This is a genomic window from Roseibium album (genome assembly GCF_965233825.1).
In the GTDB taxonomy this organism is placed as follows: Bacteria; Pseudomonadota; Alphaproteobacteria; order Rhizobiales; family Stappiaceae; genus Roseibium; species Roseibium album.
This window is the reverse complement of sequence record NZ_OZ247583.1, coordinates 3,019,781-3,077,451: the sequence shown is the minus strand read 5'-3', so window position 1 is coordinate 3,077,451 and position 57,671 is coordinate 3,019,781. Positions and strand designations below refer to the sequence as shown.

The window sequence follows — 57,671 nt, the reverse complement described above, 5'->3', positions numbered from 1 at the left end:
GTGCCCAGAGAGAAGAAAAGTGCTTGTGTCGAGGTATAACAGACGTAGCGGTCATTGGTTTCGGGTGCTGCGATTGCACCACAGGTTTCAATCGGCGCCTGTTCGATCGGCGACATCTGGTATTCGCCCTCGACAATATGATCTGCTTCGGCAAAGCCCTTGTCGACGTCGCCAAACCGAAGCTTTTGATGATCGTAGAGATCATGATAGTCGAACGTGTTGTTCGGATAGACTTCATTGACGACCGGTGCCTGAAGCGAAAGGGCCTCTTCCGGGTCCAGGACATGTGGCAGAACCTCATAGTTCACTTTCACCGCGGCGCATGCGTCACGCGCCTGCCGATCGGTTTCGGCGATGATGGCTGCAACAGGTTCGCCGACATAGGCGACCTTGGTATCCTGTATAAGCTTCTCTTCATCCTTGCCGAAATTGATCAACGACAGCAACGTGTTGAGATTGTTGGGAACATCCCGCGCAAGGATCACCCGGATGACGCCTGGCATGCGTTCGGCAGCACCGGTATCGATCGATCTGATCCGGGCATGGTGGTGTGGCGAGCGTACACAGCGCATGTGCAGCAAACCGTCAAAGAGATGATCGTCATAGTAGGGCGAACGGCCCGTTACGTGGCCAAGAATATCCTGCCGGCGCGTGGGCTTGCCGATTTCCTGAAGATTGTCGTCACGCTCTTCCCTAAAGAGATCTTTGCGGAATTCCACGGAAGACATCAGCCGGTCCTCCGTGTCGCTTGACCGCTCGCAGCCATGATCGCGTCGATTATGGGGTCGTAGCCCGTGCATCTGCAGATGTTGCCGGAAATCGCTTCGATAACTTCCTCCCGGCTTGGTCTGGGAGTGCGATCAAGCAGGGCTTTGGCGGCCATCAGCATCCCGGGTGTGCAATATCCGCACTGGGCAGCAAAGTTTTCCATGAATGCTTCCTGAAGCGCATGAAGCTTTGGCCCGGCTGCCAGTCCGTTCGTCGTTTCAACGGACCGTCCTTCAACGGTTTCAGCCAGGGTCAGACAGCTCAAATGCGGTTCACCGTCGATCAGCACAGTGCAGGATCCGCAGGTACCCTGACCGCAGCCGTATTTTGGTGTCAGATCTCCAACACCGCGCCTGAGAACGTCGAGCAGGTTTTGGGCATCGTCGACGAACACTGCCGCAGACGATCCATTGAGTGAGAATTGAACAGGTGTCTTGGCCATCATCGTGTTCCTTGCCCCAGAAGCAGGCGTCCCAGATGCACTGGTGCAACTTCCTTCCGATACCAACCGGAGGCCAGGCTGTCGTCGGGAGGGTTCAGGTCGTTTGCGACGCTCTGCAGCGCGCGTTCAATGCCATTTTGATCGAGATTGACGCCCTCCAGAGCTGCCTCCACCGCCGGAACCCTAACCGGTGTGGGTGCCATCGCGCCGAAAGCCACGCGAGCACCGGAGACGCGTCCTGCACGCCTGGGCAACCAGGCAGCAATGCTTAGAACAGACGCACCTCTCGGCTTGACCCGGGTGACTTTCAAAAACCGGAAATCATCTCCGGCAGGCCGCAAGGCGGAAACGGATTCAACAAGGCGGGTTTCCGTGTCACGAACCGGGAGCAGGCGATCCAGATCCATCTCGCTGCCATCGGACATGCGAAGCCTTGCATCCAGCACCAACAAGGCGACTGCAAAATCTCCATATGGATGGGGAGCGAAAATGTTGCCGCCGACAGTTGCCATGTTTCGGATTGCCGGACCTCCGACGGCACGTGCGACGGGATGCAGAAACGCCGTATCGCCGGATTTCATGATCGTCGCCATGGTTGCGAAGGCCCCCAGCCGGATGCGCTCGCCTTCCGATGAAATTCCTGCAAGAGGTGTAGGTTGCCTGAGGCGAACGATGCGTGACACGTCCTGGTCGCCATAGTTGACACCGCGCATGAGCAAGGTTCCCCCACCCAGGAGTGACGTTCCCTGGCCACTGCTTGCGGCGGCCTCCTGCAGTGTATCGACCGTAGTAATCGTCACCATTGGTTACGCCTCCAGTCCCATGAAATCCGAAACGGCCTTGAACCCGGCCACATAAATGTCGTCACCGACAAGCGCCGCGAGTTCCCTGTCGCGGCCTGCCGGGACATCGAAGCGGCTTTGCCATTCCCACAGCGTCGTGTCGTCATCGGTCACCGGGGACAGGCGGACATGCGCGACATAATTGAAGAGCGGTATTGGCGTATCCAGAAGGCAATACGAGTAGGTCTGCTCCAGATCTGAAAGTGTCAGGAGCTGTTCCCTGAGCTCGGACCCGTCTTTCAGTCTGAAGCGACGGACTGCGCCGACCCTGTCAGCGCTTCCGCCGCGTTCGATCTGGCTTGTTGTAACTGCCGGGTGCCAGCGGTCGTGACCGTTGAAGTCGCGCAGAACCTCCCACACGGCTTCAATCGGTGCGTTGACTATTGTGCTGCGGACGACCTTGACCACGACCTTTCCAACTCCGCCTATTTGAACTTCATGTCGTTGGGATCGAATGTGGTCACCTGCGCGTACATCAATCCGTCGCGGGTGACGTATGCATCCGCTCCCTTGTAGGGCTCAGCGAGATAGTCCGCCTCCACCCGCCAGGACACATTTACGGTGTCACCAACCGTCTTGACCTTTTCCGCAATGAACGTTGCGCCCTTGAAGCCACCCTCTTCTCTTGGCTTGCAGAAGCCGGCAAAAACGTCACCTATGTTTTTCCGGCCTTCGATCCACACTCCGTTCGGCAATATGAAAAGCACTTCTTCGGGATATTGAGCCATGAGCCTGTTCCAGTCACAGGCGTTCAGCGCGTCGATATGCTCGAATGTCACGCGTTCAGCGTTCGGTTGAATAGCGAGCGGCGGCAAATCTTGTGCCATCGCACCCGTCGCGTACAGAACCATGCCCATCGCGATTGCAAACTTCCGACATGCCATCGTCATTCCTCCTCTTTTGAAAAAGATTTCCCCTACCCGCCGAAATGCCTCTTCAGGGCATCAAAGCCGCCCTGAAAAACGTTTGTTCCGATACCGGTAACCAACTCGTCTTCCTTTTCCTGTTCACAGGAAAACTCCGCAGACCATTCAATGAATGTGCGGTCACCTTCCGTGACAGGCGTCAGACGCATTGTCGCGATGTAGTCGCTCAGCGGCATTGGGCCTTCGAGCATCGAATAGCTGTAGAAAAGATCGTAGTCAGACAGCCCGAGCAGTTGCTCGCGAATGTTGTCGCCGTTCTGAAGACTGAAGTTTCTGATGCATCCAATCTTGTCGGAAGGCAAGGCCTCCTCGATACGGCTTTCGCGTATCCGGGGATGCCATTTGGGCAAGCCGTTGAAGTCCCTGATACGTTCCCAGACCCTGGCCGAAGGGGCATCAATCACCGATGAGGTGTAAACCCGCGCCATTTATTTGCCCTCCTTGGACGCGCCTGGCCCTTTCGGCTTTTCGTCTGCCTTCAACCGTTTCATTTCATTGGCGGCACGGGTCATATCGTTGGCCGTCCGCATGACATCCGATTTGGCGAGATTTGACCCGTCGATCCCGATATCACTCAGCAGGCTGTCCACCATTGGTGCCTGCACCCGGTATCGAAGCGCCGAATTGATGACCTCGTCAGTCGGGCTGCCGCCGCCGCCACCACTACCTCCGGTGCCGGTGCCGTTCCCGTCCGCCCAACCGAGACCTGACGTCCCGCTGCCGCCTAGCTGCATGATTTTGATATCGTTGATTTTTTCAAGCGGCTTGACCGATGCCGAGACGATTCCTTCGACATGTTCCAGCATCTTGCGTTTGAAGAGTGAATGGCGCGCTGCATCGGTCAGCACATTCTCGGCTTCGTTGATAAGCTTTTGTGCCTCGGCTTCCACCGCTTTGCGGACCTTTTCGGCGTCTGCGGCAATTCGTTTTTCTTCGGCTTCCTTTTCGGCCAGAACCACGTCAACCGATTTGCGTCGGGTCGCAGCTTCGGTTTCCTGTGCCGTCTTGACCTTCTCGGCCGCCGCGGTTGCCCGCGCCTTCGCTGCATCCGCTTCTACAGCGGCAGCGCTTTCATCAAGCGATTTCTTGTAAAGCTCGATGGCCTTGTCCATCTGTGCGGTTTCGACAGCCTTTTCGCGTGCAATCTCCAGACGTCGCCGCTCGGTCTGATGGCCAATGCGGGCATCGTCCAGACCACGCTCGGATGCGATCTGAGCTCGCTCGATCTCTTCCTGACTTGAAATTTCGGCTTCGCGCAGTGCCTGAACACGTGAGATTTCGAGCTGTTCGAGTACCTTCTTGCGTTCCAGCTTCCTCGCGTCCAGCTCCTGCTCCGCAAGTATCTTCTCCGCATCGACGGATTTCTCCTTGGCAACTTTTGCTGCCTCGATTGCCTGATCGGCGGCAACCTGCGCCTCGTCGATCGCCTTGTTGCGGGCGATTTCCAGCGCACGGATCTTCTCGTCCCGCGCGATCTTTTCGGCAGTCGTCTCCTGCTCCTTCTCGATCCGAAGCTGTTCGACAGACCGGCGCGAAGCGACTTCTGCCGTTTCAATTGCTTCCGCGCGCTCGATCTCACGTTTTCTGACGTCAGTCTCTTTGGAGATCTCTGCTGCGCGCACCTTGTTTTCCTGCGCAATGCGCGCTGCTTCGACCAGTTCCTGCGCGGAAATGTTGGCGACATCCACCGCTCTGTTGCGGGCGATCTCACGCTCCCGGAGATCCTGTTCGTAAGCAATTCGCTCGGCAGCGACCTTTTTCTCCTTGGCAATGCGGGCCGCCTCTGTGGCTTCCGCCTTGGCAATTTCCGCCGCCTCCAGGGCCCTGGACCGGGCAACATCGCGCTCCCTGGTTGCCTCGTCGCTTTCGATTCGCTGCAACGCGGTTTTCGCTTCCTGGGCGATACGCGCGGCATCAATTGCCTCACGGGCGGCAATCTCGGCCTCTTCAACAACCTGGTTGCGGGCAATCTCGAGTGCCCTCGATTCCCGCTCAAAACCTATCCGCTCTGCGACAATCACTTTTTCCTGAGCGATGCGCTTGGCTTCGGTTGCCTCCTTGGCCGCAATATTGGCTGCATCCAGGGCCGCCTGGCGTGCGACGTCACGCCCATCCGTCTCTTCCTGAGCTGCGATCCGTTCGAACGCGAGCTGCTTGTCCTGGGCAATTCGCGCCTTTTCAACAGCTTCGCGGGCAGTGATCTCCGCCTCGTCGATTGCCTTGTTGGAGGAAATCTCGAGATTGCGGATCCGCTCTTCCTGGGCAATTCGTGTCTTGTTGGTTTCCTCACGGGCGGCAATCTGCGCTATCTCGATCTCGCGCTGCTGTTCGATCTGGAGCGCACGCGTGGCTTGCTCCGAGGCGATCCGTTCTGCCGAAAGGGATTTCTCCCGCGCAATGCGCGCAGCTTCAGTGGCTTTCTGACTGGCGATCTCGGCTTCTTCCAGCGCTTTCTGTCGTTCAATCTCAAGCCGGCGAGTTTCACGATCCGCCTCGATACGAGAGGCGTTGACGGTCTGCTCCTGGGCAACTCGCAGTTTCTCGGCAGCTTCCCGCGATGCAATTTCTGCCTGCTCGATTGCCAGATTTCTGGCGATTTCCTTTTCGCGGGTGACGCGCTCAAACGAAATTCGCGCTTCGGTTACCGCTTCTTCCTGCGCGATCTTTGCCTTTTCGACCAATTCGCGCGCGGCAATATCGGTTTCCTCGATCGTTTTGCGACGCTCGATCTCGAGCGCTTCGGTTTCGCGATCTTTCGCGATCCGGGCCTCGTTGAGAGACCGTTCCTGAGCGATGCGTGCCTTCTCGACCGCTTCCTTCGCGGCAATGTCGGCCGCCTCCGTCATCTGCTGAGTGCGAATGCGTTCTTCCGTCAGGGTCTTTTCCTGACCGATCCTGGCTTTTTCCACCGCCTCACGGGTGACTATTTCCGCTTCATCAATGACACGCTGGCGTTCGATCTCCTTTTGCCGAACCTCCCGTTCCGATGCGATCCGGGCCTCTGAAATGTGCCGTTCGTTCTCGATCCGGGCCGTCTCGATGGCTTCCCGGCTCAAAAGCGAGGCGTGCTCTGCTTCCTTTTCGCGTTCGGACCTTTCGCGGACCAGATCGGTGTGCTGCTGCGCCCGTTTGAATTCTATTTCGCGTTCCTGCTCCAGGCGCGCATTTTCGCTTTCGCGTTCAATGTCGAGCACCTGTTTTTCCGCTTCCAGGTTGCGCGAACGTATGCGGATCATCGAATCCTGTTCGATATCGTTGCGCATCTTTCTTCTGTCCTCGATTTCACGGATGACAGTCGTCAGGCCTTCGGCATCGAACCGGTTGGAAGGATTGAAATATTCGATCCCGGTCTGATCTATATCCGTGATGGCGACGCTTTCGAGTTCCAGCCCGTTCTTGTCGAGTCCGACCTGAGCGGCTTCAAGCACACGGTCGACATATACGTGCCGGCTTTCATGAAGTTCCTCCATGGTCATCTCGGACGCAACGGTACGAAGTGCCGATATGAATTTCCCTGACAGGAGCGAATGGATACGTTCCGGTTCCAGAGTACGCCGCCCGAGCGTGGAAGCGGCCAGGCTGACACCCGTTTTGGTCTGCCCGACGCGGACATAAAACTCCGCGTCCACATCGACACGCAGCCGGTCCTTGGTGATCAGGGCATCTTCCTTCTCACGTGTCAGCGCCATTTGCAGCGAGTTCATGTTCACGGGAGTTATGTCGTGAATGATGGGCCAGACGAATGCGCCGCCGTCGATCACCACCTTCTCGCCCAGGAACCCCGTTCGCACGAAAGCGACTTCCTTGGTCGATCGCCGGTATAGCCAATGCATCACCCAATAAAGGATGAAGACGACAATGACCGCGAGAATAAGCCACAGCACCAATTGCCCGATGAGCTGACCAGCCATGTTCAGTCCTCCCTCCCCGGCTCAAGAGCCGCGGATTTCCTTGAATTTTCTAGTTTGTTCGACGAGCGCGATTTCGGTCGGCAGACGTTCCATTGAGGAAGCACCGTAAAAGCCGTGACAGTTGCGCGTGTTTTTCAGAACGAACTCGGCATCGTCGGGCATCGCGACCGGCCCGCCATGCACCAACACAATGGCGTCCGGGTTAACAGCAAGGGCCGCTTCCGACCATTCATCAACGATGGCCGGGCAGTCGGCGAGTTTCAGCGATGTCTCGGCGCCGATGCTGCCGCCTGTCGTCAGGCCAAGATGGCAGACAATGATGTCGGCCCCGGCTTTCGCCATCGCCGTGGCGTCGGCTGGCGAAAAGACATACGGCGTCGTCAGCATGTCCTTGTCGTGGGCCATCGCGATCATGTCGACTTCGAGCTGATAGGACATGCCGGTCTCTTCCAGATTTGCCCTGAAGTTTCCATCGATCAGACCGACCGTTGGAAAGTTCTGGACACCTGAAAACCCAGCTGCTTTCACCTCTTCCAGGAACCTGTCCATAAGCCTGAAGGGATCAGATGCGCAGACACCTGCCAGAACCGGCGTCTTGCGAACAACAGGCAACACTTCACCGGCCATATCCATCACGACCGAGTTGGCGTCGCCATACGGCATGAGGCCGGCAAGACTGCCGCGTCCGGCCATCCTGTATCGCCCTGAATTGTAAATGACGATCAGGTCAATTCCCCCGGCTTCCTCTCCCTTCGCGGACAGACCCGTACCGGCGCCGCCGCCAATGATCGGCTCGCCCCGGGCGATCATGTCGCGGTACCTGGCAACAAGTTCCCTGCGATCAAACATGCTCAATCTCCTGCTGCTCGGCTGCGCCGACCTGAATGAAATCCCCGGAACGTCGAGACGATCAGGTCAGCGAATTCAGGGTCGTTGATATTGTGTGGCACCCTGATCAGCCTGCGCTCGCTTGTCCGGCGCACGGTGTCTTCAAGGGATCTGAAAAGCGCTTCGTCGGCGGCCGGATCATGGAAAGCCATTCCCGGGGCATCGAGAAGTGACACGCCGCCTTCCGGCAGAAAGAAGCGGACGGGTGCGGTCATTTCATTGAGACGCTGGCCGATCCAGCGTCCCATTTCGACGTTTTCCTCGACAGTGGTCCGCATCAGCGTGATCTGCGGATTGTGCTCGTAGAACGTCCGCCCGCGATATTTCTCCGGCACGGTGTCTGGCGCATTGAAATTGACCATGTCGAGCGCTCCGCAGGCGCCGATGTAAGGTACACCGGCACGGATAGAAGCTCCGAAGCGGTCCTCGTTGGCGGCGAACACACCACCGGCGATCATGTCGCAGACTTCGGTCGTCGTGAGGTCGATCACAGCGGTCAGCATGCCGCTGTCCATGAGTTTTTCCATCGACCGGCCGCCCACGCCGGTGGCATGAAAGACCAGACAATCAAAATCGTCCTCGAGTGCCGCCGTAACCGTTTGTACGCATGGTGTCGTGACCCCGAACATCGTGAGCCCGACTGCGGGCTTCGCATCCAGGATCGGTTTGCGCTTCGAACGCGCCTTCACTGCTCCGGCAAGCGCACCCGCACCGTTTCCAAGCACTTCCCGGGTTATGGAATTGAGGCCCTGAACATCGGCCACCGAATGCAGCATCATGATGTCCGAGGGGCCAACATACTGTTCGACATTGCCACTCGCGACCGTCGAGATCATGATTTTCGGCACACCGACGGGCAACATCCTCATGGCCGGTGTAACCAGGGCCGTCCCACCGGATCCTCCGGCGGAAATAATCCCGGCAACGTCTGTCTGCACCTTCATCCATCGCTCAAATGCCAGAGTCATGGCCGCGACGGCGGTGCCACGATCACCGGTAAAGACGCCGCTCGCTCCACGCGGATGAAATGCTGCAATGGCGTGAGGCGGAACTTCGGCACCGGAGGGTTTGCCGCTCGTCGATAGATCGATCAGCTGCACCGTCAGGTTTTCCGCTTTCAGGATGTCACGCATATAGCGAAGTTCAGCACCCTTCGTATCTAGCGTTCCAGCGACATAGACCTTTGCCCCCGCTCTGGAACGCTGAGCGGACAAAGGCATCACATTCGCGGACAGCGCATCAGATGCCGTGCTCGTACGAGCAGAACTTTCAAGCACCCTGACCGGAACCGGTTTTGACCAGCGTGTCGGGACCTTCGGGTTGGACAGATAGATCCGACGCACGGATGAGGGCCTGGCAAGGTCCGTTTCAGCTTCCTGGGTTCTTGAGGGCGCCGGCGTCTCGTCATGAGCATGACGTCCGACACCGAGAAGCGCCTGCTGGAGATCCCTGTCAGCAGCAAGTTGTGTCGACGGCATGATCCGGTTGATCTTGCCGTTGACCATGATCGCCACCTGATCAGCGACCGCGCAGGCAACACCGATGTTCTGCTCGATCACGAGCACATCAATGTCGCCTTCCTGCCCGAGACGCACCAGCATTTCGGCCACCTGATTGACGATGACCGGCGCCAGTCCTTCGGTAGGCTCATCCATGACGAGAAGTCTGGGATTGAGAAGAAGCGCACGACCGATCGCCAGCATCTGCTGTTCACCACCGGAGAGCTGTGCCCCTCCGTTCGATCGGCGCTCAGCCAGTCTGGGAAAGACCGAATAGACACGTTCAGGCGTCCAGTCACCTCCGCGGCGTGCCACCAGTTTGAGGTGCTCATCAACGGTCAGGGATTGCCACAAACGGCGGCCTTGCGGAACATAGCCGACGCCGAGCCGGGCGATTTCTGCCGGTCCAAGGCCCGCAAGACTGCGGCCGGACAAGCTGATTGTGCCGGACGCAACCGGCACGAGGCCCATAATGGCCTTGCAGGTGGTCGTCTTGCCCATGCCATTTCGTCCAACAACGGACAAAACCCCATGGTCCAGCGTCAGGTCGACACCCTGAAGCGCGTGCGAATGACCGTAATAGACATTCAGGTCCCTGATTTCGAGCGCAGGTGCGGTGCGATCAACCATGCCCAAGCCCCTCTTCGCCACCAAGGTAAAGCGCCTGGACCTCTTCATCGTCTTCAATTTCGGCAGGTTTGCCTTCCTTGAAGATCCGGCCGTTGTGCATCATCGTTACGGATTCAGCGACCCTCAGGGCAACATCCATATCGTGTTCGATGATGATGAAACCCATGTGGCTCGGCAGGCCGGTGAGAATGTCAATCAGTTCGCGGCGCTCGGTCGGGGACAGGCCGGCTGCAGGTTCGTCGAACAGAATGAAACGCGGAGCCCCGGACAGTGCCATGGCAATCTCGAGCTGGCGTTGCTGCCCATAAGAAAGGTCCTCGACCTTCGTTTCACGCACATCGTCCAGATGCACCACCTGGACAAGGCTTTCAGCACTCGCCATCAACGCATCATCGCGTCCAGGTCGAATGAAAGAAAACCGGCCGCGCGAAACGCCACAACAAGCCAGATAGACATTGTCGAGGACACTCAATCCTGCGAACAGCAACGAGATCTGATAGGTCCTGCGCAATCCGCGCCTGATACGCTCCTGGGCAGGAAAGGCGGCAACTTCCTCGCCAAAAAACCGGATCGATCCGGTCGTCGGTGCAAAGTCACCGGTTATGCAGTTGAAAAGTGTCGTTTTGCCTGCGCCATTGGACCCGAGAACGGCACGCCGCTCTCCCGGTTTGACGATCATGTCGATGTCGGCAAGCGCGACCAGCGCGCCGAACATCTTGCTGACTTGGCGAAGCTCGAGCGCGTTGGCCGTGCCCGTGGCACTCAGGCGGTCTGAAACTGATGATGTCGCGCGGTCAAGCAGTGTCAAAGCGGACCCTCCCCGCGATCGAGGAGCGGGTCGCGTTTGCGGAACTCCTGCCAGCGATCCCAGAGACCGAGCAGTCCATCAGGCGAGAAGAAGACGATCGCCAGAAAACCCAGGCCAATCAGCAACTGGAATCGCTCTCCACTCAACCCGACGGAAAGCAGGACGTCGATGGCAAAGGTCTTCAACAAAACATATATGAAGGCGCCGATGAACGGACCGGCCGGGCGTCTCATGCCACCAATGACCGCAATCACAAGAATGTCGATCGCTGGCCCGATCCCGGCCGTGCCCGGTGAAATCTGTGCGGATTGCCATGTCAGCAAAATGCCACCAGTGCCCGCGATGAGTGCGGCGAATGCGTAGGCAGCAATTCTGTGCGCATTGACGCTGTATCCCAGCGCAGCCATGCGGCGGGGGTTATCCCTGACACCTTGCAGTGCGAGCCCGAATGGTGCCCGCGATACATAGAGCACTGAAAAATAGGCGACTGCCGCCCAAAACAGAGTGAGGTAATAAAAAGGCTTGCTTTGCCGCCAGTCGACCCCGAATAGCTCTGGTGGAAGCACACCGTTAAATCCGGAAAATCCGTTGAATATGATATAGTTCTGGCGGGTGAAGTAGAAGAATGCCGCTGCAACGGCAAGCGTGATCATGATTGTGTAGATGCCTTCGGTCCGCACGGCGAGGGACCCGACAATCGTACCGAAGAGCATCGCCACAATCAGCGCAAGCGGAATTGCGATATACCATGGCCAGCCCATGCTGATGTCGGTGATCGCACTGTCACCGAATATTGCGACCATGTATCCGGCCAGGCCTGCAATCGACATCTGAACAAGGCTTACCATGCCGCCATAGCCGCCAAGGAACATCAGGCTGAGCGAAATCATGCCGAGAATGAACGTCCAGCCAAACACCTGATAGAGTGCAAAATCACTTGCGAATGCGGGCATTATCAACAGGGCAATGCCAACCACCCAATAGCTCGCAGGTATGCGTTCGAACCAGACCTTGCGCTGGCCGCTATTTGTTCGTGGGAGCGTATTGGATTCCGTTATCGCCATGGGTCAGGATCTCCCCATGAGGCCCTGGGGCCGGAACGCAAGAACGAGCACCATGATCAGGAAGGTCAGAACGACCGCATAAGTCGGGAAATAGACCGATCCGAACTGTTCGGCGAGACCGATCAGCAGCGCTCCCAACGCGGCTCCCGTGATCGACCCCATGCCACCGACGATCACAACGACAAGCGATGCCAGCAGAAACCTTATGTCTTCGCCAGGCGCCACGGACTGGAAAGTCCCTCCCACGACACCTGCGATACCCGCGAGGCCTGCCCCGAATGCGAACACTCCGACAAAGACGAGCTGGATGCGGGCGCCTGTTGCCGACAACATGTCCCTGTCATCGACCCCTGCCCGGATCATCATGCCAATCTGGGTGCGGTTCAAGATCAGCCACATGGCTATTCCTATGACCACCGAGGCGAGGAAAATAACGACCCGAACAACCGGATACTTCAGGTAGATGAGGTCACCCGACGATCGCTTCACGCCGGTCACCAGGAGTGTTTCCATCGGGCCGCTCAACCAGCTGGGCGGCGTGATGTTGTAGAAGTCTCCGCCGAAGCCCCAAAGCATCAAGTCCGCCATCACGATGGAGATTCCGATTGTTACAAGCGTTTGCCTGAGGTCCTGCCCCTCCATCCGGCGGAAGATGAATATCTGCATCAGGATGCCGACAGCAGCTACGAGGACAAACGCAACGGGAAAGGCAAGGAGCCAATAACCCGTTGACGAGGCAACGAAATAGCCGATGTACCCACCAAGCAGGTAAAGGGAGCCGTGCGCAAGATTGACATTGCGCATGAGACCGAAGATGAGCGTAAAGCCACTGGCGACAAGAAAGTAGAGGCCACCGAGCGTGATACCGTTGAACAGGGCGTTGAGAAACACTTTCTTGCGGCCGATCACATCGACCAGACCTTTCGGCCAGATTGCGAAAATCGACCAGATCAGCGCGGCAGCTACCAGCAGAATGACGATCGACCAGCCAGGATGTCGGGACGCAAAGTTCCTCATGTGCGGTCCTCGCAGATCCGACCATCCCCGGTGTTGTCTTCAAATTGCCGCATAGCGCGACATCCTCCCAAAGCGCTGTTGACGACAAAGTCTTTCGCTCTCGGGAAAAGGCTACGGCTTAAGTTCGGAAATCGGCGTACCCGATAGTCTTCTCGGATGGCCCATCATCGGCATTATTGAATGCAGACGCGACCTGGTAAGCGGGCGCTACTCGACGTGGGCGACACGGCGGTAGTCGCTTGGCGGAATTCCAACGTTGGAAGAGAAGAAGCGTGTAAAGCTTGCCTGTGACGAAAACCCCAAATCGTAGCTGATTTCCGTGACCGATTTGTCGGTCGTCATCAGGTCCGAAATCGCCTGTTCGGCGCGCAGCGTATTCAAGTAGAGATTGGGAGTTATGCCCATCTGCTTCTTGAAAAGCTTGAAAAAATGGGGCCGAGACAGCCCGACTTCACGGGCCAGCCATTCCACCTCGACTTCTTCGGTGTAATTCTCCTGCATCAGGCGCAAAGACCGACGCACACGATAATCGGTAAAGCGGCGCTTGCTGTCTTCCAGCACCGAATTGCGGTCCGCATTGCGCCAGGATTGTTCGAAGCACTGCATTGTTGTGCGATAGAGATACCCGTCGAAAAGGTGATCATTGCCGCCGTCCAGAAGCAGCGAGGTCAAGCGTTTGACCCAATTCATGACGTCGGGTGTCATCGCGATGTGCGAGCTGCCGAAATTCAGGGCAAATTCCGCAGATTGGCTGTTTTCAAGAAACCAGATCGGTTTGATATAGAGCACGAGGCACAGACATGCCTCCGCATTGGCTTCAGTTTTCGGATGAAAGCTGTGCTGTTCCCACGGGCTGACGGCCACACCGGTATTCTGGTCGGCAGGCACCCACTTGTCGGATACGCTGACCCTGGCTTCCGCACCGCTCAGATAGAAGATCAAATGACCTTCCCGATGCGCGTGTGTCACGATCGGTTTGTCCAGCCTATAAAGAGCCGCGCGTCCGAATTCACCGTGGTGGACGGATATCGCTTCGCTCATCACCATTCCTCCCGATGATTTGCGCGTTTATCGATGTAAACGTTTTCTTTTAAGTATCCTCTGTAAAAATCGATATTGGCAAGACAGTATGGCTCACAAAGAGACTTAGAGTTACGGAAAAAGACTTTTGAAAATGCTGCAATGCAGCGATCAGGGCCGAATATAACTTGTTTTTACTGTGCTGAAAAACTCGGCTGCGTAGCGCCCCTGTTCCCGGGGACCATAGCTTGATGCCTTTCGGCCACCAAAGGGTACATGATAGTCCACCCCGGCCGTTGGCAGGTTCACCATGACCATGCCTGCACGGGATTCCCTGCGAAAATGTGCGGCGTGCTTGAGACTTGTTGTCATGATGCCCGAGCAAAGTCCGAAGTCGGTATCGTTTGACGTTGCCAGAGCCTCTTCATAGTCGCGAACACGAATGACCGATGCAACAGGTCCGAAGACTTCCTCGCGATTGATGCGCATGTTGTTGTCGGTGTCGGTGAACAGGGCGGGCTGCAGGAAATAGCCATGGTTGCGACCCTTGACGATGTCGCCACCGCAACGCAGGTTTCCACCCTGTGCACGCGCAATCTCAATATAATCGATATCCGTTGCCAGTTGTGACGCACTGGCGACCGGACCTATGTCTGTTGCGGGATCCAATGCATCGCCAACCGTCAACGCCCTGCATTTTTCAGTCAGTTTCTCAATGAACCTGCCGTAGATCCCCTCGGTTACAATCAGGCGTGACGACGCTGTACATCTTTGGCCCGTGGAACAAAACGCTCCGTCAACCGCACAGTCGACCGCAAGATCCAGGTCCGCGTCGTCGAGCACGACAAGCGGGTTCTTGCCGCCCATTTCGAGCTGCAGCTTGCGCATGTGCTTGATGCTGGCCTGAGCAACAAGGGACCCGACCGCCTGTGAACCGGTGAAAGTAACGGCCTCAACGTCTCTTGCTGAAAGCATCGTATTCCCGACAACCGAGCCCTTGCCGGTGACCAGATTGAAGACCCCCTTCGGAATACCGGTTCCGTGAAGAATTTCCGCAAGGACCCAGGCGCATCCCGGCACGAGTTCGGCGGGCTTGAAAACGACCGTATTGCCGTAACAAAGAGCAGGTGCAATCTTCCAGCTCGGTATTGCCAGCGGGAAGTTCCAGGGCGTGACGATCCCGACGACACCGAGCGGTTCACGCGTAACTTCCACGCTTACGTCTGGGCGGACTGAGGGGATGAGATCTCCAGCAGGGCGAAGGCACTCTCCTGCAAAGAACCTGAAAATGTTGGCCGCGCGCTCGGTTTCCTGAAGTCCTTCACGAAGCGTTTTTCCCTCCTCGCGGGACAGAAGCGACGCTATTTCGGATTTGCGCAAGGTCAGTTCGTCTGCCACCTTGTTCAGGATTTCGAACCTGAATTGCGGTGTGCTTGCCGCCCAGGCCGGGAAAGACAGTCTTGCAGCTTCTATTGCGGCCTGCGTTTCCGCTCTGCCGGCATGGGCATAAAGACCGATGACCTCGTCAGTGTTGGAAGGATTTCGGTTTTCCTCGGCATGTGAAGTCGTGATCCACGCGCCATCGATCAAAAGTGGCTTCATCAATTCACCCGGGATTCGCGCGAGAGAGCCGATTTCATGATCGCAAACAGGCTCGGGCTGCTCAAGGCTCTCGGGCTTTGAACCGCGGCAAGATCAGATGCAGCGAGATCGGCGGCGATCCGGATCTCTTCCTCGTCTATGCCCATCTCGGCGAGGCTTTCAGGAAGCGGCAAGGTATAAAGAAAATCAGCCACGCTGCGGGCGGGCGTTCTGTTCTCTCCGGATTTGAGAACCTGATTCAGCGTTGTGTATTTGTCCCGGGCGGCATCGGCATTGAATTGCAGGATCGCCGGCAGAAGCAATCTGCTGAGAGCGCCGGGATCAAGCCGCCTGCCGGCGACTGTTTCAAGTGCGCAGCCTATCGCGTGAATCGCGCCAAGACCTTTTTGCAAGGCCAATGCACCGTTCAAACTGGCAGCCATAAGCTCCCGCCGGCCCTGTACAGTGTCTTCGGTGAGCACCTTGTGCAAGTTGCCGATGACGCGTCCGAGCCCATCCAGTGCTATCCCGTCTGCCGGTGGATTGAACCCCGGCGAGAGATAGGCCTCAATACACCGGCCCATGGCATCCGCCCCGGCACTGGCACTTTCAATCCGGCCCGCGCCGAGTGTCAGCGTCGGATCACAGATTGTCACCGTCGGCACCAGTTTCTTGCACATGAGCCGGGTGCGCTCGCCACTCGTCAGAATGACAGGCGCATGGGCACTCACGGCTGCTCCAAAACCCTGAATGCTCGGGATCGCATAAAGATCGGGCAAGGTCGTCCCTATGCGTCTCGATCCGCCACTGGCATAGGAAAAGGTTTCCAGGGGTTCGGAATGGGCAATCGTGATTCTTGAAATCTTGGCAAGGTCGATCGCCGTGTTTCGCCCGAAGGCGATAAGAAGGTCCCGATCTGAACGCCGAAACGCGGTCGCAATGTCCTTGGCGGCGGTTTCGTTCGGGATGTCGGGGATATCGCTGAAAATCTCGACGGACGTTCGTACGGGCAATCCAGCCAGCAATCGCTCAAAAAGTTCACTGTTCAGATGATGATCATCGGTGATGATCAGGGGACGTTTCTTGCGATTGACTTCGATCTCGGACCAAAGCGCTTCTTCCAAAACGCCGTCGGCGAAATGAACTCGCGTGACGTATGTGATGAGCGTCATGGCCTGATCTCGAGAAAACACGGTAATCGAGCGTGAAAACATGTCGGCACCGGGCAGAGTGCTCTGCCCGGTGCAGTGGCCATCAGTAAGAGGTCTTACACTCAGGCACATCGCGGCTTGGGAGGCCGATCTTTGCAAAAACATCGGGATCAATGCCGAGTGTCTGCGGTACATTGTCCTTGATCTTCACCAGCTTGGTCACAAGCGAACCGTCGTCCAGTTCGACAACTTCTGAAACGAAGTTGGCACCAATTGCCTGACGGTTGCCATCGAGAGTGATCTTGCCATTCGGAGCATCCAGCTCAAGATTGCTCAGGCAAGCACGGAAACCCGCATGTCCGTCGGAAAGATCACCGCCAACTTCATCAAGGCAGGTCATTGCAGCGGTCGTGGCGTTGTAATAACCGGTTGCCAGAAGTGACGGGCTCGGGAAGCGTTGATCGGGCGGGAATGCATCCTGGTAGGCTTTTACATATGCCTGCCAGCCTTCGTCGTCCCAGGTGTCAGCCTGTGGTCCGGAAGACGGTGTTCCAATCAGAGCCTTTTTCGCGTCGCCTTTGGAGTTCAAGACGGTGCCATCAACCATAATGGATCCGCCAATCAGGTTGGCATCGCCACCTGCCTGCTGATACTGGTTCAGGAAGTTGACGGCATCACCGCCACCGAGGCCAAGATAGATCGCGTCAACATCATCCGGAAGTGAAGCGATGATCGAGCCGAAGTCCTTTGTTCCGAGCGGAACCCAGAACCGGTCGGTGATTTCACCACCCGCCTGGCAATATTCCAGCGCAAATCCGAAGACCTGCGTATAGATGAAGGAATAATCCTCGCCGATGGTGGCAACGGATTTCCAACCCTTGTCATTGAAGACGTAATCGCCAAGTCCAGCGGACCATTGGGCACCATCCGTGTTGAACCTGAAGAAGTTATCGGACGGCGTCACATAGGTTGTTTCCTGCGCACCGGAAATGCCATTCAGGAATGTGACCTGGGGCTGGGTCTTGGAATAATCGCGGATCGCGATACCTTCAGAGCCCGAGAGCGGACCGATGACGATGTCCACCTTGTCCTGTTCAACCAGTTTACGCGCGCCGCGCACGGCGCTGTCCGGCGAGGCATCGGTAGACTGAATGATCAGCTCGAGGTCACGGCCACCGGCTTTTTCACCCTTGACGGCCAGCGCGGTCCTTAGCCCGCGGACACCATCTTCACCCAAAACCGTATATGTTCCCTCCAACGTGGCCAGAACACCGACTTTCAGTGGGTCAGCCGCATATGCGGCACCTGTCGATAGAAATGCAGCCGCTGATACTGCGGCCAGGAGTTGCTTCTTCATCCGTTCCTCCCAACGAATTCCAGCCGCTTCTGGACGCAGGCGGAGCAAAACATTTTGCAGTTTTGTTCGCTTTCTTTGCGTCTACGGCAACACCGTCAGCATGCGCCAAGGTGGAATTCGGACCTATCTCGGAGAGTGCGTGTCATATAACGCTCAGTCTGTTTTTGCGGTCCATATCAGCCGGAAGAGGTTCAACTGTCGCACTTGTCGCAGGTTTCGGGATCTCCCGCTGCCGTTTTTCTGGCGGCATTTCGCATGCGATCACACCGTCCATTCACCGGGTGTCGATCGAAACGTCCTGGAGCGCAGAGACAGTCAGGCTGCCTCCATGTGCAGAAACGGGTCGCGGTGCCTGTCAGTTTTGTTCATTTCTGACAGTTGCAACGGCGGTAGCCGCGCCCATCTCGATGAACCTTGCGTCAGAGCTGACCGTGACCATGTTCATGCCGCGCTCCCGCGCTTTCCTTGCATAGGGGGCAGTACCGCAATGGAGGCAACATACCAGCCCTGCCGTGGCGGCCGTTTGACGGATATGCTCAATCAGGTCGACCAGTTCAGGTTCCTGCCGGTCGAAACCGGGACCAAACCCGAATGCGGAGCCAAGATCAGACGGGCCGATATAGACCCCCGTCAGACCAGGCACTTTCAGAATATCTTCCAGGGACTCCACGGCGGATTTCGTCTCGATCATCGCCAGGGTGACGATCTCCCGGTTGGCGCGCTCGGCATAGTCTGATCCCCAGGCCAGTCGCGCACGGATGGGACCGAAGCTCCTGCCGCCTTCGGGAGGATACCTGCACGCGGACACAAACCTTTCCGCGTCAGCAACGGTTTCGATCATCGGTGCAATGATGCCAAGCGCTCCCGCGTCAAGAGCTCTCATGATGGCCGCCTCATCCACCCAGGGCACTCGGACCAATGCGGCGGCTCCGGATTTTTCAATAACGGGAAGAAGCGCCAGCAGATCGGCGTAGTCCGCTGTGCCATGCTGCATGTCGACCGTCAGGGCATCCCAGCCGGCGACCGCCATGGCCTCCGCGCCAATGACGGACGGCACGGCCAGCCAGCCATTGATGGCCGAGCGGCCCTCGTTCCAGCACCGCAGAAGAGGATTTGAGAATTTGGACATCGGTCTGGTCACCTTGCTACCGGGGAGCTTCGGGTTTCGTCTCTCATCAGTGCCTTGCGCTGACCTTCGCGGGTCACACCCGAGTGGTCACTCTCTTCCAATCGGGCTGACGCATTAACAATCCGAGTTTAACGGCACTGATCATGCCGGCTGCTTCAAATCAGTTTTCAAAGCCTGACATGCTGGTCCAAACGCCCGGCAGGTGTTTCAGTTTGGCATGTGATTGACGTGCAAGAGACCTGAATAGCTGTTTCCAGAGGTATCCTGCGTCACGTAGTTGAAATGTGTCTGATCACGCACCGTCGCCCTGCCCTTTGCGATCTGCTGTCCATTCGAAAAAATCAGATAGTCGAATCCCCCGGCCTGGGTGTTCATTTGCGCCTGCATCATCATCATGCCGTTTTGAGACTGCGCGTAGAGGACCACTTGCCCGTTGTTGGAATTGCTTTCTGAAGCCGACATTTGCCACACCAGGCCGTTGTCGTCGGAAAAATAGAAAGACTGCTGTTGCTGGCCGCCGCCACCTTGCTGGCCACCGCCGCCTTGCTGGCCACCGCCGCCTTGCTGGCCACCGCCGCCTTGCTGACCGCCACCACCTTGCTGACCGCCACCGCCTTGCTGACCGCCGCCACCTTGCTGGCCACCGCCGCCTTGCTGACCACCGCCGCCTTGCTGACCACCGCCGCCTTGCTGGCCGCCACCGCCTTGCTGGCCGCCACCGCCTTGTTGACCACCGCCACCTTGTTGACCGCCGCCGCCTTGTTGACCGCCGCCGCCCTGTTGACCGCCGCCGCCTTGCTGGCCTCCGCCACCTTGCTGAAATCCACCGCCTGAAAACGCAAAGAACAGTCCAACCACCACGACGCCGATGACCGCGTAGAGCTGTGGTGGCTTCATGAGTTTCGAGAAGAAATCGTCGCCGCTTTTTGCTGTGGGCGGAGCATCCGGACGCGATCCTGTATTGGCGGTCTGTGCCTGCTGATCAGCGGGTGCGGTCGCGGCTTCGGAGATACCCAGCCAATCGTCATCTGACGCTCCCGCGGGGCTGGGTGGAACCTCAGGCATCGGGGGAACCGTGTCCGAGCCCGACGCGGTATTCTTGCTGATAGTGCGAACCTGGGAAGACGGCAGTTCAGACATTTCCATGCTGAAGGCGATCGCCATGACCGCGCTGCGCGCGATGTCACTGCGCACACCGCGGCTTTGTTCCAGACGTTCAGACATGCGGGTAATCACGATGGAGCGATCCTGCGGATCGGCGCGCATCAATTCAGCCGGTATCCCGTCATCAATGGCTGAAATAACGATATTGATCTCGTTGATCTTGTCGAACAAATGGTCAGCCAGAAGCCCCTTCAAGCGCTTTGTATTGCTGAAGGTGTCTTCGCCATATCGCCGTTGAGCTTCCTTGAGGAGCGAGGCTACGTCATCATATTGGTTGTCAGCCATGTCACCTGAAACCTTGGTTGGGTTACCATACAATTTCACTGTCATCTGCAAGCAGACGGTTTGTATCCTGTGCAAGGCCCTCAACACTTGAGGGTGCGTTCGTTGGCGAGGACGTCGCCTTGACAGGTGCTGTTGTTGCCCACTTGATATGTTTCACAAGGTCGGGCGCACTTCTTGCGCACAGGGGAGCAATGCCTGTCTTTTCGGTGTCGACGAAGGTTCGAAGCGCGTCTTCATCGGCCGAGTCGCCAATCGCAATGGCGATCCGCATCGCGCATTTTGCGGCCTCGTGTTGCATGAAACTTGCAAAGGAAGCGTCGAAATCGTCGGTCGCGTACCCATCCGTGACAAGCAGAACGATCGGGGGAAGCTGGCGGCCGGAAAACTTGCCGCTGTTGAAAAAATCAACGGTCATGTCAAGCGCCTGCCCCATCGCCGTCTCCCCGCCTGCGGCAAGGTCCACCCACTGCAGGTCATCGATTGGCGTCGGCGTATCGATGTGCCACTCGGCCCCGGTTGAGAATTTGAGCGCGCTCAGCCTGACATCGATTTCGGGGTTTTCTTCCGCAGCCGCCCGCAACTCCGAAAGCGCGGAGCGGATTGCGTAGTTGAGCGAGGCAATTTTTTCACCCGCCATTGATCCCGAGCAATCGAGCAGCAGAACAAGCTGCAACTGCCGCCGGCTCACGACGGCGGTGGGCATTGTGGGCATCGGAGGTGTGCCGGAGTCCGTCATTGGGCAGGTTCCTCCACACTCGCAACCAGATCAGGACCGAATTCGATCGTGACCCCCTTGGCAAGACGCACATTCCGGCCGGGCTCCAGCTCGGTGTGTTTGCCATCACGCAGCGTTGCCTTCCAATGACGGGTCCCCGTGTTTTTCAATCCGATAACGTCGGCGCGGGTCGGGTGAACACTGACTGTCGCCGCCAGCCCCTCCGTGCCCATTGCTGCCAGGGGACTGAAATCGACATCCTGTCCCGCAACGACCGGCAGCCTTGTATTGCCGACCACCAGGAAGACCCCTTCGCCGGGTGCCTTACGCGGCTGAACCGGGGTTTCTCCTACCGGGCTATGTGCACGCCCGGGCGGCGCCGCAGCGGGCTGTGCAGGAGACGGGCGATCACCCGGCTGCACGACGATCGAACCATAGTCTTCACGAGTCGTGCCAAATCGTGACTCGATCTGTCGAGCTTTCAACAGACAGGAAACGTAAAGAACGGCCGTTGCGGCAACGGAAAGCGGCGCCAGCAGGGCCATATGGCTCTGACTGTTCCAAGCGGCATGAAGGGCCGAGACGACAATCCAGGCGTAGACCACGAATTTCCAGCTGCCCGGACGGATTACCCAGAGACCGATGAAATATCCGGTAATTCCGGCCCATCCCATGTGGCCAACCATTCCGGAAATCGTGCGGGGGAGCAAAAGCATGAGCCCGCTCAGCAATGTTTCCGCGGTTGCCTGCTTGGCAAATTGCTGCGGAAAATACTGAAAGCCGGTCTCGACAAATATGAACATTGCGCCGCCGACAGTGCCCATCAACAGCCCGTCCAGCGGCCCTCTTATGACAAGTATCTCGAAGAGCTTCGGGTTTGAATTTCTAATTTGGGTGTAGTTCACCGCCAAGATCGCACCGACAATAACCGTCGTAACCTTCATCAGTTCTTCCATCAGCCCGGCGGCAAAGAACATATAGACAAAGTGCAGCGCGAAGGACGGGTTCCCCATCCAGTTGGGGTCAAGAAACCCTCTGAAAACAATGAAATATGGCTGGCCCAGCGGTGTCGTCAGACAAGCATAGACGAATGCCGCGGGGATGAGGAAATGCCAGACCGGCCGGTCTGTACGTGAATAGAGGTAAATCGTTATCAGTATCGACAGGATGATCCAGCCAATCAGGATCAGGCCGAAGAACATGAATTCGTTTATCGTCGGCGATTTCAAAAATGAGGAAAAGGACGAATACATCAAAACGATGATGATACCGGTTCCGCCAATGACCCAAAGCAACGGGCTTTTCAGAAGATTTATCTTCTTTGACCGAAATGGCACCAGTTCGCTGACCGTCGGTTCCTTGTAGTCACGGGGCGTAGGCGATTGTTTTGGTGGTTCCGAATTACTCATCGCATGGTTCCATTCGGCTTCAGTTTAACGGCCAGGATCATACTGGCATCATCGCCTGACCCGTTGGCTGCAAGGTTCTCCAGCCATTGCGGGAGAGCGGACATTGTTTGGGAAAACACCTCGGCGCCCGAACGGCAGCGTTCTCGGTACTGCGCAGCGACGTCATGAAATGCATCTTCAGAAACAAGGCTTTTCGATACGCCATCGCTGCCGGCAAGAATGAAATCCGGCAACTCGTCGTCCCAGTCCCGGTGCGCGACCCAGCCATGCAGGTGGTTCTCGGCATTGGGCAGACAAAGCGAATAGGTCTGTTCACCCCACAAGCCGGTGTCAGGAGCGATAGGGCGTTCGATCCGTCCATCCGGGAACCCCAGCAATATATCACCGTCCCCGAGTTGCATCAGGCAAACCTGCCGATCGTCGGCCATGAGACCAAGCATCGTTGCGCCATAGGGCGAATAGTGCTCCGCAACGCCTTGCTCGTAGGGATCCTGCGCCACATCGTCATCGACGCGTTTTCGCCAGCTTTCAACGACCGTTTGCGCAAGACTGTCTATGTCAATGTCCTCCGAGGATTCCGCGGTCCATTGCAGCAGTTCGATAGCGGACTCAACTGCAATTCTCGACCCCCGGTCAGAGCGAAAATGCGGAGAAGCTCCGTGCCCGTCCGACAAAGCGCCAAAAATTACCGGTGTCGGCTTGTCGCAACTCGGGCGCACCGCCGCAGCATCCTGGTTCGGCAGGCCTCGTCGTATATGCGCAGGGCCAATGACCGAACTTGCGCCAATCATCCAGCCTTCAGTCACATCGCGCCTCGTTGCCGCTGCCGGCTTTCAAACTCGAAATCGCATCGGGAGCAACAACGGTCGCCTGGTTGGCTCCTGCCTCGATCCTGAGCCCGTCAGCCAGGAGCACGGTTTTTCCGGGCGACACCATGGTTTCCTGCCCGCCCGGTGGACGCACGCGCCATGGCTCCTGGGTCGTGTTCTTAAGTCCGAATACGCCCGGTTTCTGCGGATGTTCCACAACAATGGCCATGCTTTCCCAGCGAGGGGCGTTTGCGTGGCCAAAGTCTGCCAGGGTAACCACTGCTCCCTCGCCCAATGCGATGTACTTGGTGCCGATGAGCAGCATCGGAGGAGGTGCCAGCGCAGTGCTGCAATAAACACACTCCCCGGCCGAGCGGCCTTGCACGTGATCGTAAATGTGCTCGTAGCGACAGTCCGAACAGGCGAAGGTTGCACGCTGAAAGCCGTCCATCGTCTTCAGCCATTCCTTTTCAATGACGCGTTTGTTCGGATTATTCAGACCAATGCCGAAAGCACGCAGAAACAGGCTGCGCAATTTCTCCGGCAGTGACCGCCAGCGGCACACGAGCATGTCATGCATCGGAGAAACCGGCCCGTTTGAAGTGTCGTTTTCGTCGAACAGGAATAGCGGTGCCGTGCCGTACAGCTCATGTTCAAGCTGCTCGGTCAGCAGATTGGCCTCGGCTTCCTTTTTTCCGTCAAGCGGATGCCAGCCGATGAGAATGTAGAAGAAAAGCACGGCCATGGAATAAAGGTCCGTACGCCCGTTCGGTGTCGTCTCCCGCCTTACAATTTCCGGTGCCATGAATTTGCGGGTGCCGTAGACGCTTGCCTCGCTGCCGTCGACATTGACATTGTCATTGTCGCAAATCAGCACCCGGCCGGATGTCGGGTGAACAAAGAAATTGCCAAAATTTATGTCCTGATAGCAAAACCCCTTTGCATGCAGGCTCAGGAAGCTGTCTGCGATCTGCTGACACACGAACAGTCGTTTTTCCAGGCTCAGTTCGATGCGGTTGGGAGGCGGAGCGAGAAGCTCCCGGATTGATCTGAACTCGTCCGGACGCAACCCCATGACATAGCCGAAACTGTCGGTTCGCGCAGGATGCTCTACCAGTTCCAGTGGCCAAAGGAACCGGTCATCGGGTGCACCGCGTGCAATTGCCCGGCGCAATCGTTCCATCAAGGTTCCGTCGATCTCGACATAATACGGATGATACCACTTGAGCGCATAGGTACCGCCGCCAAACTCGGATTTGTAAACGGACCCCTGCCCTCCTTCCCCCAGAAGATCACCCACGACACCGGTTCGCAGCTTGTTATGGGAATAAAATCGATCTCCTGCGGCCAATTCGCGACCGGAATTTTCAGCTTCCATTATCAGCCGTCTGTTGCTCAAACCAACCAAGAGAAATAGTTGAAAATACTTGCTATTTCAGGTCGGTCAAAAATAAAAACTATATATCGGTCGTCGTCACGACCCTCCGTTTTGGACAGCCGCAAGAACGATTTTCAAACCAAACTCCAGTGAATTAAACAGCAAACTGGTATGTATTTGCAAAGGAAAAATTAACCAATCCCGCGACGTCAACCTCCGTGGTCAAACCATTCGACAGGTCGGAACAATTGACGATGCACACACTAACGGTCCTGATTTGCCGTCAAGGGTTTCCGGGTACTTGCCGAAACACTTGCATTACGAATGCAACTCGCAGTGCAAAACCAGAAACCGCCTCACTCGTGAACGCTTTGCTTGTGGTTCCACACAATAGTCAGCCAATCGTGGATGCGTGGTTAGGGAGATCGGACTTGGCAGCCACCCGGGAACCGGCCTTTGGGAAGCCAGACATGCAGTCGGGCGTGCTGTAAAAGCGCGATCGAATCTCCGCCGAATTCATCCGGAGCAGTCCGACCGGCTGTCAGAGTTGCTTTCTTCGTTCACCTGTCTTCAAACCACGGTCGCAACGACAGCGAGGCAGTCTCCAGACTTGATCAAACCCGGGAAATGCCGAGCCATCAGGATGCCGGAGCGTTTGGCGCGGTATTCGACCGGTGCAACACCCGTTTTGCCGGTTGCCCATACCCTTGCGACAACATCTCCTTTGGAGACTTTCTCACCCAGGTCGATCACCGGTTCGATCATGCCTTCGCTTTCGCTGAAGACAAAACAGTCTCCGTCGGGCATATCGAGCGAAACCGTCGGCTCAAGCGTAATGTCACCAGCCATGATGCCCGCATGCCTCAGGACATTGCGTACGCCTTTCCTGGCGATCGCAATCGAACGAGCCGTCGCGGTTCCTCCACCACCGAGTTCCGTCGTGACGAACACTTTTCCCTGCTGCTCAACGGCCGTGTCATACATGCCGACATTGTCTATTTCGAGCATGATTGCCGTGTAGGGAGCGTTGAAGGCGCGGACGGCGGCGACACAGGCATCCTGCTGGTTCTGGTCATCCAGCACATGCGCGGATGCAAACGGCACGAAGTCCAGCGTCTTTCCACCGGAATGGAAATCAAGAACGATATCCGCAATCGGGATCAGCACAGTGTCAAAGTAATGCGCGATCTTCTCGGTGACCGTTCCGTCGGGTCGCCCCGGAAAGGACCTGTTCATGTTCCCCTTGTCGATCGGAGATGTCCGCGATCCGGCGCAAAAGGCCGGGTAGTTGAACGCGGGTACGATAATGACGCGTCCACTGATTTCACCGGGTGAGAGCGTCAGGGCAAGATCTTGAAGCGCGACCGGCCCCTCATACTCATCGCCGTGGTTGCCACCTGTCAGCAAGGCCGTCGGCCCCTCGCCGTTTTGAATAACGGCAATCGGGATCATGACCGATCCCCAGGCAGAATCGTCACGGCTGTAAGGCAAACGCAAAAACCCGTGATGGACACCATCCTCGTCAAACGGGATGGTCGGTGTGATCGGATTGGCAGACATCGTCAGGCCTTCACAAAAAGCTTGCGGGGAACATTGGAAAGGCACTCCGGCGCGCCGTCACGGATGACAATGCTTTCGGTGATCTCGAAACCCCAGTCATCCATCCACAGACCGGTCATGAAGTGGAATGTCATGTTTTCCCGCAAGACAGTGCGGTCGCCGCTCCGCAGCGACATGGTGCGCTCGCCCCAGTCGGGTGGATAGGAGATACCGATCGGATAGCCCGTGCGGTTGTCCTTGGTGATGCCGTACTTCTTCAGAACGGCAAAAAACGCGTGTGCGATGTCTTCGCAAAGATTGCCGGCCCTGGCGGCCTCAAGCCCGGCTTCCATGCCTTCAAGCACGGCTTTTTCCGCATCAAGAAAGGTCTGTGTCGGCTTGCCGAGAAACAACGTCCTGGAAAGCGGACACTGATAGCGGTGATAGGCTCCGGCGACCTCGAAAAACGTGCCTTCACCGGATTTCATCGGCTTGTCGTCCCAGGTGAGATGCGGAGCTGCCGCATCACTTCCCGACGGCAGAAGCGGAACGATTGCCGGATAGTCGCCGCCGGCCTCGAGACCGGCATCATAGCGCAGGCCCGCATCATAAATGTCGGCGACGAGATCGCATTTGCGAAGGCCGGGCTCTGCCTTTTCCAAAATGCGCGCATGGATCTTTTCGACCAGTTTTCCGGCCGTACGCATATATGTGAGTTCCTGTTCGGATTTCACTGCCCGTTGCCAGTTCACCAGCGCCGTCACATCCCGAAAGTTTGCATCGGCCAGGTGTTTTTGCAGCGACGCATAGGATGCTGCTGTGAACCAGTAATTGTCCATTTCAACGCCGATGTTCGACGATGCCCAGCCCCGCTCCTCAATCCGCGCGGCCAGATAATCCATCGGATGACGCTCGGTCGACTGAACGTAGTGGTCCGGATAACCGATGACATTGTCCGGGTGCATGAAGCAGGTCCTGAAGGCTCCTTGCGCGTCCTGCCCGCGGCCGAACCAGACGGGATCTCCGTCGAGGCCCAGCAGTACTGCCTGGTGGACGTAAAACGACCAGCCGTCATAGCCCGTCAACCAGGCCATGTTGGAGGGGTCGGAAACGATGATGACATCGACGCCGGCCTGCTGCATGGCCGTTCGCGTCCGGTCTATCCGGTCCTGGTATTCTTGCCTTGTGAAATGAAGGGACGGCTCGATCATGTAACTCTTCCAATGAGGGTCAGGTATCAAAATGTGTTCCGGCGCCGGCAGTCTCGGCCTGCTGACGCGCAAACGTCGCAATCGCCGTGTCCTGGACGCCGGTTCCGGTCAGATCGCAAATCGTAAGATCCTCGGGCCGTTTTCGGCCGACAGCCTTGCCTGCAACGATGTCACCGAGTTCATCGAACCTGGTGTCACCCAAAACAAACCCGGTTGAAATCGCATGATGGAGCTCGCCAAGGAGTTCGGTCTGCGATTGCCGGTCGGGAACATATAGATCTGCAAGATCAAGACAGGCGGGTTCAAGCTCGTTCTTGTGGTGCTGGTCTGATCCCATGGCCGTCACGTGCTGCCCCGCACGCAGCCAACGCGCCTTGATCAACGGTTCTGCACTCGGTGTTGTCGTAACGATAACGTCAGCCTCCGCAACGGCTTCCTCCAGCCTGGCTGTCGGATTAGCTTCAATTCCAAGGAGCTGTGCCATTTCCCTCGCGGTCGCCTCGGCTTTTGCAATGTCTCGCGCCCAATAGGAAACTCTTTCTATCGGTCGGACAAGGCACAATGCCTGCAGCTGCAGCTTCGCTTGCATCCCGGCCCCCAGAATGCAGGCCGTTCTGGCATTATCCGGTGCAAGATGTTTTGCCGCGACCGCTCCGGCTGCAGCGGTTCTGATATCCGTCAGATAGCCATTGTCCAGGAGCAGAGCCTCGACCATGCCGGTGCGCGCGGAAAAGAGGATCATCAAACCCGATGTGCTGGGAAGGCCGAATTTCGGGTTGTCGAAAAAACCGGGAGACATCTTGATGGCAAAACTTTCGACGCCCGGCACATAAGCGGTCTTGACGTCAACTTCACCGTTATAGTCCGGTATCGCCATGGACAGGATCGGTGGCATGACGACACCGCCCTGAGCCAGTGATGCAAAGGCGCGTTCCACACAGTCAACGGCAGCAAGATCGAGATGGATGATCTTGCGGAGCTCTGCTTCCGTGAGCAATTTGATAGCGGGCAATTCAGGTCTCCCCTTCACCGGCAACATCGACATCCTCACCGGAAATGATGCGCTGATGCATGTTCATGTCGATATTGCATCCGGACAACAATGCCACCGAAGGACCTGCAAGCTTCGCCTTGTCGGCGACAAGGGCAGCCAGGCAAACAGCTCCCGAACCTTCAACAACCTGCCGCTCCTGCCAGTAGGCGTGACGTATGCCGGCCGCAATTTCCGCTTCGTTCAAAAGAACGATATTGTCGACAAGGTCCCGCACAACATTGAACGTATACCGGTTCTCCAGGCCGATGCCACCGCCGAGAGAATCCGCCAGTGTCGGCAATTCGGGAACCTGAACCGGATGGCCGGCAGCCTGAGAGGCGGCCATTGCGGCCCCGCGTTCCATGGAAACACCGATGATCTTCACATCCGGTTTTCGCGCCTTGACCGCTTCGGCGACACCGGAAATGAGCCCGCCACCGGAAAGCGGCACGAGAACAGTCTCCACGTCCGGAACGTCCTCCAGAAGTTCAAGACCCAATGTTCCCTGACCGGCAATGATATCCTTGTGGTCAAATGGTGGAAGAAGGGTCATTCCCTCTTCATCAACCAGTCTGTCGACCTCAACCTGGGCCTCGTCCTGTGAAGACCCGACAATTCGCACTTCGGCACCTTGTGCCCTGATGCCGTCGATCTTGTTTTGCGGCACGAGGCGGGACATGCAGATGATGCATTTGACGCCTGCCTGCCTTGCAGCATAGGCGAGCCCGCGTCCGTGATTGCCGGTTGAAACGCCAACGACGCCGTTTGCCTGCGCCGTTTCATCCAGCGCCAGCACGGCATTGGTAGCGCCGCGCAACTTGAAGCTTCCCGTTTTCTGCAATTGTTCAAGCTTCAGGTGAACCGGCACGCCGGCCCGCTCGCTCAGGCTCGAGGAATGAACCATCGGGGTGCGCAGGATCCTGTCCGCGATCCGTGTTCGTGCTTGTGTGAAGGTTTCCGGAGCAAACTGGAAAGAGTTGGGGTTCATGCGATGTCTCGGACCTTCTCACTTGCAAGATCAAACGAATAGAGTTTTCCGAATTCGGCAGGGCGATGATCGGAAAGACCGCCCAATCGGGTCAAGAGCCAACTGGCAGCCTGGTTTGACGTCACCACAGGTTTCCCGATGCGGTCCTCGATTTCTACGATGCTGTCAAGCGCGGGCAAGGCCGTACACGAAATGAACACGGCCTGGGCATCCTTCCGATCAGCGGCAACCGCCGCATTGATGATTGTCTGACGGCTGATACGGGCCATGTCACGATCGTCCTCGACACCAAGACAATCGAAATTGACAACATCCAGTCCCTCACTGGTGAAGAAATCCGCCATCGGCTGGCTCGTGGCAATCGTGTAAGGCGTCAGAACGGCAATTCGGCGGACGTCGAGTGCCTCGAAAGCTCTGATCGCCGCCGCTGTGGGTGTCACGACGGGAATTCCCGGCAGCTCTTTCTGGATTGAGCTGCGCACTTCATGATCGCCGATAACAACGGTGGCTGCCGTGCAGCTGTAACAAACCGCCTTCAGAGGCGAGACAGGTGCCAATAGTCCGGCTGCCTTGACAAGGCGAGGCGCCATCAGCTGCAGGTTGTCGGGTGTTGTCGGGTTTTCGAACGCGAGCCGGGACACATGAATCGCGACATCCCTGCCCTGCATCTGCCGATAAAGATCCCTTTCGCTGGTCAGGTCCGTCGCGAGTGCGACCAGACCGAACCTTGCCGTTTCCGGAATGTCGAAACGGACTTCCTCAGACGATATTGAAGGCACAACTCTTGCCATTTTGATTTCCTGTGAGGGTGCCGTTTGAAGCGGCGCCTGATTGAGACTTCTACACGACCAGAACCGGGCAATCCGCCAGGCTGGTGATCTTGTGCGACACGCTGCCGAGCAAAAATCCCTCGACATCGCCAAGACCACGACTGCCGACAACGATGACATCAACATCGTGTTCTTCGGCGAATTTCACGATTGTCCGGGCCGGCTGGCCGATTTTTACGAACGCGCGCACTGTTCCGGCCCCTGCCCGCCTCGCAAACTCCTTCGCCTGTTCCGCGATCTCCCTGGCATGGTCACGCATGGCCTCATCCGGTGGCGAGGGATCATCAGGGCGCACCATGGACATTGACGCTTCAAGCAGGGAGTGGTGCCTGTAGACCGTCAGGATCAGCAGATCCGCACCGCAGCAGGACTGAAGCCCGACTGCGACACCAAGAGCCTTTTGGGCACCCTGCGACCCATCGACCGCAACCAGGATGTTTTTGAACATGATTGCCCCCATCATCGGAAAGCCAGGTCACGCAGGAACAGCGCAATCTGAGGAAAGAAGATCAGCGCGGCGGAGACGCACAGCAGAATGACCGTGAACGGGAAAATACCGCGAATGACATCAATGTAAGGCCGCTTGAATATGGCAATCGCCGTGAAGATGTCACATCCGAAGGGAGGTGTTGCGGAACCGATGGCAACCTGCAGCGTGATGATCGTGCCCACCAGCACTGGATCAAGTCCCACCGACTTCACGACCGGCGCAAAGATCGGCACCAGAATCAGGATCACCACGATCGGGTCGACGAACATGCAGCCAATGAAGAATGCAATCGAAATGACAGCCAGGACGCCGTGCGGTCCCATCTCCGTAATCCCGATACTCGCCAGGATCTGCTGTGGCACCTGCGCGAACGAAATCACCCAGGAAAAAGAGGCGCCAGCCCCCACAAGAATGAAGACAACGGCCGTGATCAGTCCGGTGGATTTCGCGATGGTGTACATTTCCGGCCATTTCAGGGACCTGAACACCACGAATTCGAGGAACACGGCATAGAGTACGCATACGGCCGCAGCTTCCGTCGGGCTGAAAACGCCACCGTAAATTCCACCGACGATGATCAGCGGAAATCCGAGTGGCCAGACCGCTCTCCTGACCGAGGCCAACCGCTCTCCCCAACTGGCCTTCGGCTCGGTCGGAACACCTTTTACCGTCGCATATATCATGCTGTAGGCGGAAAACAGCACGAGCAACAGAAGACCCGGCCCGATACCGGCAATGAACAATTCTGCAATCGACGTGCTGGAGATCACGCCATAGATGATCATGCCGATGGACGGCGGGATCAGAAAGGCGATGTCCGAGGCATTGATGATGAGTGCCAGGACAAACGAGTCCTTGTATCCGGCCTTGAGCATGCGCGGGCGCAGTGGCGAACCAACGGCAACGACAGTCGCCTGGGTCGATCCGGAAACAGCTCCGAACAGGGTACAGGCCGTTGCCGTGCTGACGGCAAGACCACCTTTGACATGACCGACAAACTTCATGACCATGTCGATCAATCTGCCGGCTGACTGTCCACGCGTCATGATGTCTGCCGCAAGGATGAACATTGGAACTGCAATCAGCGACGCCGGACGAATCCCCGCCATGATCTGCTGAACCATGAAGTCCGTCTTGCCGATATCACCGAACAGCATCATGAAGCCGGTAAACGTTGCGGCAAGCAGCGGTATCATCATGGGAAAGCCGAGCAGCAGCAGAACGACCATGATGAGAAAAATTGTGAGCGCCATCGGTCCTACCTCGTCAACCTCTAGACTTCGAACTCGTCGTCTTCGTAACCCTCAAGCACCTGGGTCGAGAGGTAGATATCCTTGTCGAAAATGTTCTTGACCGCGGTCAGCGCGTACTGGACGCCGGTCATGAAAAACCCGACAGGTACCCATAGAAAAATCCAGAAGACCGGAATGGCCAATGCGGGAAGAACCCGGCCCGAGGCCGCAACGCTGGTGATGTATCGGATCGCGAAAATGCAGAGCGCGAACATGGCCAGTGAGGTGACGCAGGCGATCAGGATCATCATGACCTTGCGGATGCGCGCAGGCATCATGTCGAAAATAGCCGACATCCGGATGTGGCGACCCTGTCGCGCGGCGTAACTGATGCCTGCAAACGTGATCAGGATGATCAGAATCCGGTTCAGTTCTTCTGAAAAAAACAAGCTGTGCTGAAACACGAACCGACCAACGACATTGATGACCGTGTTGGCTGCCATCAAAAGAACGCCGAATGCCAGCATGAAGGATTCAACACGGCTGACTGCCGTATCGAGCACCCCGAGAAAGCCGTTCATCTGATGTTGATCAGTGCTGTTGGGATCGTCGCTTTTCACCGTTCTCTCCAGCCGGTTCGTGACTCGCGGGAGGCTTGCAAACTGCTGCCTCCCGCACCAGAGCACCGGGTCGTTCAGGACCCGGTCAGTCGCGTGTTGCGTCCAGATCCGCTTTCATCTGGTCGAGGATGGCCTTGCCGCCCTCTCCGGTCATTTCGATGAACTTCGCCTCCACTTCGGCGGCCGCATTCTTGAAGCAGGCCCGCTCTTCGTCCGACAGGACAGTGATGGTCATTGCGGGTTTTGCTTCCTTGATCTTGTCAAGTTCGCTGTCCGCCAGGCTTTTCTGATATCCGACAATGTAGTCGAAGGCGGATGCGGCGGCGTCCTGGACGACCTTCTGCTCTTCGGCACTCAAACCATCATAGAACTGCTTGTTGGCCATCAGCGCGGTGGTGAAGTTGTTGTGGCCCGCATAGGTGATGTGGTCTGTCACTTCGTAGATCTTGGTGGAAAAGAGGAAGAACGTCGGGTTCTCCTGCCCCTGGATGATGTTGGTCTGCAAGCCGCCATAGACCTCGCCCCACGGCAACGGTGTCGGCGTGGCACCAAAGGCCTTGTAGGATTCCACCAGCAGCGGATTGGTCATCACGCGAAATTTGACTTCATCAAGATCCGCACAGCTCTTCACGGGTGACTTGGTGGTCATCGCCACCTCGCCTTCCGGATACATGGACAGGAGTTCCAGTCCCTGGTTTGCATAAAGACCGACGAAATCCTCGTTGATCGCCTTGGAATTCTTGAAGAAACGGCCGAGATGATCCTGATCGGTCGGAAGCAGGTAGGGAACAAAGAACACCTGTGCTTCGGGGATCAGGGCTCCGGTGAAACCGGGAGACTGGTTGACGAACTGAAGCAGGCCGGCCTGCGTCTGCTCCATGATGTCGGCGGACTCGCCCAGCGAGCCATAGGGAAACAACGTGATCGTATGATCGGAATTCGCTTCGACTGCTTCCTTGAACTTCGTGGCGTAAACTCCCTGCACGTCCGTCAGGGATTCCTCAAAGGCGTATTTCCAGTCAGCGGCGTGCGACAGGGTCGCACCGGCAAGAAGCATTGCCGTGCTGGCAAGGAGTGTTCTGAATTTGGTTTTCATGAATTTGACCTGCTTTTGCTGTTCCCTGGCCAACACGCCTTTCCAGACACACGGAGAGTGTCCGCGGAGATGACACTCAAGGCACATCCCATCGGCACCGGTCCGCACGAAAAGACGTGACAGCCGTTCAATTGAATTTCCGGGTTGTTGTTATTGCCTCAACTTGAAATGAGGACAATTAAGAGTCAATCAAAACATTAAATCATGACAATTTTAACATATAAACGCATTCAGAATGCCAGCAAGGCAGGCTCCGGAGGACTTTTGTAAAGGCGCGCGATCAGCTGCACGCCGCGTGCCAGCGCTTCCTCCTGTATGCCCCCTAGGCAAATACGGACACTGTGGTTGGCGGTGGTATCTGAAATGGCGAATGCAGAACCCGGTGCCACCGCGACACCTTTCTGCCTGGCATTGGCAACGAAAGCTTCCTCGGTCCAGGACCCCGGCAGCGGCAACCAGATGTGCATTCCGTTGGGACTCGCCCCAAACGGGATGCCGTCCAGAATCTTTGCCACCATCGCATTTCGCCGCCCCAGTGCGGCCTTCTGCCATGACAATAGTTCGTCCGCAGTTCCGTTTTCTATGAAGAGGGAAGCGATTTCCGCCATAATGGGCGTTGCCACCCAATCTGTTACCAGGTGACGATTGGCGGCGGCTGACGCCAGCAATTCGGGAACAACGAGATATCCGTGCCGAAGCCCGGGAAACAGGCACTTTGTAAAGCTTGTGAAATAGAACGTCCGCTCGGGCGCGAAGGCGGCGATCGGCGGCGGCCGGTCCGGCTGGATCGGTCCCCATGCGTCGTTCTCGATAATTGTGAAGTCATATTTGCGCGCAAGTGCGGCTAGCGCTTCCCGCCGGTCACTTCCCATCATGCGAGCCAGTGGATTCAAGCCGCTCGGCATGACATAGAGCGACTTCACCGGCTTGGATCTGCAGATTCTTTCGAGTTCGTCCGGCACGATGCCTTCATGATCGAGAGGAATGCCCTCCAGACGCAAATCCATGTATCTGGCGAGTGGAATGAGCGTGTGATGACACATGGCCTCCGTCAGCACGAGTTCGCCCGCATTCGCCGCCGTCATCAGCGCTGTCGTCATGGCCGGTGTCGCACCGTTCGTCATGATGATCGAGTCAGGTGCACAGCTGAGACCGCAGCGCGCCAGCCAGGCAATGGCCGCCCTCTTGAACGGCTGCAGCGCATTGGACGGCTTGAACGAGAAGATGGATGTATCAGCCAGAGTGTCTGAAAGCTCGGCAAAAGCCGCACTCATTCTTTCCCTGTGAACCGGCGCGGTCACGGGTTTGAGGATCGAAAGATCGACCAGTTGCCCGTCCTGACCTGCCGGGACGAAAGGCCAGTTCGATTTGGCTGGTCCCGAGCTGACAAACGTTCCCCGCCCGACCTGCCCTTCTATGAGGCCACGCCGGATGAGCTCGTCGTAGGCCCGGCTGATGGTCTGGACACTCAAATCAAGCTGATAGGCCAATTCACGATGCGTCGGAAGCCGTTCACCGACCCTCAGATCCCCGTTGTCGATCGCATCGGATATCAGGTCGGCGAGCGAGCGGTAGGCGGGACGTGGGATTGTTTCGGGGAAATTCTTCCATATTGTCATGATTTCATACTGACGATTTTCATAACAATTGACAAGTCAATTCATCCTGTTCATGGTCGCGCCATGATTGGGCTGAAACTCGACGATCGCGACCTGAAAATACTGTCCATCCTGTCCCGGGAAGGCAGATTGGCAAAGGCCGACCTTGCCAAACGGGTCAACCTGTCGCCGACACCGCTTTGGGAACGTCTGAAACGCCTTGAAAAAGCCGGTATCATTCGCGGGTACAGCGCCGAAATTTCCCTGAAGGGTGTTGCCGCCCATATCGAGGTTTTCGTGACTGTCGAGCTTGAAAACCACCGGGCGGAGAGCTTCCAGACATTCGAACGCACGATCAACCATCATGACGAGATCGTGGCCTGCTGGGCCATCGGTGGCGGGTTCGACTATGTTCTGCAAGTCATCACGAAGGATATAGACAGCTACCAGCGCCTGATCGACACACTGCTGGACGGCAAGATCGGTCTCGCCCGCTACTACACCTATGTCGTGACCAAACAGGTCAAACTTCGCGGTGCTCCCCCGTTTGGCATTCTGCTCGGCAATTCGCCCGGAGACGAAGCTGCTGGCAGTGACGGCAGTTAAGAAAAGATCGTCTGCCCCGGCGCATGTTTATGGTCGTTTCCTCCAGATCCGCGCTCTTACGATGCGGCCATGAAAACCGGAGGCCGGATCAATGGGAATGCCTGTTCACCAGGAAACGACAACATTTCATCTGAGGGACAAACGTCTTTTCCGTTCGTTTGCCTATGTCGACGGAAAGTGGATTGCGAACAGGGACGGAGAGACATTCCCGGTCCTTGATCCTGCAACGGGTGACCATGTCGGAGAAGTGGCGAAGCTGAGCGGTGCTGAAAGTCGCGATGCGGTCGATGCCGCGCACCGGAGTTTTGCCGCCTGGGCAAACCTGCTGCCGCAACAGCGGGCCACGATCCTGCGCCAGTGGTTCGAACTTATCCTGGAAAACCGCGAAGACCTTGCTCAGATCATGACGCTTGAGCAAGGCAAACCGCTGTCCGAGGCCCGGGGCGAGATCGACTACGGAGCGTCCTTTGTCGAATTCTACGCCGAGGAAGCCAAGCGTCCCAATGTCGAGGGCGTGACATCGCACCTGCCGGATGCCGAAGTCGAAGTCTGGCTCGAACCTGTGGGTGTTGCGGCTCTGATCACGCCGTGGAATTTTCCCAGTGCGATGGTCACCCGCAAAGCTGCGGCTGCGCTTGCAGCCGGGTGCCCCGTGGTCGTTCATCCCTCCGGGGAAACACCATATTCGTGCCTGGCCCTTGCCGAACTTGCCGAACGTGCGGGACTACCCGCAGGCGTCTTCAGCGTCATTACGGGTGATCCGTCGACAATCGTCGCGCCCTGGATGGAAGATGCCCGTGTTCGTGCGGTGTCCTTCACCGGGTCGACGGATGTCGGCAAGCTGCTTTACCGCCAGAGCGCGGGCACGATCAAGCGCATGGTTCTGGAACTTGGCGGCCATGCGCCGTTTCTCGTCTTTGCCGACTGCGACCTCGATCTTGCCGTGGACGAAGCGATCAAGGCAAAATTCGCGACCTCGGGACAGGACTGCCTTGGGGCCAACCGGTTTCTGGTAGAACGCCCGGTTTACGAGATTTTCTGCCAACGCCTGGCAGCCCGCACGCGTGAACTCACCGTCGGCGCAGGCTGGACTGATCCGGATATCGGTCCGCTGATGAACGCCGGGGCCGTGGAAAAGCAGGAAAGTCATGTTGCCGATGCAATCCAATCGGGCGCGCAGCTCCTTTGCGGTGGCAAGCGTCACAAGGCCGGACCGTTGTTTTTCGAACCCACAGTTCTGTGCGACGTTCCTGCCAGCGCCAGGATCATGAACGAAGAAACATTCGGGCCCGTTGCCGCCATTGCCCCGTTCGATGACGAGGTTGAAGCGCTCCAGCGGGCGAACGACACCGAATTCGGTCTGGTCGCCTATGTGCATACCAGCGACCCGCGACGGATATACCGGGCCAGCCGCCACTTGCAGTTCGGCATGGTGGCGGTCAACAGAACGAAAGTCACCGGGGCTCCGATCCCGTTCGGCGGAATGAAGCAGTCGGGCCTTGGACGGGAAGGCGCCCGGATGGGCATGGCAGAATTCATGGACGTCAAATATGTTTGCCGCGATTGGGCGTGACCAGACAACAACAAAGGACAGAATATGCTTCGCAACGACCAGCTCGATCAGTGGGATCGCGAGAATTTCTTTCACCCTTCGACCCATCTCGCCCAACATGCGCGCGGGGAAGCACACTCCAGGATCATTGAGACCGGATCAGGTGTTCACATAGAGGACCGGGACGGCAACAGGCTTCTGGATGCCTTTGCGGGCCTTTACTGCGTCAATGTCGGCTATGGCCGTCAGGAAATTGCCGAGGCGATCGCCGAGCAGGCCAGGAAACTTGCCTACTATCATGCCTATGTCGGCCACGGCACGGAAGCGTCGATCACCTTGTCAAAGATGATCCTGGACCGGGCTCCGGACAACATGTCCAAGGTCTATTTCGGGCTCGGCGGGTCCGACGCGAACGAAACCAACATCAAACTGGTCTGGTACTACAACAACATCCTCGGCCGTCCCGAAAAGAAGAAAATCATTTCACGCTGGCGCGGCTATCACGGGTCCGGACTGATGACAGGGTCGCTGACAGGACTTGAGCTCTTCCACAAGAAGTTCGACCTGCCGTTCGACAACGTGCTGCACACCGAAGCACCCTACTATTTCCGCCGGCCGGACCTGGCCATGAGCGAAGCGGATTTCGTATCGCACTGCGTCGCCGAACTGGAAGCCATGATCGAGCGAGAAGGTGCAGATACCATCGCTGCGTTCATCGGTGAACCGGCCATGGGCACTGGCGGGCTCGTACCCCCACCCAAAGGTTACTGGCAGGCGATCCAGCCGGTCCTCAAGAAGCACGATATTCTTTTGATCGCGGACGAAGTGGTCACAGGTTTCGGCCGTCTCGGCTCGATGTTCGGATCCGAACACTATGGCATCGAGGCCGACATCATCACCATTGCGAAAGGCCTGACGTCGGCCTACGCGCCGCTGTCCGGATCGATCGTGTCAAACAAGGTCTGGGATGTGCTGATGAAAGGGACAGACGAAACCGGTCCGATCGGTCACGGCTGGACCTATTCCGCCCATCCGATAGGCGCGGCGGCAGCCATTGCCAACCTGAAGCTGGTCGACGAACTCAATCTCGTCGAGAATGCCGGCGTGGTCGGATCACACTTTACTTCTGCGATGCGCGACGCCCTGGGTGATCATCCGAATGTCGGTGAAATCCGAGGCGAAGGATTATTGATGGCAGTGGAATTCGCCGAAGACAGGGAAACTCGCCGGTTCTTCGACCCGTCAAAGAAGATCGGGCCCACGATTGCAGGTGAACTCCTGAAAAACGGGGTTATTGCACGGGCAATGCCCCAGGGCGACATCATAGGCTTCGCCCCTCCGCTGTGCCTCACGGGCGCCGAAGCACAGCAGATCGTGGATGCCATGATGAAAAGCGTTGTATCGGTTCTTGGCCGCTGAGAATGCATTCACAGGTCTCCGGGGACACCCGGAGACCTGTTACCGGGTTGAGGGGTCACCATCTGACGCCACTCGCAGCATCGACGCCCTGTGTGTCAGCACCAGGCGCCGGACAAAGGCGACAACAAAAAGACCTGACAGGATCAGCACAATCGTCGGTGCCGGGGCGCTGTCGAGAAAGAAGCTTGCATATGTTCCGGCAAGCATCGACGCCATGCACACGAGGACGGAAACCCACAGCATCGTCCCGAATGTGCGCACCAGCAGAAAGGCGATGGCACCCGGGGCGATCAGAAGACCGATCGCGAGAATGAGCCCCGCAGCGGACAGGGTTGCCACGATTGTTAGCGAGAGTGCAGCCAGAAGACCATAGTGAAGCAGGTTGACCGGCAGTCCCGAGGCTTGCGCCTGGGCCGCATCGAAACTGTGCAGGACCAGGTCCTTCCACTTCAGAACAAGACCGGCACCGACCAGCGCGGCGATAACACCGGCCGTCAAGAGATCCTGCGTACCGACACCGAGCATGTTGCCGAACAGGATATGGTCCAGATGGGCGTTGGTTTCGACAGCGACATAGAGCACGATGCCGAGCCCGAACATGCCGGAAAACACCACACCCATCACTGTATCCTGCTTCACCCGGCTGTTTCCGGCGAGATATCCCGTTGCGAGCGCACAGATCATCCCAGCGGCGAAGGCACCGATCAGAAGCGGAATCCCGAAAATATAGGCAATCACGATGCCCGGCAGAATGGCGTGGCTGACCGCATCGCCCATCAGCGCCCAGCCTTTCATGACCAGGAAACACGAAAGCAGGGCCGTTGGAACCGAAACGATGATGCAGATCAGGAAGGCGTTCAGCATGAAGGGAAACTTGAAAGGCAGCAGAAGCGTGTCGAGGTCCATCAGATCGTCTCCCCCTTTTCCTGTCGGCCGGATACCCACTCAGGAGGCATCGTTGAATCTGCCGGCCCGTTTCGCAGGGCATCCGCCGCCTTCCGGCGGGCCGCCAGCAATCCGTGCTTGGGAGCCAGCAGGAAAGCGACCAGGAAAATCAGTGTCTGCAGCGTCACGATGATGCCACCGGTTGCCCCGTCGAGGAAATAGCTGACATAGGCACCGGCAAAGCTTGTCAGCGCGCCGATAGCAACAGAGAGCGCGATCAGGCGCGGGAACCGGTCGCACAGGAGATAGGCCGTCGCACCGGGCGTAACGACCATTGCGATTACCAGAAACGCGCCGACCGTTTGCATGGCGGCCACGACGGAGGCAGACAGCAGAACGAAGAAGACCGCCTTGAGCAATCCCGGTCTCAGCCCGATCGAACGGGCATGGTTCTCATCGAAGAAGGTGACCATCAGGTCCTTCCACTTGGCAAGCAGAACCGCCAGCGACACGAAACCGATAATGGCAAGTTGCAGGGTATCTTCCGGTGTGATGGCCAGAATATTGCCCATGGTGATGGTCTGAATGGAGACCGACATCGGGTTGACGGAGACAATGAAAAGCCCCAGTCCAAAAAAGGACGTGAAGATCAATCCGATGATGACATCGACCTTCAATCCGGACCGTTCGGAAAGAAACAGCATGGCTCCGGCCGCAAGGCCACCTGCGATAAACGCGCCGAGTGAAAATGGCAGGCCGATGATATAGGCCCCGGCGACACCGGGAACCACGGAGTGAGACAGCGCATCTCCGATCAGCGACCAGCCCTTCAGCATCAGATATGCGGACAAAAACGCACAGACGCCGCCCACAAGCGCCGACACCCACATGGCGTTGACCATGTAGTTATAGGCAAACGGTTCCAGGAGGGCTGCCATCAGCTGCCGCCTTCGGTCGTCTGGGTTTCATCGCCGTACTGAACAAAGGGACGTTCGTCATCAGTCAGGATGGTTACCTTGCGCTGGTCGCCGTCGGTATGGAGCGTCTGATCGGAAATCGTGAAGTGTCGCAGGACGCCGCCGAAAGCCTGCTCCAGATTTTCACGGGTGAAAGTCGTTTGCGTTTCGCCGTAGGCCAAGACAGTTCCCTTCACCAGCACGGTCCGGTCGCAGAATTCGGGCACCGAGCCCAGATTGTGCGTTGAGACGAGCATCACCCTGCCCTCGTCACGCAATTCCTTCAACAACGCGACGATCTGTTCCTCTGTCTTGACGTCAACGCCGGTAAACGGCTCGTCAAGCAATATGACCTGCCCGTCCTGCGCCAGGGCCCGGGCAAGAAACACGCGCTTGCGCTGGCCGCCGGACAACTCGCCGATCTGACGGTGCCGGAAATCCTGCATGTTGACGCGCATGAGTGCCTGGTCGACGGCTTCATGATCGGATTTTCTGGGACGGCGAAAAAAGCCCATATGGCCGTATCGGCCCATCATGACCACATCCTCGACCAGAACCGGAAAGGACCAGTCAACTTCCTCGGACTGCGGAACATAGGCGACAAGGTTCTTGCGAAGCGCATCACGAACCGGAAGGCCTAAAATTCTGATCCTGCCTCTGGCAGCTGGAACGAACCCCATGATGGCCTTGAAAAGCGTCGACTTTCCTGCGCCGTTGACCCCGACCAGTGCAGTCACCGTACCTTTTGGAATGGCAAAGCTGGCATTCCAGAGCGCGGTATGGCCGTTCCGGTAGGTGACTGTGACATCTTCAGCAGAAATTCCGCCGGAATCCGCTGTCGCGGTCGCATCCATTTCCGGGTCCTTGACGATTTGAAGCACGGGCCACCTATTAAAGAGCTTTATTCGACACTTAACAATCACGACCTCGCAGCACGTGGTTGCGAGGCTCCAATCCGTTCGTCAGTTGCCGGCTGATTTCAGTCCGTCCGCAACCGTTCCGGCGGTCACCTTCAACAGATCCAGGTAAGTCGGCACTTTGCCGCCGGGCTCGCTCAGGGAATCGACATAGAGCTCGCCGCCGTAGCTGGCCCCGGTTTCGCGCGCGACCTGCTTTGCCGGCGAGGTATTCACAGTGCTTTCGCAGAAGACGACAGGTATCTCGTTCTCGCGCACACCGTCGATGACGGATCGCACCTGTTGCGGGGTGCCGACCTGGTCGGCATTCATCGGCCAGAGATAGAGTTCCTTCATGCCGAAATCGCGGGCCAGATAGCTGAAAGCGCCCTCGCAGGTGACAAGCCAACGCTGTTCTTCCGGGATCTCGGCAACGGCCTCACGCAGCGGTTCGATTGTCGCGCGGAGCTGCTCCTTGTAGGCAGCGGCATTCTTCTCGTAAGTCGCTGCGTTCTCCGGATCCTGTTCCGAGAACGCCTTGACGATGTTGTCGATGTAGACGAGCGCATTGTCGAGCCCCATCCAGGCATGGGGATTTGGCTTGCCTTTGTAGGAGCCGGATCCAATGGAGATCGGATCGATGCCGTCAGTCAGCGTTGCCGAGGGGATATCTCCCAGATTGGAGATGAACTGCTCGAACCAGAGTTCCAGGTTCATACCGTTCCAAAGGATCAGGTCGGCACCGGAGGCACGCACGATATCCTGCGGTGTCGGCTGATAGCCGTGAATCTCTGCACCTGGTTTGGTGATGGACACCACCTCGGCGGTCTCTCCAGCTACGTTGCTCGCGATATCTGCAAGCACGGTAAAGGTGGTCACAACCTTCATCTTGTCCGCGGCAATCGCGCCGGACGCTATGGTCGCCGTGAGCGCAGTCATGGACGCAGCCAGCACGAATTTCTTGAGCATTCTGATCTCCTGAGAGGGAATTTCGTTCCTCCTGCAACTGATATTGCAAATCATTTGCATCTGTCAAGCTTGTTGCGAATGATTTGCATTAAATGAGTTCGTGTTGACGGAGGCTGGCACGGGCCGCGGCCGGTGGAAACCTCAGACCAGATGGACCTCTGAACTAAAGCCGCTCACAACGCGTAGATGATTTCCGCAGCCCGGACCGCTGCAGAAGCACGGTTCTCAACACCCTGTTTCACAAAGATCTGCTCCAGATGCTTGTTGACGGTGCGCGGTGACAATCCAAGAATTTCGCCGATATCCTTGTTGGACTTGCCCTTTGCGATCCAGATCAGCACTTCAGCTTCGCGCCGCGTCAGACCAAACCGATCCTGGAGTGCCTTGACCTGTCCGGCTTCATCTTCGGTGGTGAGGCGAAAGAGATTCTCGTCCGGACCAACCCGACCAAGCGGATGCAATTGTACTGTCAGGGTCTCCGACAACCCGAGCACGAAGCTCTTTTGCGGGACTTCGGAGTGTGCTGCCTCACCAAGCCATTCCCCCAACGCCCTGCCCAAGTGCAAGAGACTCGTGTCGCCGTCTCCCGTCCGGCTCAACAGCGAGTGGATCTGAGGCGTCGACCAGAGGATGTTGCCTTCAGCGGTCACCGCCACCAGATGGCGACCGGCCGCATCCAGGGCAACATGTGCACTTTGTACCGAACGGGCATTCTTCAGATGTACGTTGATCCTTGCCTTCAATTCGTCGACGGCGATCGGCTTGGTGAGGAAGTCGACGCCGCCTGCTTCAAGCGCCCTGACGATGTGTTCCGTTTCCGACAGCCCGGTCATGAATATGACCGGAACATGCTGCAACACCGGATTGATCTTGATCTTCTTGCATGTCTCGAACCCGTCCAGCCCCGGCATGACCGCATCCATCAATATGGTGTCGGGAACCACTTTCGAGCAGACCGACAGCGCCGCCTCGCCGCTGGTTGCCACCAGGACAGCGATTCCTGTCTTCTTCAGGGCTTCGGTCACAAACCCGAGGGTTTCGGGGCTGTCGTCAACCACCAGCACCGTATCGCGGCGATCATCCGTCATTGGTTTCCAATTCGCTCAATGTGTCCCGATAGGCGTCGAAATCAAACCGGTTGAGATGGCCGTGAAGGGCATCAACCAGTGGACGATGCTCCGGAGTGCCCGCGAGTTCCGTGAGTTTGGCCTCGATGCCTTCCACATATCCGATCTCGGCAAGCGAGATCAGATCGGCAACATGCCTTTGCCCGGGCGACCGGAATCTGGTCACTGCCGGCCTGTCCACGTGACCGGAATTCGGAGTTTCGGTCCAGGTCAAGCCAAGGCTGTTTTGCAACAGGTCGAGAAGACGGCCGATGTCGAAAGGCTTTCCAAGCGAGCCGTCGTGCAGCGCCGGACCATCTGGGCGCAGGGACTGGTCGCCGATATTTGCAGACAGCATGATGATCGGTGCAACGTCTTTTCTGTCCCGGAGAGCCCGGGCGAGTTCCCACCCGTTCATTCCCGGCATCAGGATATCTATGAGATAGAGATCGGGTTTCAGATCACTGATATTCGCAAGACAAATTGAACCGTTTTCCGCCTCGAGCAGTGTGAAGCCGATCGGCTCCAGAACCTCGCGCACCAGTGCACGGTGTTCCGGGTTGTCATCCACGACTGCAATTGTCTTGCGGGTGCCCCGGTATCCCCTCACCTGGCGTTCGAGGCGCACGGCGTCCACGGGTCGATCGACGGCCGCCAGCATAAGCCGGACCTCGAAAGAAGCGCCCTGCCCCAGTTCACTCGCCAGAGCCACGGCACCACCCATCGATTCCGTAAGCAGCTTGGTGATCGTCAGTCCGAGACCAAGGCCTGGCGCCTTGCGGCCACTGGCAGCCTTGCTGCGCTCGAAAGGTTCGAAAATCTTCGCCTGTTCTTCCAGCGCGATGCCTGGGCCGGTATCGGACACCACGAAACTGGCGACTTGCGAGCGATAACCGACACGGAGCGAGACGCTGCCACTGTCCGTGAACTTGATGGCGTTGGACAACAGATTGACCAGGATCTGGCGTAGACGCTTTTCGTCGGTCCGGACAAAGACCGGCAGGTTCCGTGGTTTTTCAAAGGAAAACCCAAGTCCTTTTGCGCTTGCCTGCATGCGGAACATGTCGACGATCTGGTCGAGAAATCCATGAATATTGATTTCGTTGGAATAGATCTGCAGCCGGCCGGCCTCAATTCTGGAGATATCCAGCAGGCCATCGATCAGGCCGGACAGGTGCTCTGCACTGCGGCGGATCGTACCGACTGCGGGCCTTCTTGCCTGTGGTAACGTTTCGTCCCTCTCCAAAACCTGCGCATAGCCGAGCACCGCATTGAGCGGTGTCCTGAGCTCGTGGCTCAGGCCAACGACGTAGCGGCTTTTGGCAATATTGGCCGCTTCAGCGTCTTCCTTTGCCTTCTGGAGTGCGGCGTCCGTGACACTGTGTGCGTCGATTTCCTTTTGAAGCAGAGCGTTCTGACGGGCAGATTCCTCTTCGGCGACCTGCCGCGTATCATGGGCCAGCACCAGAAACCAGCAGGCAATACAGGCCACAATGGCAAACACGAAGAAGATCAGCGACACGGTTTGGGCGATGAGGCCTGTCGGGTCATCAAGCCGACTCGCCGCCTGGGCGTAGATGATCCAGAGGACAAGGCCTATTCCCGTTACAGCTAGAACAGAGGTAACCGCGTAGCGGCCAAGACGGGAACGAAGACTGTCGAGTACCGCATCTGGCAGGAATACAGCCGCGACGGACCCGACCTGATGGGTAATACGGGCGTTCGGCTTGCAGGAATCATGACAACGGGCATCCAGGGAACAGCAAAGCGAGCAGATCGGTGACTGATAGGCCGGACAATAGGCCATGTCTTCCGGTTCGAACGGATTTTCGCAAATGGAACAGGCGATATGGTCCCTGTCCTGCCAGTGCGCACGAGGCTTTCGTGCCAGATAGAATTTTCCTTTGGTCGCGAATGCAATGACGGGCGCCGCGACGAAGGCGACCGCCATCGCCAGAAATGTCGCGAGTGCAGCGGCAATATCGCCAAACAAGCCGAAATGCGCTGCGATAGCCAGCCCGGCGGCAAGCAGCATGGCTCCTGTTCCGACCGGATTGATGTCAAAGAGATGCGCTCGCTTGAACTCGATACCCGGCGGAGAAAGACCAAGCGGCTTGTTGATGAAGAGGTCCGCTGAAATTGAAGACAGCCACGCCATTGCAATGATGGAAAAGATGCCAAGCGTTTCTTCCAGAAGCTTGTAGATGCCGAGTTCCATCAAAAACAGCGCAATACCAACGTTGAACACCAGCCAGACAACACGTCCGGGATGTGAATGGGTCAGCCTCGAAAAGAAATTCGACCAGGCAAGCGAGCCGGCATAGGCATTCATCACGTTGATCTTGAGCTGTGCGACGACGACGAAAGCCGCCATCAGCAACAGGACGACGGTTTCGCTCGGGATCATGTAGCCGAATGCCACCGCATACATCCGCGACGGCTCGTCGGCGTGTTCGACCGGAACGCCGTGCGAGAGCACGAGCACGGCGAGGAACGATCCGGCGATCATCTTCGGAGCTCCCAGGATCACCCAGCCCGGCCCGGCGAGAAACAGGGCCAACCGGTGACGCCGGCCGGCGAAATCTTCCGCAGGAAGGAAGCGCAGGAAATCGACCTGCTCTCCGATCTGCGCCATCAGCGCAAGAATAACCGCGGTTGCCGCACCGAAACTGACGAGATTGATGTTGTTCCAACCACCCGGTTCCAGGCGCTGCGCTTGAGTTATCGGGTCGATTCCGGAAAACGAGAGCCATTGCCCGACCGATTGCCAGTCGGTAAACGCGATGAAAATGAACGGCAGGATGTTCAGGATGATCCAGAATGGTTGCGTCGCCAGCTGAAACCGGCTGATCCAGGTTACACCATGGGTGACCAGTGGAATGACGGCAACCGCGCTGATTATGTAGCCGAGCCAGAGCGGCACGCCGAATGCGAATTCCAATGCACTCGACATGATCGAGGCTTCAATTGCAAAAAGAATGAAGGTGAAACTTGCATAGACAAGCGATGTGATCGTTGAACCGATATATCCAAAACCCGCACCACGCGTCAGCAGATCAATATCGACGCCATACCGCATCGCGTAGCGGCTGATCGGCAGGCCGACGATCAACAGCACCAGGCTTCCGACAAGGATCGCCAAAAATGCATTTGCGGTTCCGTGCGACAACGTTATCGCACCGCCGATCGCTTCAAGCGCCAGAAAGGAGATGGCCCCAATCGCGGTCTGGGAGATCGCACGGGAGGAAAACCGGCGCGCGCCCTTGGCCGTGAAACGCAGGGCATAGTCTTCCAGCGTCTGGTTGTTGACCCATTTGTTGTACTGGCGCCGAATGGGCAGGATGCGCTGACGGGCGGTCATTTCAGACCAATCGCCCGAATTGACGCCAGTTGCATAAATTTTTGGCAACTCACGGTCAGAATTGCCCCGTTTTCCAACCTGTTTCTCATTGGCTTTCCTGCAGAGCACGATTCATGCCGAACGGCACAAATGCCCGCCAGAGCGCGCCACCGGCGACTTACGTCAATTGACGTATGTTGCGGTGCAATGTTTCCGGCGCACGATCTTTCCCCGGTGGCGGCAGTCCTTCCAGCCGCCTTGCACCGGCCGGGAACCGGTGTCTCTTATCAAGGGGAAATTACATGAAAAACACTCTCACAAAACTCGCGCTGGCAGGCCTGATGGCCTCCACAATGATCGGCAGCGCAGCTGCTCAGGAAGACACCATCAAGGTCGGTGTTCTCCATTCGCTGTCCGGCACGATGGCGATTTCGGAAACAACGCTTAAGGACGTCATGCTGATGCTCATCGAAGAGCAGAACAAAAATGGCGGACTTCTTGGAAAGCAGCTTGAAGCCGTCGTCGTCGACCCTGCTTCGGATTGGCCGCTTTTTGCTGAAAAGGCACGCGAACTGATAGAAGTGAACGAAGTCGACGCCGTGTTCGGTGCCTGGACCTCCGTGTCTCGCAAGTCCGTTCTTCCGGTCTTTGAGGAACTGAACTCCCTGCTGTTCTATCCGGTGCAGTACGAGGGCGAAGAATCCCAGCGGAACGTCTTCTATACGGGCGCTGCTCCGAACCAGCAGGCAATCCCTGCTGTTGATTACCTCATGAATGAAGAAGGCGTCGAGCGCTGGGTCCTGGCCGGTACAGACTATGTCTATCCGCGCACGACCAACAAGATCCTGGAAGCCTACCTGAAATCCAAGGGTGTTGCTGAAGAAGACATCATGATCAACTACACGCCGTTCGGACACTCCGACTGGCAAACGATCGTCTCCGACATCAAGACTTTCGGCTCGGCCGGCAAGAAAACCGCAGTGGTCTCCACGATCAACGGTGACGCAAACGTCCCCTTCTACAAGGAACTGGCAAACGCCGGCATCAAGGCGGAAGACATTCCGGTCGTCGCCTTCTCGGTTGGGGAAGAAGAACTCGCCGGTCTCGACACCGGTCCGCTGGTCGGACACCTCGCCGCCTGGAACTACTTCCAGTCCGCAGATACCGACGCCAATGCCGAGTTCATCGACGCCTGGCACGCCTTTATCGGTGACGAAGAGCGTGTGACAAACGATCCGATGGAAGCCCACTTCATAGGTTTCAACATGTGGGTAGAAGCCGTTGAAAAGGCGGGAACAACCGACCCGGATGCCGTGATCGACTCCATTGTCGGTGTTTCCGTGCCGAACCTGACGGGTGGGTACTCGGCAATGATGCCAAACCACCACATCACCAAGCCCGTGCTGATCGGCGAAATCCAGGATGATGGCCAGTTCGAAACAGTCTGGGAAACATCCGGTCTCGTCGTCGGCGATGCCTGGTCCGACTACCTGGAAGGTTCCAAGGACCTGATCTCCGACTGGCGTGCTCCGATGTCCTGCGGCAACTTCAACACTGTTACGGGCAAGTGCGGAGGCTCCGGATCCTAACAGGGAAAACGGTGTCGGGGCGGGTTCGAATGACCCGCCCCTGACCGGTATTCATCCCGGTCAGTCAAACACGATCCCGGGATCCAGCGGTCGCCGACCCGGACTACTGGACCCCGGCTTTCGCAGGGATGACGGGAAACCGGCCGACGACTGTCGCCGGGCGACAATTCCCGCAATTGGAAACAAACAATCAACGCCGGTGGACCCATGTCCAACTTGAAATCAATCTTTGTCTTGTTTTGCCTCGTTGCCAGTCTGGTGAGCCCCGCGCTTGCCCAAAGTGACACCGAAAGCCTGCGCTCGCTGGTCGACGCACTTGCAAAAGGTAAATACGCAGAGACGGAACAGCAGATCGGAGCCCTGGTCGCAACCGGCGATCCGGCAGTCGCGCCGGCGCTTCAGGCTCTCGGTGCCGGTGACCTTTATTTCCGCAAGTCGGACGGCAAGGTCTTCATCGCGGAAAAGGACGGCAAACGATTTACCCTTACTGACCCGTTGACGCTGGAAGTCGAAGGCGACGCAGGCAAACGGGAAATCAAGAAGATCAAGGTCAACAACAAGTTGCGCCGGGTAATCCGTTCGGCACTTGGGTCCCTGACGCTCATGGCGGCGGACCCGAACGTTCGCGTCGCAGCCGCCGAAGCGATATTCAAGGCGCAAGACCCCGCGGGCATCGACGCACTCGAGACAGCTCTTGCCGCCGAGACAGACGACAACGTCCGGCTCGTCATGGAACAGGCCCGAGCTGCCGCCGTGCTGAATTCCGATCTGGAGGAGGCGCAGAAACTTGCAGCCGTCGAGACGCTCTCGGAGATGGGAAACCGCGAAGCCCTGTCGCTGTTGATCGGCGTCCGGTCCAATTCCGAAGGAGCGGTACGGGACGCGGCGACCCACGCGGTTGAAAAAATCGAAAAATCTATCGCAGCCTGGAACACGGCACAAAACGTCTGGTACGGCGTTTCGCTTGGTTCCGTTCTCCTGCTTGCGGCCATAGGCCTGGCCATCACCTTCGGTGTGATGGGGGTGATCAACATGGCTCACGGCGAGATGGTGATGATCGGTGCCTACACTACATTTGTGGTTCAGGAGATTATCCGCACCTCTGCACCAGGCCTGTTCGACTATTCCCTGTTTATCGCGCTGCCCCTCGCCTTTCTGACCGCGGGCCTGATTGGCATCGCGATTGAACGCGGTGTGATCCGCTGGTTATACGGCCGACCGCTGGAAACGCTTCTGGCGACGTGGGGAATCTCACTGATCCTTCAACAGGCCGTCCGCTCCGTCTTTGGTCCCACCAATCGGGAGGTCGGCAATCCGGACTGGATGTCAGGAGCCTTCGAACTTGGCCAGATGACCATTACCTATAATCGAATGTGGATCGTTGTGTTCGCCCTGCTAGTGTTTGCCGGCCTCATGCTGGTCCTCAAGAAAACACCCTTCGGCCTCTACACGCGCGCGGTCACTCAAAATCGCCGGATGGCGGCCTCGATGGGCATTCGCACGCCCTGGATCGACGCCCTGACCTTCGGCCTCGGCTCCGGCATTGCCGGCATCGCCGGCGTTGCGCTTTCACAGATCGACAACGTCTCGCCGAACCTGGGACAGGGCTACATCATCGACAGCTTCATGGTCGTCGTGTTCGGCGGTGTCGGAAACCTGTGGGGCACGCTCGTCGGAGCCATGACACTCGGGGTCGTCAACAAATTCCTCGAACCCTACGCGGGCGCCGTTCTCGGCAAGATCTTCGTACTGGTGTTCATCATTTTGTTTATTCAAAAGCGTCCAAGGGGTCTCTTCGCCCTCAAGGGCCGGGCAGTTGAAGCATGATGACCTCCTTTCTGTTTCGGGCCATGGATGCCCGTGCCGGCGTTTTTCTGGCGATCATGGCGGCCGTCATCATTCTGGTGCCAGTGGGCAACCTTCTTGTCCCGCACGGATCACCCTTCCACGTGCCGACCTATGCCGTCACACTGATGGGCAAGTATCTCACCTACGCCCTGCTGGCCCTGGCGGTGGATCTCGTCTGGGGCTATTGCGGAATTCTCTCGCTCGGCCACGCTGCCTTCTTTGCACTCGGCGGTTATGCGATGGGCATGTATCTCATGCGCCAGATCGGCACGCGCGGCGTTTATGGCGATCCGACCCTGCCCGACTTCATGGTCTTTTTGAACTGGCAGGAACTGCCCTGGTACTGGTACGGCTTCGACATGTTCTGGTTCGCGGCCCTGATGGTGCTTCTTGTCCCCGGATTGATTGCCTTTGTTTTCGGCTGGTTCGCCTTCCGCTCCCGGGTCACCGGTGTTTATCTGTCTATCATTACACAAGCCCTCACCTATGCGCTGCTGCTTGCCTTTTTCCGGAACGACATGGGGTTCGGCGGCAATAACGGCCTGACGGATTTCAAGGATATTCTCGGCTTCGACATACAGGCAGACACGACCCGGGCCGGCCTGTTTGCAGCCTCCGGCCTGGCGCTGGTTCTTTCGTACATGATCTGCCGTTCCATTACCCGGTCCAAGCTTGGCAAGGTTCTGGTTGCGGTGCGCGATGCGGAAAGCCGGATACGCTTTCTGGGGTACCGTGTCGAACACTACAAGCTGTTTGTCTGGACACTTTCGGCGATGATGGCAGGTGTTGCAGGCGCCCTTTATGTTCCGCAGGTCGGCATCATCAATCCGGGCGAATTCGCGCCGGCAAACTCCATCGAAGTGGTGATCTGGGTGGCGGTCGGCGGCAGAGGAACACTGGTCGGAGCCGTTTTGGGTGCCGTTCTGGTGAACTTTGCCAAGACCTGGTTCACCGCGGCACTTCCCGAAATCTGGCTGTTTGCACTCGGAGGACTGTTCGTGTTTGTCACGTTGTTCTTGCCCAAGGGAATACTGGGCACCTTGAATGACGGTTGGTCGACGCTGCGTCAACGCAGGAATTCTTCCGATCAGGAAGACGGGACCGGCGGCCCGCGGCCACAGGCAAAACAGTCTGAAGATGCACCCGCCAGCACGCCTCCTCCCGTTCCGGCCATGTCCCGCGCCGGTGCTTCACATCCTCAACCGGCGGAGTAAGACATTGGTGAAAGCAACCAGCCTTCTCTATCTCGACGGAGTTTCCGTCACTTTCGACGGTTTCAAAGCGCTCAACGAACTTTCGCTCACCATCGCTCCTGGAGAAATGCGCGCAATCATTGGACCCAACGGTGCCGGCAAGACCACGATGATGGATGTCATCACGGGCAAGACAAAGCCTGACCGAGGCGAGATCTATTTTGACGGTGCGATCGACCTGACCGGCGAAGACGAAGCCTCCATTGCAGAAATCGGCATCGGACGAAAATTCCAAAAGCCCACCGTCTTCGAAAGCCACACAGTCCGGGACAATCTGGAACTGGCCCTGAAAGCCCCCCGAGGCCCGTTCGCCACGCTGTTTCATGTCATTTCCGGCGGAGAAACGAAACGCATCGACGACCTTCTCGGCCTCATAAGGCTATCCGACAGGAAACATGAACTTGCGGCCAATCTCAGTCACGGTCAGAAACAATGGCTGGAAATAGGCATGCTGCTGGCGCAGGACCCGAAACTGCTCCTCGTCGATGAACCGGCAGCCGGCATGACCGACGCGGAAACGGCAGAAACGGCCGAGTTGCTCAAGGACATCGCGCAAGACCACTCGGTTGTCGTGGTCGAACACGACATGGAGTTCGTACGCTCGCTCAGCGTCAAAGTCACGGTGCTTCATGAAGGATCCGTTCTAGCCGAGGGATCCCTTGATCATGTGTCTGCCAACGAACGTGTCGTCGAAGTCTATCTGGGGCGATAATTTTTGCCGCGGAACATTCGCTGTCTTCCCCGAGAAGGTGCAATACAATGCTCAAAGTTGAAAACATTGATCTTTATTATGGCGCGGCTCAGGCGCTGAGTGACGTTTCCCTGACTGCCGAAACCGGCAAGATCACCTGTCTTCTGGGCCGCAACGGCGTTGGAAAGACATCCACTTTGCGGGCGATTTCAGGCCAGCATGGTATCGCCGCCGGTAATATCCTGTGGAACGGAGATGACATTTCATCGCTGCCGGCCTTCGCGCGGGCGCGCAGGGGAATTGCTGTCGTTCCACAAGGGCGCGAGGTTTTTCCTCTTCTTACGGTGAAGGAAAATCTCGAGACGGGATTTGCACCTATCCGTCGAAGGGACCGCTTTATTCCCGATACCGTGTTCGACCTGTTTCCGGTTCTCAAAGACATGCTGAACCGCCGCGGGGGCGACCTGTCAGGCGGGCAGCAGCAGCAACTTGCAATCGCGCGCGCACTCATCACACGACCACAATTGCTGGTTCTCGATGAGCCGACGGAAGGCATACAGCCATCAATCATCAAGGATATAGGCCGCGCAATTGCATGGCTTCGGAACCAGGGAACCATGGCGATCGTCCTTGTCGAGCAATTTTTCGAATTCGCCAGGGATCTCGCCGATGATTATGCAGTCATGGATCGTGGCGAGATTGTTCTTTCAGGTTCAGGTGCCGATCTGTCGGAAACCGAAGTTAGGCGATTTCTGACGGTGTAAGCGCACGTTTTCCCAGACCGACCGCAAGGCGTCACATGACAGTCCGCGAGAATCGCCGGACTATATGGGCTAGCAATCGCGACGTCAGTCGTGCTAGGGGCATGACAGCTTCAAAGCTGCCGAAAAATTCAGGACGCAGTTACTTCCTGCGCCCGGGTCAGCCTTAGGAACTGGAATTATATTATGCGCGTTGCAATGATTGGGACCGGCTATGTCGGTCTGGTATCGGGAACATGTTTTGCCGATTTCGGTCACGTGGTGACCTGTATTGATAAAGACACTACAAAAATTGATGCCCTGAACAATGGAAAGATTCCGATCTACGAACCGGGCCTTCAGGAACTTGTCGCAAAGAACGTTGACGAAGAACGGCTCTTTTTCACGACCGATTCATCGGACGCCATAAGGACCGCCGATGCCATCTTCATCGCAGTCGGAACCCCGACGCGGCGAGGAGACGGACACGCCGATCTTTCCTACGTCTATGCGGCCGCGGAGGAAATAGCCGGACTTCTGGAAGGCTTCACAGTCATCATCACCAAATCGACGGTTCCGGTCGGCACAGGTGACGAAGTCGAGGCGATAATCCAGAAAACCAATCCTGATGCCGATTTCGCCGTGGTTTCAAATCCGGAGTTCCTTCGTGAAGGGGCAGCCATCAACGACTTCAAACGGCCTGACCGTGTTGTTGTCGGTACGGAGGACGACAAGGCTGTCGAAGTGATGCAGGAACTCTATCGTCCGCTGTATCTCAACGAAACACCGATCATCGTTACCAAGCGGCGGACCTCCGAACTCATCAAGTACGCGGCCAACGCGTTTCTGGCAGTCAAGATCACGTTCATCAACGAAATCGCGGATCTTTGCGAAAACGTTGGTGCGAACGTGCAGGAAGTGTCTCGCGGAATTGGCCTGGACAACCGTATCGGGTCCAAGTTCCTGCATGCAGGACCGGGTTACGGCGGCTCATGTTTTCCGAAAGACACACTCGCGCTTTCCAAGATTGCCGCGGACGCCGGGTCTGATCTCAAGATCGTCGATTCCGTGATCGAGGTGAACACCGCTCGCAAGAAGAAGATGGCAGACAAGGTCGTCGATTTCCTGGACGGTGACGTTAATGGCAAGACAATCGCGCTGCTGGGCCTCGCCTTCAAACCCAACACCGATGACATGCGCGATGCTCCCAGCATCGACATCGTTGAGAAACTGCAATCGTGTGGCGCCAAGATCCGTGCCTACGATCCTGCGAGCATGGAAGAAGCCGGCAAGATGATGTCGGACGTCCTGTTTTGCGACGGACCCTATCACGCCATCGAAAATGCGGATGTGGTCGTTATCTGCACGGAATGGGACCAGTTTCGCGCACTTGATCTGGAGCGGGTAAAATCCCTGCTAAAGGCACCGAAGGTGGTCGACCTCAGGAACATATACAAACCCGACTACATGCTTTCCCGCGGCTTTGAGTATACAAGCGTCGGCCGCAGCTACTGACCCTTCCATTCTGAGGGCAATGTCTGATCATGGAGCTGCCGGAGAGAGAATTTTTCGGCAGTTTCAATTAAAGTTTTACAAAAATTTAACTCGTTTTTCGCACCGCGATGTTGCAGCTTGAATGTCGAGCTGATAACAAATCCCAATAAATCAAGGATTTTACGCTCTCTGTTAACCATTGATTAACGAATACTTAGCACCTGCCGCTTCAACGGGCTATGTTGCATCGGCAAATCCTTTAGACCACACGTATTGGCTCGAGGCTTGTAAAGCTTGGCAAACGAATCCGTTAGATATGACGATACCAGTCGCTATCGATATATTGGTAAAACAACCAATTATTCTTTTAACCCATCAGTTTTTGATCAGGATAACCGTCCAATAAAGAAAGTTACCCCTTCGACACAAGGCAACAGCAAACTAAAGAGAATTCTGGACATCCTGGGAGCAGGATCTGGAATGCTTCTTCTGCTGCCTCTTTTCGTAGCGATCGCCATCGCGATAAAGGTCACAAGTCGTGGGCCTGTCATATTCAGGCAGGAACGATACGGACTCGACGGAAAACTTTTCACGATTTTCAAATTCCGGACGATGCACCAGCATCTGGGTGATGGATCAGGCGTGACCCAAACGGTATCCAACGACCCGCGTGTTACCGCTGTTGGCTCGTTTCTGCGCAGGAGCAATTTCGACGAGCTTCCCCAGTTGATGAACGTCCTTCGCGGAGACATGTCGCTTGTCGGGCCGCGTCCGCACGTACCGGGCATGCTGGCGGCCGGAATTGACTACGAAAAATTCGATACAAGATACATGGAACGTCATCAGGTGCGCCCGGGAATTACGGGTCTCGCACAGGTCAACGGATTTCGTGGGGAAACCACGGATGCCTTTTCCGCGAAAATGCGTCTTGAATATGATCTTCAATATTTGGAGAGCCAATCTCTCCTGCTTGATTTCAAAGTCATCGCCCAGACAATTGCGCGCGAATTTTTCTCCGGAAACGGATACTAGAATACGTCTTCAGCAATGACCCATTGTCTGGAGCTTGTCCGGTTGAAACCCGTCAGCTTTCCTTCAGCAAGGTCGCTGCCCGTTGCAATGCAAGCAGGTAGCCCTCGACACCGCACCCTGCTATCACCGCGTCTGCTTTTTGCGAAACATAAGAGTGATGACGAAAAGCTTCGCGCCTGTGGATGTTGGAAACATGCACTTCGATCACCGGACACGTACACGCACTGAGAGCGTCCAATATAGCGATGGACGTGTGTGAGTAAGCGGCCGGATTGATAATGATGGCGTGAGCTGCTTCCCTGGCTTCCTGCACCCAATCGATCAGGTCGTGCTCTGCGTTGCTTTGCCGGAACACGATATCAAGTCCGTCATTTTCCGCCTGAGCGACGCACATTTGATGAACATCGTCCAGTGTCTGATGGCCATAGATCTCCGGTTCCCTCTTTCCCAGCAGGTTGAGATTCGGTCCGTTCAAGATATAAACGACTTTTGCCATTCGTGCCCTTTCGATCGCTGCCTCCAAAATGCGGTCAAACAGCGTCTTTTGCCAGTCATTCAGCCAGTTCTTCCCCAGAAGGCTGTGGACGGCCGGAACCTTCCGCCATACGGGTAAAACTCGCTATTGCGCGTGTCAGATTTACTCACTATTAACTATAAATATCCAAGGTGGCGGAAAATAAACTCAGCGGAAGACAATGATCAAGCTGCGTGAACGGCTGGACACTCCGGAAGCACTGATGGCGGCGATTGAGGGTTACCAACATCTCTCGATCGACGTCCTGTCTCAATTTCTGCTCGACAATTATACGGTTGATCTGGACGTGCTGGCCCAGTTTGCAGATGCACTTGAAGCAAGTGCCTCCAATACCGTGCACACGACAAGTGAACCCTCAAAATCGGCACAATCGGCGGCCTGAGTTCCCCGACGATCGAGATACCTAGCCAATCGCGGTGACGTTTTCAGGTTCTTCTGCAGCTTCTCCAGGCGGCTGTCCGGGCGGTTGCCCCGGTCCGCCCTGCCAAATCTTCTGCCGATTTCTTATTTCCCGGGGAGCGGGACCGAAATAGGTCGCTGTCTTGATGAAATCACGCGGATGAAGGATCACGCTCGAAACCCGCTGATACAACGACTTTGCCGAAATAGGCTTCGACAGCAACTCGTGCACGCCTAGCCTGCGGGCTTCGACAATCCGGCTCCGTTCAGTATGGGCCGTTACCATGATGATCGGGATGTACGCGAACGGATTGTTCGGGCTGCGGATCATGCGCACCATGTCTGCACCGTCCAGAATGGGCATGACCCAGTCCAGGATCAGAATATCCGGGTTTGCACGATCCATGGCCTCGAGGCCGGAAGCACCGTCCTCTGCCTCCACAATGCGACGCGCACCGAAACCCTGCAGCATCGTCCGCAGAATCGTCCGCATATAAGCACTGTCTTCGACCAGCAAAAATGTCAAAGAGGCAAGATCCAGGCTCACCAATTCCTCCTTGTTTCCCCTTGTCTTGCCATGAAAACCTGAAGATTGGGTTAGCCGTATCCCTGCCGAGGTGGAAAGCATCGGGCAACAGCAGCAAATCGAAGCTTAACTCATTGAATAATTTTCATAAATCTAATTTCAAATTTGTAATCAAGCTCAGTTTTCACAACTTGGTAATGCTGTGGCCAATTAACTTTTTCACACGCCACGGATTAACGGGACTTTCAGAGCTGAAGGTCATCCTGCTTCCAGAAACAAAAAAAGAGATGTCACACTTCAATGATCACGAGCCTCATGACCACAGACCGGGACAAGAGCAGACAGGACGAGCCGCTTGCAGGCGAGCACGAGCCATCTACGGCGGGCTCCAGCGGACTGCGCGAG

51 protein-coding genes and 1 pseudogene (2 of these 52 running past the window's edge) are annotated in these 57,671 nt (G+C 57.0%); 12 read left to right on the top strand and 40 right to left on the bottom strand.

What is annotated here, in order from left to right; translation table 11 throughout:
- The 32 genes and pseudogenes from ACO6TI_RS14215 to ACO6TI_RS14060 all read right to left on the bottom strand — a co-directional run.
- Positions 1-728 (bottom strand): annotated as a pseudogene (locus ACO6TI_RS14215) (xanthine dehydrogenase family protein molybdopterin-binding subunit); its annotated part reaches 691 nt to the left of the window's first position; the annotation flags it as partial.
- Positions 728-1,210: a (2Fe-2S)-binding protein gene (locus tag ACO6TI_RS14210; RefSeq protein WP_104703519.1), complete on the bottom strand. Its 483-nt coding sequence runs from the start codon at positions 1,208-1,210 to the stop codon at positions 728-730. The gene ACO6TI_RS14210 and the pseudogene ACO6TI_RS14215, both read right to left, overlap by 1 nt.
- Positions 1,210-2,013 (bottom strand): FAD binding domain-containing protein, encoded by an 804-nt coding sequence (locus tag ACO6TI_RS14205; protein ID WP_196890805.1) that lies wholly within the window; start codon positions 2,011-2,013, stop codon positions 1,210-1,212. Before ACO6TI_RS14205 ends, ACO6TI_RS14210 begins: the two co-directional genes overlap by 1 nt.
- 3 nt (positions 2,014-2,016) lie before the next feature.
- A complete protein-coding gene (locus ACO6TI_RS14200) occupies positions 2,017-2,460 on the bottom strand; it encodes an SRPBCC family protein (RefSeq protein ID WP_055111701.1) in 444 nt (147 codons plus the stop codon).
- 17 nt (positions 2,461-2,477) lie between these two features.
- Entirely contained in the window at positions 2,478-2,936 is a 459-nt protein-coding gene (locus ACO6TI_RS14195; protein ID WP_104703343.1) for a nuclear transport factor 2 family protein, read from the bottom strand.
- A 32-nt stretch (positions 2,937-2,968) separates the two neighbouring features.
- Positions 2,969-3,406 (bottom strand): SRPBCC family protein, encoded by a 438-nt coding sequence (locus tag ACO6TI_RS14190; RefSeq protein ID WP_055111699.1) that lies wholly within the window; start codon positions 3,404-3,406, stop codon positions 2,969-2,971.
- A complete protein-coding gene (locus tag ACO6TI_RS14185; RefSeq protein ID WP_350185487.1) occupies positions 3,407-6,889 on the bottom strand; it encodes a flotillin domain-containing protein in 3,483 nt (1,160 codons plus the stop codon).
- Positions 6,890-6,910: 21 nt separating this feature from the next.
- The gene (locus ACO6TI_RS14180) at positions 6,911-7,738 is read right to left on the bottom strand and encodes a phosphoenolpyruvate hydrolase family protein (protein ID WP_196890812.1); all 828 of its coding nucleotides are present in this window, start codon (positions 7,736-7,738) and stop codon (positions 6,911-6,913) included.
- Positions 7,739-7,740: 2 nt separating this feature from the next.
- Positions 7,741-9,912, bottom strand: a complete 2,172-nt coding sequence (locus ACO6TI_RS14175) for an ABC transporter permease (protein ID WP_422385141.1) — start codon at positions 9,910-9,912, stop codon at positions 7,741-7,743.
- On the bottom strand, positions 9,899-10,714 hold the full coding sequence (locus ACO6TI_RS14170; protein ID WP_104703348.1) for an ABC transporter ATP-binding protein: 816 nt from the start codon (positions 10,712-10,714) through the stop codon (positions 9,899-9,901). The genes ACO6TI_RS14175 and ACO6TI_RS14170 overlap by 14 nt, the downstream gene beginning before the upstream one ends.
- Positions 10,711-11,778, bottom strand: coding sequence for a branched-chain amino acid ABC transporter permease (locus ACO6TI_RS14165; protein ID WP_055111693.1), 1,068 nt, complete (start codon positions 11,776-11,778; stop codon positions 10,711-10,713). The genes ACO6TI_RS14170 and ACO6TI_RS14165 overlap by 4 nt, the downstream gene beginning before the upstream one ends.
- Positions 11,779-11,781: 3 nt before the next feature.
- The gene (locus ACO6TI_RS14160) at positions 11,782-12,795 is read right to left on the bottom strand and encodes a branched-chain amino acid ABC transporter permease (protein WP_055111691.1); all 1,014 of its coding nucleotides are present in this window, start codon (positions 12,793-12,795) and stop codon (positions 11,782-11,784) included.
- A gap of 207 nt (positions 12,796-13,002) precedes the next feature.
- Positions 13,003-13,836 carry a helix-turn-helix transcriptional regulator gene (locus ACO6TI_RS14155; protein WP_029064037.1) on the bottom strand — a complete coding sequence of 278 codons (834 nt, stop codon included), beginning with the start codon at positions 13,834-13,836 and terminating at the stop codon, positions 13,003-13,005.
- A gap of 150 nt (positions 13,837-13,986) precedes the next feature.
- On the bottom strand, positions 13,987-15,417 hold the full coding sequence (locus tag ACO6TI_RS14150) for an aldehyde dehydrogenase family protein (RefSeq protein ID WP_422385140.1): 1,431 nt from the start codon (positions 15,415-15,417) through the stop codon (positions 13,987-13,989).
- The gene (locus tag ACO6TI_RS14145) at positions 15,417-16,568 is read right to left on the bottom strand and encodes an iron-containing alcohol dehydrogenase (RefSeq protein ID WP_055111687.1); all 1,152 of its coding nucleotides are present in this window, start codon (positions 16,566-16,568) and stop codon (positions 15,417-15,419) included. Before ACO6TI_RS14145 ends, ACO6TI_RS14150 begins: the two co-directional genes overlap by 1 nt.
- 82 nt (positions 16,569-16,650) lie before the next feature.
- Complete coding sequence (locus ACO6TI_RS14140; protein ID WP_055111685.1) at positions 16,651-17,904, bottom strand: ABC transporter substrate-binding protein; 1,254 nt, start codon at positions 17,902-17,904, stop codon at positions 16,651-16,653.
- A gap of 355 nt (positions 17,905-18,259) precedes the next feature.
- A complete protein-coding gene (locus ACO6TI_RS14135) occupies positions 18,260-19,033 on the bottom strand; it encodes an HpcH/HpaI aldolase family protein (protein WP_196890817.1) in 774 nt (257 codons plus the stop codon).
- A 207-nt stretch (positions 19,034-19,240) separates the two neighbouring features.
- Positions 19,241-20,482 (bottom strand): hypothetical protein, encoded by a 1,242-nt coding sequence (locus tag ACO6TI_RS14130; RefSeq protein ID WP_422385139.1) that lies wholly within the window; start codon positions 20,480-20,482, stop codon positions 19,241-19,243.
- Positions 20,483-20,504: 22 nt separating this feature from the next.
- Positions 20,505-21,218 carry a vWA domain-containing protein gene (locus ACO6TI_RS14125; protein WP_055111679.1) on the bottom strand — a complete coding sequence of 238 codons (714 nt, stop codon included), beginning with the start codon at positions 21,216-21,218 and terminating at the stop codon, positions 20,505-20,507.
- Positions 21,215-22,606: a PrsW family intramembrane metalloprotease gene (locus tag ACO6TI_RS14120; RefSeq protein WP_422385138.1), complete on the bottom strand. Its 1,392-nt coding sequence runs from the start codon at positions 22,604-22,606 to the stop codon at positions 21,215-21,217. Before ACO6TI_RS14120 ends, ACO6TI_RS14125 begins: the two co-directional genes overlap by 4 nt.
- Positions 22,603-23,412, bottom strand: a complete 810-nt coding sequence (locus ACO6TI_RS14115; RefSeq protein WP_196877735.1) for a PP2C family serine/threonine-protein phosphatase — start codon at positions 23,410-23,412, stop codon at positions 22,603-22,605. The genes ACO6TI_RS14120 and ACO6TI_RS14115 overlap by 4 nt, the downstream gene beginning before the upstream one ends.
- Positions 23,405-24,793: a serine/threonine protein kinase gene (locus ACO6TI_RS14110; protein WP_055111673.1), complete on the bottom strand. Its 1,389-nt coding sequence runs from the start codon at positions 24,791-24,793 to the stop codon at positions 23,405-23,407. Before ACO6TI_RS14110 ends, ACO6TI_RS14115 begins: the two co-directional genes overlap by 8 nt.
- A 570-nt stretch (positions 24,794-25,363) precedes the next feature.
- Positions 25,364-26,353 carry a N(2)-acetyl-L-2,4-diaminobutanoate deacetylase DoeB gene (doeB, locus tag ACO6TI_RS14105; protein WP_422385137.1) on the bottom strand — a complete coding sequence of 330 codons (990 nt, stop codon included), beginning with the start codon at positions 26,351-26,353 and terminating at the stop codon, positions 25,364-25,366.
- A 2-nt stretch (positions 26,354-26,355) separates the two neighbouring features.
- On the bottom strand, positions 26,356-27,543 hold the full coding sequence (gene doeA / locus ACO6TI_RS14100; RefSeq protein ID WP_104703356.1) for an ectoine hydrolase DoeA: 1,188 nt from the start codon (positions 27,541-27,543) through the stop codon (positions 26,356-26,358).
- 19 nt (positions 27,544-27,562) lie between these two features.
- A complete protein-coding gene (locus ACO6TI_RS14095; RefSeq protein WP_422385136.1) occupies positions 27,563-28,555 on the bottom strand; it encodes a cyclodeaminase in 993 nt (330 codons plus the stop codon).
- 1 nt (position 28,556) lies between these two features.
- On the bottom strand, positions 28,557-29,564 hold the full coding sequence (gene eutB, locus ACO6TI_RS14090) for a hydroxyectoine utilization dehydratase EutB (protein WP_422385135.1): 1,008 nt from the start codon (positions 29,562-29,564) through the stop codon (positions 28,557-28,559).
- Positions 29,561-30,355, bottom strand: a complete 795-nt coding sequence (locus tag ACO6TI_RS14085) for an aspartate/glutamate racemase family protein (RefSeq protein WP_422385134.1) — start codon at positions 30,353-30,355, stop codon at positions 29,561-29,563. Before ACO6TI_RS14085 ends, eutB begins: the two co-directional genes overlap by 4 nt.
- 49 nt (positions 30,356-30,404) lie before the next feature.
- Positions 30,405-30,842, bottom strand: coding sequence for a universal stress protein (locus ACO6TI_RS14080; protein WP_104703521.1), 438 nt, complete (start codon positions 30,840-30,842; stop codon positions 30,405-30,407).
- An 11-nt stretch (positions 30,843-30,853) separates the two neighbouring features.
- The gene (locus ACO6TI_RS14075; protein ID WP_104703359.1) at positions 30,854-32,137 is read right to left on the bottom strand and encodes a TRAP transporter large permease subunit; all 1,284 of its coding nucleotides are present in this window, start codon (positions 32,135-32,137) and stop codon (positions 30,854-30,856) included.
- Between the two features lie 20 nt (positions 32,138-32,157).
- Positions 32,158-32,736, bottom strand: coding sequence for a TRAP transporter small permease (locus tag ACO6TI_RS14070; protein ID WP_235808840.1), 579 nt, complete (start codon positions 32,734-32,736; stop codon positions 32,158-32,160).
- Positions 32,737-32,821: 85 nt separating this feature from the next.
- Positions 32,822-33,832: a TRAP transporter substrate-binding protein DctP gene (gene dctP, locus ACO6TI_RS14065; protein WP_055112688.1), complete on the bottom strand. Its 1,011-nt coding sequence runs from the start codon at positions 33,830-33,832 to the stop codon at positions 32,822-32,824.
- A gap of 230 nt (positions 33,833-34,062) precedes the next feature.
- Complete coding sequence (locus tag ACO6TI_RS14060; protein ID WP_422385133.1) at positions 34,063-35,451, bottom strand: PLP-dependent aminotransferase family protein; 1,389 nt, start codon at positions 35,449-35,451, stop codon at positions 34,063-34,065.
- 63 nt (positions 35,452-35,514) lie between these two features.
- Here ACO6TI_RS14060 and ACO6TI_RS14055 point away from each other — a divergent pair, with 63 nt between their 5' ends.
- From ACO6TI_RS14055 to ACO6TI_RS14045, 3 genes are all read left to right on the top strand, one after another.
- Positions 35,515-36,036 (top strand): Lrp/AsnC family transcriptional regulator, encoded by a 522-nt coding sequence (locus ACO6TI_RS14055; RefSeq protein ID WP_173937345.1) that lies wholly within the window; start codon positions 35,515-35,517, stop codon positions 36,034-36,036.
- A gap of 97 nt (positions 36,037-36,133) precedes the next feature.
- Positions 36,134-37,609, top strand: coding sequence for an NAD-dependent succinate-semialdehyde dehydrogenase (locus ACO6TI_RS14050; RefSeq protein WP_422385132.1), 1,476 nt, complete (start codon positions 36,134-36,136; stop codon positions 37,607-37,609).
- Between the two features lie 24 nt (positions 37,610-37,633).
- Positions 37,634-39,007 (top strand): aspartate aminotransferase family protein, encoded by a 1,374-nt coding sequence (locus tag ACO6TI_RS14045; RefSeq protein ID WP_422385131.1) that lies wholly within the window; start codon positions 37,634-37,636, stop codon positions 39,005-39,007.
- Positions 39,008-39,046: 39 nt separating this feature from the next.
- Here ACO6TI_RS14045 and ACO6TI_RS14040 read toward each other — a convergent pair whose 3' ends face one another.
- The 6 genes from ACO6TI_RS14040 to ACO6TI_RS14015 all read right to left on the bottom strand — a co-directional run bounded on the left by ACO6TI_RS14040 (position 39,047) and on the right by ACO6TI_RS14015 (position 47,180).
- The gene (locus ACO6TI_RS14040; protein ID WP_422385130.1) at positions 39,047-39,913 is read right to left on the bottom strand and encodes a metal ABC transporter permease; all 867 of its coding nucleotides are present in this window, start codon (positions 39,911-39,913) and stop codon (positions 39,047-39,049) included.
- Positions 39,913-40,830 carry a metal ABC transporter permease gene (locus tag ACO6TI_RS14035; RefSeq protein ID WP_196877725.1) on the bottom strand — a complete coding sequence of 306 codons (918 nt, stop codon included), beginning with the start codon at positions 40,828-40,830 and terminating at the stop codon, positions 39,913-39,915. The genes ACO6TI_RS14040 and ACO6TI_RS14035 overlap by 1 nt, the downstream gene beginning before the upstream one ends.
- A complete protein-coding gene (locus tag ACO6TI_RS14030) occupies positions 40,830-41,702 on the bottom strand; it encodes a manganese/iron ABC transporter ATP-binding protein (protein WP_422385129.1) in 873 nt (290 codons plus the stop codon). The genes ACO6TI_RS14035 and ACO6TI_RS14030 overlap by 1 nt, the downstream gene beginning before the upstream one ends.
- 108 nt (positions 41,703-41,810) lie before the next feature.
- Positions 41,811-42,683, bottom strand: a complete 873-nt coding sequence (locus ACO6TI_RS14025) for a metal ABC transporter substrate-binding protein (protein ID WP_281926600.1) — start codon at positions 42,681-42,683, stop codon at positions 41,811-41,813.
- A 203-nt stretch (positions 42,684-42,886) separates the two neighbouring features.
- Positions 42,887-43,801 carry a DNA-binding response regulator gene (locus ACO6TI_RS14020; protein WP_055111645.1) on the bottom strand — a complete coding sequence of 305 codons (915 nt, stop codon included), beginning with the start codon at positions 43,799-43,801 and terminating at the stop codon, positions 42,887-42,889.
- On the bottom strand, positions 43,791-47,180 hold the full coding sequence (locus tag ACO6TI_RS14015) for an ATP-binding protein (protein WP_196999203.1): 3,390 nt from the start codon (positions 47,178-47,180) through the stop codon (positions 43,791-43,793). Before ACO6TI_RS14015 ends, ACO6TI_RS14020 begins: the two co-directional genes overlap by 11 nt.
- Before the next feature lie 320 nt (positions 47,181-47,500).
- On the opposite strand from ACO6TI_RS14015, the gene urtA reads away from it, so the two are divergent.
- From urtA to ACO6TI_RS13980, 7 genes are all read left to right on the top strand, one after another.
- Positions 47,501-48,748: an urea ABC transporter substrate-binding protein gene (gene urtA / locus ACO6TI_RS14010; RefSeq protein ID WP_422385311.1), complete on the top strand. Its 1,248-nt coding sequence runs from the start codon at positions 47,501-47,503 to the stop codon at positions 48,746-48,748.
- Positions 48,749-48,955: 207 nt separating this feature from the next.
- Positions 48,956-50,575, top strand: a complete 1,620-nt coding sequence (gene urtB, locus ACO6TI_RS14005) for an urea ABC transporter permease subunit UrtB (protein WP_422385128.1) — start codon at positions 48,956-48,958, stop codon at positions 50,573-50,575.
- Positions 50,572-51,810 carry an urea ABC transporter permease subunit UrtC gene (gene urtC, locus ACO6TI_RS14000; protein ID WP_104703365.1) on the top strand — a complete coding sequence of 413 codons (1,239 nt, stop codon included), beginning with the start codon at positions 50,572-50,574 and terminating at the stop codon, positions 51,808-51,810. The genes urtB and urtC overlap by 4 nt, the downstream gene beginning before the upstream one ends.
- 7 nt (positions 51,811-51,817) lie before the next feature.
- Positions 51,818-52,561, top strand: a complete 744-nt coding sequence (gene urtD / locus ACO6TI_RS13995) for an urea ABC transporter ATP-binding protein UrtD (RefSeq protein ID WP_408009716.1) — start codon at positions 51,818-51,820, stop codon at positions 52,559-52,561.
- Positions 52,562-52,608: 47 nt separating this feature from the next.
- Positions 52,609-53,304 carry an urea ABC transporter ATP-binding subunit UrtE gene (gene urtE / locus ACO6TI_RS13990; RefSeq protein ID WP_422385127.1) on the top strand — a complete coding sequence of 232 codons (696 nt, stop codon included), beginning with the start codon at positions 52,609-52,611 and terminating at the stop codon, positions 53,302-53,304.
- Between the two features lie 183 nt (positions 53,305-53,487).
- Positions 53,488-54,795: a UDP-glucose dehydrogenase family protein gene (locus ACO6TI_RS13985; protein WP_104703368.1), complete on the top strand. Its 1,308-nt coding sequence runs from the start codon at positions 53,488-53,490 to the stop codon at positions 54,793-54,795.
- Between the two features lie 273 nt (positions 54,796-55,068).
- The gene (locus ACO6TI_RS13980; RefSeq protein WP_268873268.1) at positions 55,069-55,806 is read left to right on the top strand and encodes a sugar transferase; all 738 of its coding nucleotides are present in this window, start codon (positions 55,069-55,071) and stop codon (positions 55,804-55,806) included.
- 52 nt (positions 55,807-55,858) lie between these two features.
- Here ACO6TI_RS13980 and aroQ read toward each other — a convergent pair whose 3' ends face one another.
- Entirely contained in the window at positions 55,859-56,302 is a 444-nt protein-coding gene (gene aroQ / locus ACO6TI_RS13975) for a type II 3-dehydroquinate dehydratase (protein WP_055111631.1), read from the bottom strand.
- 199 nt (positions 56,303-56,501) lie between these two features.
- On the opposite strand from aroQ, the gene ACO6TI_RS13970 reads away from it, so the two are divergent.
- Positions 56,502-56,723: a hypothetical protein gene (locus tag ACO6TI_RS13970; RefSeq protein WP_029064030.1), complete on the top strand. Its 222-nt coding sequence runs from the start codon at positions 56,502-56,504 to the stop codon at positions 56,721-56,723.
- 21 nt (positions 56,724-56,744) lie between these two features.
- Here ACO6TI_RS13970 and ACO6TI_RS13965 read toward each other — a convergent pair whose 3' ends face one another.
- Positions 56,745-57,287, bottom strand: a complete 543-nt coding sequence (locus ACO6TI_RS13965; RefSeq protein ID WP_082442792.1) for a response regulator — start codon at positions 57,285-57,287, stop codon at positions 56,745-56,747.
- Positions 57,288-57,566: 279 nt separating this feature from the next.
- Between ACO6TI_RS13965 and ACO6TI_RS13960 the strand changes: the two genes are divergently transcribed.
- Positions 57,567-57,671 carry the 5' portion of a hypothetical protein gene (locus ACO6TI_RS13960; protein ID WP_055111629.1) on the top strand. The gene runs 75 nt beyond the window's last position, so 105 of the gene's 180 nt are visible here — the first part of the coding sequence; its start codon is at positions 57,567-57,569; its stop codon lies off the right edge, out of view.

Bases quoted from the DNA above. Each gene is read 5' to 3' on its own strand.
- ACO6TI_RS14210 (WP_104703519.1), bottom strand. From the start codon at position 1,210: ATGGCCAAGACACCTGTTCAATTCTCACTCAATGGATCGTCTGCGGCA.
- ACO6TI_RS14205 (WP_196890805.1), bottom strand. From the start codon at position 2,013: ATGGTGACGATTACTACGGTCGATACACTGCAGGAGGCCGCCGCAAGC.
- ACO6TI_RS14195 (WP_104703343.1), bottom strand. From the start codon at position 2,936: ATGGCATGTCGGAAGTTTGCAATCGCGATGGGCATGGTTCTGTACGCG.
- ACO6TI_RS14190 (WP_055111699.1), bottom strand. From the start codon at position 3,406: ATGGCGCGGGTTTACACCTCATCGGTGATTGATGCCCCTTCGGCCAGG.
- ACO6TI_RS14185 (WP_350185487.1), bottom strand. From the start codon at position 6,889: ATGGCTGGTCAGCTCATCGGGCAATTGGTGCTGTGGCTTATTCTCGCG.
- ACO6TI_RS14180 (WP_196890812.1), bottom strand. From the start codon at position 7,738: ATGTTTGATCGCAGGGAACTTGTTGCCAGGTACCGCGACATGATCGCC.
- ACO6TI_RS14165 (WP_055111693.1), bottom strand. From the start codon at position 11,778: ATGGCGATAACGGAATCCAATACGCTCCCACGAACAAATAGCGGCCAG.
- ACO6TI_RS14160 (WP_055111691.1), bottom strand. From the start codon at position 12,795: ATGAGGAACTTTGCGTCCCGACATCCTGGCTGGTCGATCGTCATTCTG.
- ACO6TI_RS14155 (WP_029064037.1), bottom strand. From the start codon at position 13,836: ATGAGCGAAGCGATATCCGTCCACCACGGTGAATTCGGACGCGCGGCT.
- ACO6TI_RS14150 (WP_422385140.1), bottom strand. From the start codon at position 15,417: ATGAAGCCACTTTTGATCGATGGCGCGTGGATCACGACTTCACATGCC.
- ACO6TI_RS14145 (WP_055111687.1), bottom strand. From the start codon at position 16,568: ATGACGCTCATCACATACGTCACGCGAGTTCATTTCGCCGACGGCGTT.
- ACO6TI_RS14140 (WP_055111685.1), bottom strand. From the start codon at position 17,904: ATGAAGAAGCAACTCCTGGCCGCAGTATCAGCGGCTGCATTTCTATCG.
- ACO6TI_RS14135 (WP_196890817.1), bottom strand. From the start codon at position 19,033: ATGTCCAAATTCTCAAATCCTCTTCTGCGGTGCTGGAACGAGGGCCGC.
- ACO6TI_RS14130 (WP_422385139.1), bottom strand. From the start codon at position 20,482: ATGGCTGACAACCAATATGATGACGTAGCCTCGCTCCTCAAGGAAGCT.
- ACO6TI_RS14125 (WP_055111679.1), bottom strand. From the start codon at position 21,218: ATGACGGACTCCGGCACACCTCCGATGCCCACAATGCCCACCGCCGTC.
- ACO6TI_RS14120 (WP_422385138.1), bottom strand. From the start codon at position 22,606: ATGAGTAATTCGGAACCACCAAAACAATCGCCTACGCCCCGTGACTAC.
- ACO6TI_RS14110 (WP_055111673.1), bottom strand. From the start codon at position 24,793: ATGGAAGCTGAAAATTCCGGTCGCGAATTGGCCGCAGGAGATCGATTT.
- doeB (WP_422385137.1), bottom strand. From the start codon at position 26,353: ATGTCTGCCAATCCGATCACACCGACCATCCCGTTTGACGAGGATGGT.
- doeA (WP_104703356.1), bottom strand. From the start codon at position 27,543: ATGATCGAGCCGTCCCTTCATTTCACAAGGCAAGAATACCAGGACCGG.
- eutB (WP_422385135.1), bottom strand. From the start codon at position 29,564: ATGAACCCCAACTCTTTCCAGTTTGCTCCGGAAACCTTCACACAAGCA.
- ACO6TI_RS14085 (WP_422385134.1), bottom strand. From the start codon at position 30,355: ATGGCAAGAGTTGTGCCTTCAATATCGTCTGAGGAAGTCCGTTTCGAC.
- ACO6TI_RS14080 (WP_104703521.1), bottom strand. From the start codon at position 30,842: ATGTTCAAAAACATCCTGGTTGCGGTCGATGGGTCGCAGGGTGCCCAA.
- ACO6TI_RS14075 (WP_104703359.1), bottom strand. From the start codon at position 32,137: ATGGCGCTCACAATTTTTCTCATCATGGTCGTTCTGCTGCTGCTCGGC.
- dctP (WP_055112688.1), bottom strand. From the start codon at position 33,832: ATGAAAACCAAATTCAGAACACTCCTTGCCAGCACGGCAATGCTTCTT.
- ACO6TI_RS14060 (WP_422385133.1), bottom strand. From the start codon at position 35,451: ATGACAATATGGAAGAATTTCCCCGAAACAATCCCACGTCCCGCCTAC.
- ACO6TI_RS14055 (WP_173937345.1), top strand. From the start codon at position 35,515: ATGATTGGGCTGAAACTCGACGATCGCGACCTGAAAATACTGTCCATC.
- ACO6TI_RS14050 (WP_422385132.1), top strand. From the start codon at position 36,134: ATGCCTGTTCACCAGGAAACGACAACATTTCATCTGAGGGACAAACGT.
- ACO6TI_RS14045 (WP_422385131.1), top strand. From the start codon at position 37,634: ATGCTTCGCAACGACCAGCTCGATCAGTGGGATCGCGAGAATTTCTTT.
- ACO6TI_RS14040 (WP_422385130.1), bottom strand. From the start codon at position 39,913: ATGGACCTCGACACGCTTCTGCTGCCTTTCAAGTTTCCCTTCATGCTG.
- ACO6TI_RS14035 (WP_196877725.1), bottom strand. From the start codon at position 40,830: ATGGCAGCCCTCCTGGAACCGTTTGCCTATAACTACATGGTCAACGCC.
- ACO6TI_RS14030 (WP_422385129.1), bottom strand. From the start codon at position 41,702: ATGGATGCGACCGCGACAGCGGATTCCGGCGGAATTTCTGCTGAAGAT.
- ACO6TI_RS14025 (WP_281926600.1), bottom strand. From the start codon at position 42,683: ATGACTGCGCTCACGGCGACCATAGCGTCCGGCGCGATTGCCGCGGAC.
- ACO6TI_RS14020 (WP_055111645.1), bottom strand. From the start codon at position 43,801: ATGACGGATGATCGCCGCGATACGGTGCTGGTGGTTGACGACAGCCCC.
- ACO6TI_RS14015 (WP_196999203.1), bottom strand. From the start codon at position 47,180: ATGACCGCCCGTCAGCGCATCCTGCCCATTCGGCGCCAGTACAACAAA.
- urtA (WP_422385311.1), top strand. From the start codon at position 47,501: ATGGCCTCCACAATGATCGGCAGCGCAGCTGCTCAGGAAGACACCATC.
- urtB (WP_422385128.1), top strand. From the start codon at position 48,956: ATGTCCAACTTGAAATCAATCTTTGTCTTGTTTTGCCTCGTTGCCAGT.
- urtC (WP_104703365.1), top strand. From the start codon at position 50,572: ATGATGACCTCCTTTCTGTTTCGGGCCATGGATGCCCGTGCCGGCGTT.
- urtE (WP_422385127.1), top strand. From the start codon at position 52,609: ATGCTCAAAGTTGAAAACATTGATCTTTATTATGGCGCGGCTCAGGCG.
- ACO6TI_RS13985 (WP_104703368.1), top strand. From the start codon at position 53,488: ATGCGCGTTGCAATGATTGGGACCGGCTATGTCGGTCTGGTATCGGGA.
- aroQ (WP_055111631.1), bottom strand. From the start codon at position 56,302: ATGGCAAAAGTCGTTTATATCTTGAACGGACCGAATCTCAACCTGCTG.
- ACO6TI_RS13970 (WP_029064030.1), top strand. From the start codon at position 56,502: ATGATCAAGCTGCGTGAACGGCTGGACACTCCGGAAGCACTGATGGCG.